This is a genomic window from Pseudoalteromonas sp. T1lg88 (assembly GCF_002964765.1).
Classification (GTDB): Bacteria; Pseudomonadota; Gammaproteobacteria; order Enterobacterales; family Alteromonadaceae; genus Pseudoalteromonas.
This window is the reverse complement of record NZ_PQCF01000026.1, coordinates 95,767-153,437: the sequence shown is the minus strand read 5'-3', so window position 1 is coordinate 153,437 and position 57,671 is coordinate 95,767. Positions and strand designations below refer to the sequence as shown.

Below are 57,671 nucleotides of genomic sequence, written 5' to 3'. Positions count from 1 at the left end.
TAACCAAAGATGGCACGATTCAAATCGATAACCCGTCTGAGCTGCCGCCGGTAAACGACATTCTTGAAATTCGTGAGCCTATCGTAGAAGCAAATATTCTCGTACCGCAAGAGTACCTGGGTAACGTCATTACCCTGTGTATTGAAAAGCGCGGTATGCAAACCAAGATGAACTATCACGGCAACCAGGTAGCGGTGACTTACGAGCTGCCCATGGGTGAAGTGGTGATGGACTTCTTCGATAAGCTGAAGTCAACCAGCCGTGGTTTCGCATCACTGGATTACAACTTTAAAGAATTCCGCACCGCCGACATGGTACGTGTGGATATTCTTATCAATGGCGACCGCGTTGATGCCCTGGCCATTATTTGTCACCGCGACAACGCTCAAGGCCGTGGCCGTGAACTGGCAGAAGCACTGCGTGAGCTTATTCCACGCCAGATGTTCGACATCGCCATTCAGGCGGCTATCGGCAACCATGTTATTGCCCGTTCAACGGTTAAACAGCTTCGTAAAAACGTAATCGCCAAGTGTTATGGTGGTGACGTAAGCCGTAAGAAAAAGCTACTGCAAAAGCAGAAAGAAGGTAAGAAGCGCATGAAGCAGCTGGGTAACGTTGAAGTTCCTCAAGATGCCTTCTTGGCGATTTTGAAAGTCGGCAAATAATAACAATAAAGGACACCACTGATGGCTGGATATTTTTCCATATTTTTAGTGCTACTTACCCTGGCCTCGGGCCTGATCTGGTTGATAGATCATCTGGTTTATGCCCCCAAGCGCAAGCAGCTTATTGCGCTTGCAGAGGGCGCCAGTGGTAAGCCGCTGGACGAGGAATTAAAAGAGGAAATCGCTCCTGTGCCTGTGCTCACCGAGCATGCCAAGTCGATTTTCCCCATGATAGCCATCATTACCGTATTTCGTTCGTTTTTGTTCGAACCGTTTCAGATCCCATCGGGCTCCATGATGCCAACTCTGTTGGTGGGCGACTTTATCCTGGTACAAAAATACTCATACGGTATTAAGGACCCGGTATGGCGCTCTGAACTGGTAGCTACGGGCAAACCGGAGCGTGGTGATATTGCGGTGTTTAAGTTTCCGCCTAAGCCGGAGCTGGACTTTATCAAGCGTGTTATCGGTCTGCCGGGCGACACCATTGTGTATCGCAACAAGCAGCTGTATATCAAACCGCATTGTGAGCAAGGCCAGGCCGAGCAGGGCAGTTTGCTTTGTGGCGAATACAATAAAATTGCACTAGATATAATTAATAAAGATGAGTTTATGCAAGGGAGTCAGCAACTTGTGCGTCTTGAAGAAGACCTTGACGGCCTTAAGCATGATATTTTAATAAACCCAAGACTGCCTGAGTTTAAGAGCAAGTACTACCAACAACAAGGCACCAAGATTGACGAGTGGGTTGTTCCCGAAGGTCATTATTTTATGATGGGCGACAACCGCGACAATAGTGAAGACGGTCGCGCTTGGGGATTCGTTCCAGAGCCTAACCTGGTAGGTAAAGCGGTCTTTATTTGGATGAGTTTTGAATTTGAAAACACAGCCGATGACTTCTTGCCAAGTTGGGTGCCAACCAGTGTTCGCTTTGAACGCTTAGGTAATATTCAGTAACAATGAAGAAAAACGTAACAGAACTGTACAGTAAAATAGGATATAGCTTTATTGACCAGGGCTTGCTTGAGCAAGCCCTGACTCATCGCAGCCATAAGGGCCAGCATAACGAGCGCCTGGAGTTTCTTGGTGACTCGATTTTAAGCTTTGTCATCGCCAACGCCCTGTATCACAAGTTTCCTAAGGCGCGCGAGGGCGATTTGAGCCGCATGCGTTCAACTTTAGTGCGCGGCCAAACCCTGGCCGAATTTGGCCTTGAGTTTAACCTGGGCGAGTACCTGCGCCTGGGCCCGGGTGAGCTTAAAAGCGGCGGTTATCGCCGCGAGTCGACCCTGGCCGATGCGGTAGAAGCCATTATTGGCGCCGTATTCCTGGACTCAGATATCGACACCTGCAGCGACTTGGTACTGCAATGGTACGCCTCGCGCTTGGACTCTATTTCCCCGGGAATGAATCAAAAAGACCCTAAGACTCTGCTACAAGAGTTTTTACAGGCCCGTAAGTTACCCCTGCCGGGTTATACGGTGATCGATACCAAGGGTCAGGCGCATAACCAGACGTTCACGGTTGAATGTATCGTTGAAGGGATGGAAAGTATTATCTCTGTGGGCAGTTCGCGCCGTAAGGCGGAGCAAAAAGCCGCAGAAAAAGCCTTAAAGATATTAAAGAATGACAGCTGATACGCACACACAGCCACACTGTGGCATGGTGGCCATTGTAGGCCGCCCGAACGTAGGTAAATCAACCTTGTTGAACAAAATTGTTGAGCAGAAGGTGAGTATTACCTCGCGTAAACCGCAAACTACGCGCCACCGCATTATGGGCATTCATACCGAAGATAATTATCAAACCGTGTATGTGGACACCCCGGGCCTGCATGTGGAAGAAAAGCGCGCCATTAATCGTTTAATGAACCGCGCCGCCTCAAGCTCTATCGGTGACGTTGAGCTGATCATCTTTGTGGTTGAAGGGACGCACTGGACCAATGACGACGAAATGGTGTTGAACAAGGTCTGTGCCGGTAAAACACCCGTGCTCTTGGTGATGAATAAAACCGATCAGGTGAAAGACCAGGAACTGATCCCCAAGCATCTGCTCTGGCTCAGTGAAAAAGGCGACTTTGCCGGTATTATTCCGGTTTCCGCCAAGAATAATCGCAATCTTGACCTGATCAAAAAAGAAGTGCGTAAGCGCTTACCACAAAGTGAATTTTACTTCCCGGAAGACTATGTTACAGACCGTTCCATGCGCTTTATGGCGGCGGAGATCGTGCGTGAAAAGCTAATGCGCTTTATGGGAGACGAGTTACCCTATTCTGTGACCGTGGAAATCGAGCAGTTTAAATGGCAAGACAACGGCGTATGGCAAATTAACGCCCTGATCCTGGTTGAGCGCGAAACGCAAAAGCGCATGGTCATAGGTAACAAGGGTGAAAAGCTGAAAACCATCGGCCGTGAAGCCCGTCGCGATCTCGAAGATATGCTCGACAACAAGGTGTTCCTTGAGCTGTGGGTCAAGGTGAAATCGGGTTGGGCGGACGATGAACGCGCCCTGCGTAGCCTAGGTTACGGCGAAGACTAAGCCCATGAATGCGGGCTTTGAGCGCGCCTTTTTACTGCATCGACGGGCCATTAGCGACTCGCAATGGCTGGTCGATTTTGTGGTCGAAAATCGCGGCCTGATGCGCATGATAGCGCGCCTAAGCGGTAAGCAGGCGATCAAACACAAAGCCCAGTTACAACCATTCCAAGCACTCCTTATTCGCTATCAAGGCAATGGCGAGCTCAAATACCTGCAACACTTTGAACTCGACACCGCCTTGGAGCCACTGCGCGGCGACAAGCTCTATTGCGGCTTCTATATGAATGAATTGGCGGCGCGCATCATCCCCATCAATGAGCCTCTGGAGCAGATATTCTCCCTCTATTCCCAGCACTTGCAGGAACTCGCAGGAGCTAAAGATCTGGGTGCCAGTTTACGCTGTTATGAGTTGCAGCTGCTGGAGAGCCTGGGCTATGGCGTCAACTTTGACAGCGACTATCAGGGCGATGCCATTGATGCCAAAGGACAATACGATTACTATCCCGAGCAGGGTTGGGTACGCCAGGCACAACCGGTGCAGGGTTACGGTTTTAGCGGTGCGCATATTCTTGCGTTTGCCCGTTATGATTTTTCCGAGCCGCAAATACAAAGGGCGGCCAAGCATTTTTGTCGTTATATACTCAAACCCTTGCTTGGCAACAAACCACTAAAAAGCAGAGAACTATTTAAATCAAGGTAAGGCAGCATGAAAGAGATTCTACTAGGCGTTAACGTTGACCATATCGCCACTTTACGTCAGGCCCGTGGCACCACTTATCCGGATCCGGCCCATGCCGCCGCAGTCGCCGAGCATGCCGGTGCCGACGGGATCACCATTCACCTGCGTGAAGACAGACGTCATATTCAAGACCGTGACGTCTATGTGATGAAAGACACCATACAAACACGCATGAACCTGGAAATGGCGGTCACCGAAGAAATGCTCGCCATTGCCCTGGAAGTAAAACCGGCCTTTGTCTGCCTGGTGCCGGAAAAGCGTGAAGAGTTGACCACAGAAGGCGGCCTGGATGTAGTAGGGCAGTACGACAAGGTGGCCGATGCGGTAAAACGTTTAAGCGATGCCGGTATTAAGGTAAGCCTCTTTATCGATGCCGATGAAGCGCAAATTGATGCCAGCGTAAAAGCCGGTGCTCCTTATATCGAAATTCACACCGGCGCCTATGCCGATGCCGAAAACGACGCCGAGCAAGCGGCAGAGCTTGAGAGCATCCGCGCTGGCGTACAATATGCCCACGCTCAAGGCCTGGTGGTTAACGCCGGTCATGGCTTGCACTACCATAATGTAAAGCCTATCGCAGCAATGCCTGAGATTTACGAGCTTAACATTGGCCATGCGATCATCGCCCGTGCGGCCATCGATGGCATGGAAAAGGCCGTACGTGATATGAAACGTCTGATGCTAGAGGCGCGGGCCTAAGAGGGAAGGGGGTCAGGACGCTGATGGCGTTTTGATATTGAGATACTTTCTTTGGAAAGCCGGTGTTTATCGCCGGCTTTTTTGTTTTTGTTGAGATCTTGTCGGGTCGCCGACCTCGACTTAGAGGAAATGCTTGTCCATTTCCTCTAAGAACTCCTAGGACACCCGTGATTCGCTTATGCTTCCGAACTCAGCGTTTTGTTAAACGTTCCGCTTAGCTTTCAACGCGGTTTAACGAGGTGTCCTACCTCGATAAACCTAACTCCGCCTCCATGCTCCGTTGTTGCAAGCACACTCCACAACAAAAGCTGATTTCTCCTGCGCGAATCCAAACGGGAAGGTCGATACCTGTTACTTCAGAATTTGCTGATGGGCCGATAAGTGTCTTGTTAGCAGACTTACGCAAAAAGACGATACAGTCCATAATAAAACCCCAAGCCTAAAAAGGCTGCAAAATGCCCCATCCACTTTGTTGCTGAGTCAGAGGATTTACTCTGGAAATAGCCAACAACAAAACCTAAGAACAGTACTGGTAAGAACAATGCCATTGGAATAATCGTAGCACTCGGCGTTCCTTCATACTCCCTAAGACTCTCGATGAGCTGCTTTAACTTTTTGGGCAGTACCGAATTAGCATAAAGCGCTGGAAATAACGAAAAGTACACCCAGAAGAAACCTAAAAAAAATGTGGGCAGAACTAATGCAAACCATTCCTTATTAATAGCTCTTTCCTCTTGTCTGCTAACGCCTCACCAAGAGGTGAGTAATTGTTGGATAAAATGTGAAACGAAGCGGAGCCAAGCCAACTGTTACAAGTCCCGTTTCAGTGGTTTGTTATGTGAAATTACACGTTCTCCATGAAAATTCCACCTGATTTGCATAGTTACTTCAGATATAGGCTGTGAAATAAATTCCTGAACCTTATCACAACGTACTACAACACCATCGGTGCTTAGAGGCACAAGTTGACCAGTCCAAGCTGAGCAATTAGCAATTAGTTTTTTTTCATCTGTATATGCCTCAAAATCAACCTCCACAGTCTTCCAAGTACTACTACCTTTGTTACTTATAACACCTGAAATCTCTATCACATCGCCCATATCTTTATAACTTTGAATGCTGAAATATAAATCATGGCTCGGGTCATAATACATATCAGGAATATCACTTAAAAACAGTTCATCAGAGCTGATTGTCATCGACTCTCTTAACTGCTGCGCTTTTTCCATAGCATCTTCGAAGTCATTCAATCGATCTTTTTTACTTAGGTGATAGTGTGCTTCATCAACAATAGATATTCCCAGACCTAAAAGAACACCAATACCTAAGTATTTAAATACTGACTTCACGAATTTACCCCTTTCACATAACGCCGTAATAAACGGCACAAAATAGCAGGCTAAAATTGGCGACGAAGGAGCACAAGCCTGCTGTTTTGTGTCCTTTTTTTAATTACTTTGTTAGCTGTACGATTTTTATGATTTTGTTTTCTTTAGCTATTGTTAAGTAGCTAATTTCTAGGCAATTACCATTTTTTATAACTTTACCTGGTAACTCTTTTTCATAGAAAAAAGGTGTTCTTGTAAAGCTATTATAAGAAAACTCGACCTCTTTCACTTCGAATGTTGCTGTATGTCTCTTAACTTCGTCTAGACGATAGTTTTGAATACAACCTGATACAAGTGAAAACCCACCCGAATCAATCTGTTTTTTTACATCGATATCTTGTCGTAACTCTGAGTATGTACCAAACAATGCAATGAAAAAAATCAATCCAAAAATTGTTAAAAGCCAATTTCGTGAAATCTTAACCATGCTCAATACAAGATCAGAGGCGGCTGGCAAACTAACAAAAGCTGCAAGCAAAAATAAAACAGGTAGCACCCACAAAAAGTAATCAATGCTGGGGTTTAAACTGATTTCAAAATATGGGCTCAAATTTCACCTAGTACAGCTAACAATTTAATATCGAGCGATTGGGTCGTTTTTCTACCGCAATCTGTCTCGTTTTTGTCCTAAGACCATTGATAGCAAATTTAGGAAGTACTTACCAGCATTGAAGTTACGAGACATTGCTATAAACCTGGACACGACAAAAACGACCGATTGGGTCGTTTTCCTGACTATGGGAGAAACTCATCGATTATGGATGGATAACCAGTAATTTCGGTGGAAGTATGAACGTCAGTTTTCCGCTTAATCGAGGCTGCCTGGAAGGGACATTGGTCAAAATTATATTTCCAGAACTTGTTTTTAACTGTAATGCCTGCGACATGCTCTCAAGATAAGTAACGAATTGTGGTGATTCTTGGTGTTTATCAAACGATGCTCTTGCTTATTAAATAAATTATGTGTGGATGTTTATAGTAGACGGCAAATATTTTCGTTAATTTAGCCATCACATGTAGAGGTGCTAATATTCATTATCTATAGGATTTACATTGCAGATATTACAGAAGCTACTTTTTGGAACGAGGGACTGTTGTTATGAATGGATATCGTATCTTACCTTTAGCGCTAGCTTTAGTTCACTTAACTGGATGTGATTTTATTCCACCCAGTAAAGAAGAAGTATACAAACCTTTTATAAGCCTGAAAGAAAAGTACTCAAAACAAGAGAAACCGCAAGTACCGCTTTCACCAGTTGATTCTTTGCTGTTTCAATCGATACATCACCCTGGCGTGTTATTAAGCTCGGGCAGTACGAGTGGGTTCGCGTTGAACCAAGGCGCTTTGTATATAGACACAAAAAACACCCCACTAGGCTCATTTGAAATTTCAGCAAAAAATATTAGGGCTTGTACATGTCTAAGTTTTGGCTCTGGTGAGATTTACACAGAAGTTTTACTGGCTGAAGAAGGGCTAATTTTGAGCTTAGGCTACTCAGGTATAGCTAGTAAAACGATTGACTGGTGTTACGCTAATAACAAACCAGTTATTTCTAACTCACTCCAAAGAGATTGGTTATATGATAAGCGCCCCCTCCCGGACTTCGACAACTATACTCAAGTGAGTCGAAAGCTATACGATGAGCAGTATAAACAAGCGTGCCAAGGGTTCTAGTATAGTGTCGGTGAAATAGTTTTATCGTTATACGAAAAGCTCTTCCTCGACTTAAAATCAATTGAGCTTCCGCTCCTCGCTCTTAGTCATCTAACAGATTGCGATATCCTAAATTTGAAAGTCGGTGCAGCAGCTTAATCCCCTTACATTGCATCCGAAGCGCGGTACGAGAAGAGTAATCGCCAGCAGGACGCTGGCGAAAACATGCTCAGGGCAGGGAAGGCCTGTGCATGTTGGTTACGTTCATTTCTCGTATTGGGATGAGGAAACCATGCAATGTCGGGGCGCCTTGGGGTTCTTAGGGGTGGTTGGCGTAAACCACCCCTAAGGTGTCGTCGCCAATGCGACAAGATCTTAACGCTTAAAGCAAACTGACCAGTGCGTCCACTAGTCACCCAAAACCGGGGTTCCAAGGGGGCTCGCCCCTTGGGTGTGATGGTAATCACACCAGCGGTCATAAAGAGTTGTTCTTCTCCAACCCCGCATCCGTCAGCAAATTCCTGAGCTCATCCAGCAATTCCAGCAGCTCGGGCTCGATATCATTGATGCTGGCCTGCTCCTTCATGGCCGTTTCAATCAGCTCGGCGAGCTTTTTCAGCTTCGGCACGCCGGTATAGCAGCAGGCGCCGTGGAACTTGTGAATAATAGACAGCAGGCGCTGATGATCCTTGGCGGCGATGGCTTCTTCTATCAGGCTGACGGTTTCCGGAATGCTGAGCAGCAGCATATTGAGCATTTCCTGGGCCAGGTCTTCCTTGCCGCCGGCGCGTTGCAGGGCCAGATCCCAGTTCAGGCCATTGCTGGCAAAGGGAGGTGTGCTTGGGGGGCTCTTGTTGACGTGGCGCTCGCGCAGGCGCTTATGATCGGCGCCGTGCTCCATAAGTACTTCGTGGAGCATGTCCTCGTCCAAAGGCTTGGTCAGGTAGCTGGCAAAGCCAACTTCCTTAAGCTGTTCTTTCTCCCCGCTTAGGGCGTGGGCGGTCACGGCTATGATTGGCGTGTCTTCATTGAGAGAGGACTCGCAAATGAGCTTACAGGCGGTAATGCCGTCCATAATCGGCATTTGTATGTCCATAAAGATCATATCGTATTTATGACTCTTACAGACCTCCACCGCCTGGGCACCGTTATGGGCTGTATCCAGCTCTTCCACCTGCTCTTCAAGCAAGGCGCAGATCAGTTTCAGGTTGGCATCGTTATCGTCTACTACCAAGGCTTTCAACGGCAAGCGGCTGGCCTTGCGGTCCTGGGTGTGAATGGTGGGGTGATCAAGACGATAGGGCGCCGCCATCATTTCACAGAACTTACGATGATTAATGGGTTTGCTGAGGCAGCCATCGGCACCACTGCCCACTAAGGCCTCGCGCATATTATGCGACACAGTATTGAGCAGCAAATAGATATAGTCACTGTGTGGGCGCACCATGGAAATGAGCTGTTTCATCAGCCCCATGGACTCGACACCGCCGGCATCGCCAAGTACACAGATATCAAATTTAAAGGAGCCGGTGAGTACTTGCTCTAGCTCTTCCAGGTTGCGACAGCCGCTTACATGCACACCCCAGGCATGCAATATGCTGGTGGTGGCCATGTAGCTGTGCTCATTTTGCTCGAAATACAGCACCCGCTTAGTGGCTAACGAGCCGCAGGGCAGTTCGGTTTGGAAATGATGGTCCGGCAGCTTAAACACAGCATTAAAAGTAAAGCAGGTGCCCTTACCCGGGGCGCTGTTCAAGGTGATGCGTCCGCCCATGGCTTCAACCAAATGCTTGGTGATCATAAGCCCCAGGCCGGTGCCGCCAAACTTACGGGTGATGCTGGAGTCGGCCTGGCCAAAGGGGGTAAACAAGGTGTCTTGTTTATCCATGGCAATGCCGACGCCGGTGTCTTTTACCGAGATCAACAAGGAGGTGCGCTCATCGGCCAGCAGGCGACTACTAATATCTATATTGATCTCACCCTGCTCGGTAAACTTAATGGCGTTACTCACCAGGTTGGTAAGAATTTGTCGAAAGCGGGTTGGGTCGCCAAACAGTTGCTCGGGCACATTGGGGTTTACATGAATCGACAGCTCCAGGTTTTTCTCATGGGCGCCGGGGGCGAGCAGGGTCAGCACCTCGTTCACCGCATCGCGCAATTGGAATTGAATGCTTTCGAGCTCCATGGCGCCGGCTTCAAGTTTGGAGAAGTCGAGAATATCGCTGATGATGCTAAGCAGGCTGTTGGCCGAGGCCTCTATGGTATCCAGGTAATCTTTTTGGCTCTTATTAAGCGGCGTTTTATAAAGCTGGCGAGCAAAGCCAATAACCCCATTAAGCGGGGTGCGTAGCTCGTGACTCATCTTCGCTAAGAAGTCGGACTTAACCTTGTTTGCAGCCAGGGCCTCGCGTTTGGCGATATTGAGCTGAATATTCTGGGTCTCATACTGCTCCAGGGTTTCCTGGTAGTCGGCGGTGGCCTGGTCGATATGACGCTGCATCTCGTCTTTTTCATCGGCCATATATTCGGTGATGCTCACTAGGCCCAAGCGCAGTTGCTCCAGCTCGCCTTGCATGGTCTGGGTAATGTTTTGCGGCACTTCGCCCCGGGCCACTTCGCCGGTAGCGCGTACCAAACGTGACAAGGGCTGGGTGATCATACGGCTCAGACGAATGGAGAGCACCACGGCAAAGCCGATGGCTAATAAGATCACAGCGGCACTGATTAAAATGGCTCTTTGTTGCTCTATTACCGCGGCCTGGCGGTTAAATTGCACCATCACAGTGCCGGCGGTTTGAAACGGCAAATGGCTGGGGGTATTGGGGTTGAGTACGCCCTGATAAAAAATTAAAAATTCATCGTCGTGAATGGCCTTATTCAGGCTCTGATGCACCTCGGGGGGAATAGTAGTCAGACGGTCAAAATTGCGATGTAAATTGCTGGTCACCACCAAGGAATCGCTGGCGTCAAAAATGGCCACGGACTTTACAAGCGGCGAGTGCATATTGTGAATATGGCGAGCTATGCGCTCTAACGTAGCCTTGTCGTTCTTAACTAAGGGTTGCTCTATGGCAATACTTAATGGCTCGATTATGGTGCTGCCTTGCTCGATGAGAAATTCATCCAACTCCAGGTAGCGATTTATAGTAAAATAGCCGCCGAGCAATAGACCAATCACCACGGTAGGCACCAAGGTCAGGATCAGGACTGAATCCCGAAGGCCTAGTCGGTTCATAAGCAAACAAATAAATGAGACTGTGTTAAGTTTAGGTTATAGCTTACACCGATCTTTATCAATGTAAATTAGGGCGGGGCATGGCGAACTTTTTTAAGCCAAGTAAAAAACAAGTTAAAAATCAAACACAAGAATTGGGCATCCAGAGTATGGATCACCATGGACGCGGCGTGGCAAAAAATAACGGCAAGGTTGTTTTTGTTAATGGAGCCCTGGCGGGGGAGCGCGTTCTGGCACGTATTAATGCCGATAAGAAAAGCTACGCAGAGGGCCAATGCATTAAGGTGCTTGAGCCCAGCGCAGCGCGGGTTAAGCCCATGTGCCAGCATTATCATCAATGCGGCGGTTGTAACTTGCAGCATCTTGAGTTGCAGGCGCAGCTGGATGCCAAGCAGCAGGCGGTGGGCGCTCTTTTTGCCAAGTTTACCGGCCAAAGCGAATTACCTTGGCAGGCCCCAATCGAAAGTCAGCCCTGGCATTATCGCCGCAGTGCCCGTATCAGTATTTTCCATGATAAGAATCGCGGCCTGCAGGTGGGCTTTCGCCAGCAAGGTTCCAAGCAGATAGTTAATATCGAACACTGCCCGGTGTTGGAGCAGGGCTTTGATGCGGTCTTTGCATTTTTCCGCGCCCAGATAGAGCAGCATCCGGCGCTGCGTTCAGTATCGCATTTGCAGTTGGTGGCCACAGAAGACACCCATTACATAGTAGTACGTCATACTAAGGCCATCGTCGACAAGGTGCAGCAACGAGTCGAAGAGCAGGCCAGCGAGCATGACTGGACCTTGGTTTGGCAGCACAGCGCCGAGCAGGCGCTGCCGGCGGCCAGCTATCATATTAAACAAGGTGAACTGTCCTTGCGGTTCGGCCTGGATAATTTTATTCAGGTCAATGCCGAGGTGAACGAGCAGATGCTTAACCAGGCCATGCAGTGGTTGGCGTTAGGTGCCGATGAGCAGGTGTTGGATTTGTTTTGCGGTGTCGGCAACTTCTCCTTGCTGGCAGCTAAGCAGGCAAAAAGAGTGGTCGGTGTTGAGGGCGTGGCCTCGGCTGTGGACTATGCTCAGTTAAATGCCAAGGCCAATGAATTGGATAATTGTCAGTTTCATTGTTTTGATTTAACCGAGCCCTTGGCGCAGGCGAGTTGGTTTGATAAAAACCTCGATGTGTTGCTGCTTGATCCGTCGCGCATGGGCGCCGAGGCCATACTTGCGCAATTACCGCTCAAACAGTTCAAACGCGTCTTGTACGTGTCTTGTGATCCCGTTACTCTGGCAAGAGACAGCAAAACGATACTGGCAGCGGGTTTTTCGCTCAATAAGCTGGGAATTATGAACATGTTCCCGCACACAGGTCATATCGAAACAATGGCATTATTTACACGGGGGTAGAGTCCGCCATGGTGGCAACAAGACAGTCGCATCGCACCGATATCGAAAACTTCGACAGCGCCTTAAAGCAGCTGGCGTTAAGTGACGACAAGTATCAGTTGGTCAAAGCGGCCACCGAATACTGCGGTGAGCACCGCAATGCCGACAGCGACCGATTGGCGTTGGAAATGGTGGAAATTCTGGCGCAACTCAACCTTGATGCAACCTCCCTGGCCACCGCCTACCTGACGCCCTATTTTATCGCCAATAAAATCGCTATCAGTGATGTTAGCGAGGACTTCAATAAGGATGTCGGCCTGTTACTGACCGGGGTGGAGCAAATGGCCACCATCAGCACCCTGGCTCATGCCTCAAGCGGCCAGGTGCAGGTGGATAAGATCCGCCGCATGCTGCTGGCCATGGTGGAAGATGTGCGTGCCGTAGTGATCAAGCTGGCGCAGCAGGTGTGTTATCTGCGCGAGGTGAAAGATGCCAGCGAAGAAGAGCGGGTCATAGCGGCCAAGGAAACCAGTAATATTTTTGCCCCTTTGGCAAACCGTTTGGGTATTGGCCAGCTGAAATGGGAGCTCGAAGATCTCGCGTTTCGCTATTTGCACCCGCAAACCTATAAACGCATCGCCAAGTTATTAGAAGAAAAGCGTCTCGACCGCGAAGAATATATGCGCGACATGGTCAAGCAGGTGCAAACCAAGCTGGACGAAGTCGGCATTAAGGGCGAGGTCTATGGCCGCCCTAAGCATATCTACAGCATCTATAAGAAGATGAGCAAAAAGAACTATGAGTTCGACCAGCTCTTCGATATTCGCGCCATGCGTATCGTGGTGGATAAAATTCAGGACTGTTACGGCGCCCTTGGTGTGGTGCATACCAGCTGGCGCCATCTGCCTAAAGAATTTGACGATTATGTCGCCACCCCTAAGCCGAACGGTTATCAGTCCATTCATACCGTGGTTTTTGGCCCCGAGGGCAAAACCGTGGAGATTCAAATTCGCACCGCGCAGATGCATGAGGATGCCGAGCTCGGTGTGGCCGCGCACTGGATGTATAAAGAAGGAGCGCTGGGCGGTCGCGACAGCGGTTATGAGCAAAAAATCAGTTGGCTGCAAAAGATTCTGCAATGGCAAGAGGAAGTGGTCGACGGCACAGACCTGGCAGATGAACTGAAAAACCAGGTGGTGGAAGACAGGGTCTATGTCTTTACCCCGCGCGGCGATATTTTTGACTTGCCCTATGGCGCCACGCCGTTGGACTTTGCCTACTATATTCACTCCAATGTTGGCCATCGCTGCATTGGTGCCAAGGTATTTGGCAAAATTGTGCCTTTTACCTATCAGTTGCAAACCGGCGATCAGGTGGAAATTCTTACCCAGAAAGAGCCGAATCCGAGCCGCGACTGGGTCAATCCATCCCTTGGCTATATTCGCTCATCACGGGCACGGGCGAAAATCCATCACTGGTTTAAACAGCTCGACAGGGATAAAAACCTGCAGGCTGGTAAAGACATACTTGATAACGAGCTGCAGAAGCTGGATCTTACCTACAAGGATCTCGACCCGGCTATTAAGCGCTTTAACTTCACCAATCTGGATGACCTGCTGGTGGCCATAGGCGCCGCCGATGTGCGTCTAAACCAGCTGTTGAACTTTGTGCAAAACAAGGGTGAGCCTGAGCCGCAAATTAAGTTTAAACAGCCCAGTCGCAGCACCAAGGCGGATAAAAACGGCATAGTGGTGGAAGGCGTCGGCTCCCTGATGAGTCATATGGCCGGCTGCTGTGAGCCGGTGCCCGGCGATTCCATTTGTGGTTATATCACCCAGGGTCGGGGCATTGCCGTGCACCGCAGTGACTGTGAGCAATTCGCCACCTTACAGGAGCGCCACCCGGAGCGCATCGTTGAGGTCAGCTGGTCGGCAAAAACCAGCAGCGATTTTGCACTCTCTATTAAGGTAGAAGCCAATGACCGCCAGGGGCTTATTCGTGATATCAGCTCGGTGCTGGCCAATGAAAAGGTCAATGTGCTGAGCATGAATGTGAATACGGTGGACGAGAAACAGCTGGCGATTTTCAATATGAAGATTGCGGTGTCGGATTTAAGCAGTACCAACCGCTTACTGACTAAGCTGATGCAAATCGAGGGCGTGTATGATGCCTCTCGTGTGGGAGCCGGTGGATGAGTCACAACACCATTGCCGAGCTGCAGGCCATAATGGCCAAGTTGCGCTGCCCTGAGTCCGGTTGTGACTGGGACCTGGCGCAAACCTTTAAAACCATAGTGCCGCACACCCTGGAAGAGGCCTATGAGGTGGCCGACACCATAGAGCGTGGCGCCTATGATGAACTCAAGGCGGAACTGGGTGACTTGCTGTTTCAGGTCATCTTTTACAGCCAGCTGGCCAGTGAGCAACAACTATTTGACTTTAATGCCGTGGTTGCCGAGCTCAATAGCAAGTTAAAACAGCGCCACCCTCATATTTTTGCCGATGGCCAAGCCCGGGATAATTGGGAAACCCGCAAGCATCAGGAGCGCCAGGCCAAGGGGCAGGCGCATCTGCTCGATGACATTCCCACCAACCTGCCAGCGCTCAGCGCTGCAAATAAAATTCAAAAGCGCGTTGCCGCCGTAGGCTTTGACTGGCCCAGTGTCGATGGTGCTCTGGACAAGGTCGCCGAAGAAGTACTTGAGGTGCGCGAGGCCATAGAGCATGACCCAAATAGCGAGCACTGCGCCGAGGAACTTGGCGACCTGCTGTTTGCCACGGTAAATGTTGCCCGCCACCTAGGTCGTGACCCGGAGCAGTTGCTGCGTCAGGCCAACCGCAAGTTTAGCCGACGTTTTAATGGCGTCGAGGAACAACTGGCGGCTCAAGGGCTGAACCTGGAAAACGCCGATCTAGAGCAGATGGAAGCGGCCTGGCAGGCGGTAAAAGAGCACGAGTAAGGGCGCTCCCTCGGGTGCCCCAAAGGGCGCTCTTCGAGATTAATTTTAGCTGGATTGGCCGAGGGGGCTTTGCTATACTATCGCCCCGTCTTGATTCTATAATTTAATCCATTTCCTGATATCTTAGGGTTCGCATGAGTACAAAATTTATCTTCGTTACAGGCGGGGTGGTTTCCTCGTTGGGTAAAGGTATTGCTGCTGCATCATTGGCAGCGATCTTAGAAGCACGTGGCTTAAAAGTCACAATCTTAAAGCTGGATCCTTATATCAACGTTGATCCGGGCACCATGAGCCCAATTCAACACGGTGAAGTGTTCGTTACCGAAGACGGTGCAGAGACGGACCTTGACCTTGGTCACTATGAGCGTTTCATTCGCACCAAGATGACCAGCCGCAACAACTTCACCCAAGGTCGTGTATACGAAGATGTTCTTCGTCGCGAGCGTCGTGGTGAGTACCTGGGTGCAACCATTCAGGTTATCCCGCACATCACTAACGACATTAAACGTCGTGTAGTTGAAGGTGCAGAAGGTCATGATATCGCCATCGTTGAGATCGGCGGTACCGTAGGTGACATCGAGTCACAACCTTTCTTAGAAGCCATTCGTCAGCTTGGTACCGAAATCGGTCGCGAGCGCGCCTTGTTTATGCACCTAACGCTGGTGCCATTCTTAGGCCCTGCGGGCGAAGTGAAAACCAAGCCGACTCAGCACTCTGTAAAAGAGCTGCGTTCTATCGGTATTCAGCCAGACATCCTGGTATGTCGTTCGGCCTGTAAACTACCGGGTAATGAGCGTGCCAAGATTGCCCTGTTCACTAACGTTGAAGAAAAAGCGGTTATCTCGCTACAAGACGTAGACAGCATTTATAAGATCCCGGCGCTGCTTAAGTCGCAGGATCTGGACAACATCATTTGTCGTCGTTTCTACCTGGATTGCCCGGAAGCGGATCTATCCGAGTGGGAACAAGTACTTTACCAAGAGTCGAACCCTACTGGTGAAGTGACTATCGGTATGGTGGGTAAATACATCGAACTACCGGATGCCTATAAGTCGGTTAACGAAGCCCTTAAGCATGCTGGTTTGAAAAACCGCCTGACAGTGAACATTCAGTACGTTGACTCACAAGATATCGAAAGCAAGGGCGTTGACCTGCTGAAAGGTCTTGATGCCATCTTGGTACCGGGCGGCTTCGGCGGCCGTGGTGTTGAAGGCAAGATCATGGCGGCCAAGTATGCCCGTGAAAACAAGGTGCCTTATCTAGGTATCTGTTTAGGTATGCAGGTGGCGCTAATTGAATATGCGCGTAACGTAGCCGGTCTTGAAGGCGCGAACTCAACCGAGTTCGATGCTAACTCGCCGCACCCTGTAGTGGGCCTTATCACCGAATGGCTTGATAAAGACGGTAATGTTGAAGTACGTGACGAAGCGTCTGATTTAGGCGGCACCATGCGTCTTGGCGCTCAGCTTTGTCATCTGAAAGAAGGTTCAAAGGTACGTGAAGTGTACGGCAATGATCAAATCGTTGAGCGTCACCGTCACCGCTATGAAGTGAACAACAACTATGTTGAGCAGCTTGAGCAAGCGGGTCTTGAGTTCACCGGTCTTTCCGAAGATAAGAAGCTGGTGGAAATCATTGAAAACAAAGATCACCCTTGGTTTATTGCGGCGCAATTCCACCCGGAATTCACCTCAACGCCACGTGATGGTCACCCACTATTTGAAGGTTTCGTGGCGGCTGCACACAGCTTCCAGAAGCAGTCTTCGTAATCGATCGTACTAAGCCGTGCCCATGCACGGCTTTTTCGTTTTTATACCCCTTGCCCAGAGGCGCCAAGAATCGGCCCCGGGGGGAGGGAGTACTAAACCTGGGACAAGAGGAATCATTCGAGATGTCAGAAATTGTTAAAGTGATTGGCCGTGAAGTTATGGACTCACGCGGTAACCCAACTGTTGAAGCCGAAGTATACCTAGCCAGCGGTGCTTGGGGTCGTGCTTGTGCACCTTCTGGTGCTTCAACCGGTACACGTGAAGCGCTTGAGCTACGCGATGGCGACAAGAGCCGTTACCTGGGTAAGGGTGTATTGAAGGCCGTAGGTTATGTAAATAACGAAATCGCCGCCGCCCTTAAAGGCCAAAATGCGCTTGAGCAGCGTGCAATCGATAACATCATGCTTGAGCTTGATGGCACCGAAAACAAAGAAAAGCTAGGCGCAAACGCCATCCTGGCGGTATCGCTAGCAAACGCTAAAGCGGCAGCTCAGGACAAGGGTGTTGAGCTATTCGAACACATCGCCGACATCAATGGTACATCTGGCCAGTATTCAATGCCTGTGCCTATGATGAACATCATCAATGGTGGTGAGCATGCGGATAACAACGTTGATATCCAAGAGTTTATGGTTCAGCCGGTAGGCGCTCCTAGCTTCAGCGAAGCGCTACGCATGGGTGCGGAAATCTTCCACAGCCTGAAAAAAGTACTAAGCGCACGCGGCCTAAACACTGCGGTAGGTGACGAAGGTGGTTTTGCACCTGACCTTAAGTCAAACGAAGAAGCCTTGGAAGTGATCGCCGAAGCCGTTGCTGCTGCCGGTTACGAGCTAAACAAAGACGTAACCCTAGCGCTAGACTGTGCCTCTTCAGAGTTCTACCACGATGGTAAATACGACCTTAAAGGCGAAGGCAAGGTATTCGACTCGGCTGGTTTCGCCGACTTCCTTGCAGACCTAGCGGCACGTTACCCTATCGTTTCAATCGAAGACGGCCTGGACGAAAGCGACTGGGCGGGTTGGAAAATTCTAACCGATAAGATTGGCGACAAGGTACAGCTAGTGGGCGACGATCTATTCGTAACCAACACTAAGATCCTAAAGCGTGGTATCGACGAGAACATTGGTAACTCTATCCTTATCAAGTTCAACCAGATCGGTTCACTGTCTGAGACGCTTGATGCAATCAAGATGGCTAAAGACGCCGGCTTTACTGCGGTTATTTCACACCGTAGTGGCGAAACCGAAGACGCGACAATCGCCGACCTTGCGGTAGGTACTGCTGCTGGCCAGATCAAAACTGGTTCACTATGTCGTTCAGACCGTGTAGCTAAGTACAACCAGCTACTACGTATCGAACAACAACTTGGTGACAAAGCGGTTTATAAAGGCCGTTCTGAAATCAAAGGCCAATAAGCTGGGCTTATTTAGCCAATAAAAAAAACCGCGGTCTTACCGCGGTTTTTTTATGCCTGTTTGGAGCACCCTTATCACCATGTCGTTGTAGGTCGGGCTTTCAGCCCGACAAAAGGTGCCACAAGCGAAACGTCGTTGTAGGTCGGGGTTCAGCCCGACAAAAGGTGCCACAAGCGAAACGTCGTTGTAGGTCGGGGTTCACCCCGACAAAGGTGCCACAAGCGATATGTCGTTGTAGGTCGGGGTTCAGCCCGACAAAGGTGTCACAAGCGATATGTCGTTGTAGGTCGGGATTCACCCCGACAAATTGCACATTCATTGGCATTGTCGGCGCAAAGCACCGACCTACAAATGAATTTAAGGCTGAAACTGTTGGGCGAGGATCTGCCGGGTAAACTGGGTTTTTAAATAAAAGCCCCGTGGCAGGGTCTGAATGCGCTCGCCATTTTTGCCTATGGCTGCGGTCAGGGCTTTGCTGTTGGCGGCCTTGGGGCGCAGTTGTAACACCTCGCCAAAATGGCCATTGACCTGCTCAATTTGCCCCAGAGCTATCATCTCGGTGAGTTCCTCCCAATCCCGCTTCAGCTGGGCGAATTGCTGCGCATTGGGTTGCCATAAAAAGCCACTGCCTATCACTCGTTCCACCACAGGAATATCGCGCTCGGCCAAAATCGGCAACCACAAGACATGACAGAGTTTTTTATACACGGTACTTTGCTCGAAACTCAGCCCAGTCACCTGTGTAAGGGGGGCGACGCTGACAAAGGTGGTTTCCAGCGGCGTGCCCTGATAGGAAATGGGCAAGGTTTTTAATTCCACACCAAGGGCGGGAAAGTCCGGTTCCGGCAAAGAGCCAGCGGTAGCCCCAAGCACATATTCCAACAATTGCCCAACCCAGCCCTTTTCTCGCTGCAAATGTTCCGGGGTTTTAAAACCGTATTGCTCGGCAAGCGCCCCTAGGGTCATACCGGCAATGGCATCGACGCGCTGACGTAATTGGGCAAGGTTAGTAGGTGGAGAAATCATAGCTGCTCGATAAGGGCTGTGGAGGCCTGATTGTAACAAAGGCGCGGTGAATTCCTAGTCTTGTTCGGTACAGCGGACAAGGGTGTTGCTATTTTGAGCAGAAAAAATTGGGTGCTTTTTTGCTCACCCATTTGCTTTGGTTTTATTTGTAACACATTGATTTTAATTGGTTATTTCATTGCCTATTAAGATTTAATACAATTGGTGTGGTGTTTTAATCCACAAAATACAGATGTATAAACACATTTATCCACAGAATCTGTGGAGAAATACTGTTTTTGGCCTGCTGATTGTGGATTTGTTTTATTTTTATCCGTAGTTATTAAAAGTTATGCACAACATGTGAGTAACTTGGTGTTAATTGCGAATATTATTTGCTGTCAATTGGTGATTGTGGAACAATCGATAAAAATCGACTTACAAAAGAGGCACTAAGGTGATTGATGCCGAAGGTTTTCGTGCCAATGTCGGAATCGTAATCTGCAATAATCAGGGGCAGGTATTTTGGGCCCGCCGTTACGGCCAGCATTCATGGCAATTTCCACAAGGCGGGGTAGATGATGGCGAAACGCCAGAGCAAACCATGTACCGCGAATTGCATGAAGAAGTGGGACTGCTACCAGAAGATGTTGAGGTGATTGCCAGCTCGCGTCATTGGTTGCGTTATAAACTACCGAAACGGTTAATACGCCGCGATTCGAGCCCTGTGTGTATTGGCCAAAAGCAGAAATGGTTCTTGCTGAAACTAAAATGCAAAGACGAAGACGTAAACTTGCTGAAAACCCATCATCCGGAGTTTGATGATTGGCGTTGGGTGAGTTACTGGTATCCTGTGCGCCAGGTCGTGGCCTTTAAACGCGACGTCTACCGCCGGGTAATGAAAGAATTTGCTCCTATTGCGATGCCATTTAATCGCAAGGAATCAGCGCCCCAGGGGCAGTGGCGTAACCGCCGTTAAGGAGAGTTTTCAATATGCTTGCCACCATGCGCGCCATCGTCGAGCAAGTTGCTCAGCAGCCGAGCTTGGAAAGCGCGCTCATGGTGTTTGTCAGCCAGGTCAAAAAGGCGATGAAGACCGAGTGCTGTTCGATCTATTTTGCCGATTACAGCCAGGATAACTTTGTCTTGATGGCCACCGATGGCCTTAACCCCGCCGCCGTGGGTAAGTTTCGCCTTGGCTTTACCGAAGGCCTGGTGGGTCTGGTGGCTCAGCGTGAAGAACCGATCAACCTTGCCTATGCCAAGTCACACCCGCACTTTATAACCTCAGATCTTGTTCAAGAAGAGCAATATAACGCCTTTTTATCCGTGCCCGTGGTGCATCAAAAACGGGTGCTAGGGGTTATTGTGGTGCAGCAGACGGCGGCCAGAGTATTTAGTGAAGACGAAGAATCCTTTTTGATCACCTTGTCGGCGCAATTGGCGCCGCAACTGGCGGTTGCACAGATACAAACCTTGTTGCAGCAGGACGACCTCAGTCATCGCTCGACCATGCTCAAGGGGATCTCCAGCTCCGGCGGTATCGCTCAGGGCCATGCCTATGTGGTGCTGCCTAAAGTCGACTTTTCGTCCGTGGAGCTGCGCAAGGAAGAGGATAAGCTCAAACAAAAGCAACTCTTCTTACAGGCAGTGGCAGCCACCCGTAAGGAGTTCAGCACTCTGGCTGTGTCCATGCAAGGACATCTGCCGAGCGAGGCGGTAGCTGTTTTTGAAGTTTATTTGCAATTGCTCGATGCTCGCAGCCTGGGTCGCGATGTGGAGCTGGAAATTGCCGATGGCTGGTGTGCCAAAAGCGCCTTAAAGCTGGTTATAGAGCGATTGGTGCAGCAATTTAACGCCATGCAGGACCCTTATATTAAAGAGCGGGCCGTCGATGTAAAAGACATTGGCCTGCGGGTGCTGTTTCATCTGCTCAATACCGAAAAGGCCACCAAGCCTTATCCGGAAAATACCATTTTAGTGGCCCATACCCTGACTCCGGCCATGTTAGCGCAGGTGCCCAAGGAGCGCTTAAAAGGGGTGGTCAGTGTTCATGGCGCCGCCAACTCCCATGCCTCGATTTTGACGCGCGCCCTTAATATCCCCACGGTGTGGGGCATTAACGATATTCCGCTGTTACAGTTCGATAATAAAGAGCTGATCATCGATGCCTATGCCGGGCGGGTGTATCTTAGCCCCAGCGAGGCGCTGAAAAAAGAATATGCGCAAATTCAGCACCGCGACGCCAAGTTACACGACCAGTTTGAGTCGGAATACCATCTGCCTTCGACCACTCTGGATGGCAAGGCCATCGACCTGATGCTCAATGCCGGTCTGGATCTACAAACCGAGCTCGACAGCGCCCGTTATTGCGACGGCGTGGGTCTGTATCGCACCGAATCCTGGTTTATGCAAAAAGGCACCTTTCCGTCCCAGCATGAACAAGAGCAATGGTATCGCCAGGTGCTCAACAGTTATCATCCGGCCCCGGTCACCATGCGCACCTTGGATATAGGCGGTGATAAGGCGCTTGACTACTTTGATATTCAGGAAGAAAACCCTTTTCTGGGATGGCGCGGTATTCGCGTGAGCCTAGATCATCCCGAGTTGTTTCTCGATCAGCTTAAGGCCATGATCAAGGCCAATTCCGGCCTGGGTAACCTGCGTATTCTCTTGCCCATGGTTAGCGAAGTAGGGGAGGTCGATGAGTCTTTAGCCCTGCTTGAGCGCGCTTATTATGAGCTGCAACAGGACTTCCCACACGAATTCAGCTATATCGACAAGCCCCTGATTGGGGTGATGATCGAAGTGCCATCGAGCATGTACTTGCTGCATGAGTTTGCCGCCAAAATGGACTTTTGTTCCGTCGGCTCCAACGACCTGACTCAATATCTGCTGGCGGTGGACAGAGCAAATTCCCGCGTCGCCAATCTCTTCGATTGTTACCACCCGGCGGTTCTGCGCGCTTAAACGGTATTGCCGAGCAATGTCAGGCTGCCAACTTTCCCTTTAGTTTGTGTGGCGAGCTGGCCGGTGAGCCGGAAGGAGCCATTTTGTTGATAGCCATGGGCTTTGACAGCTTAAGTATGAACTTTAGCGCCCTGCATAAGGTGAAATGGGTTATCCGCCGCGTTGGCCTTAAGAAGTGTAAGCAATTACTGGCACAATGTTTAAGCGCCGCCCATGCCAAACAGGTGCACCGTTTAGTGCGGGATTTCATGCTTGAACAGGGTCTAGGGCAATTGTTATATCGACAAAAAGACGATGATGGCAAGCAATGAAATCCTCTTTATAACCTGATATATTCATCATATAAGAAAACAGAATAAGTAAAATACATGGCAGATCTTATTTGGCTTTTTATCTTGTGCATGGTGTTAGGAAGTGTGGTGGGTTTTCTCGCCGGTCTGTTAGGCATAGGTGGCGGCCTGCTTATTGTACCCGCGCTCAGTGCGCTGCTGGTGCATTTTAATGTCACCGATGTTGAACATGTATTGGTAATAGCCATTGCCACCTCACTGGCTTCTATTTTATTTACCTCAACGTCCTCGGCACTGGCCCATCATCGCAACCAAAATGTGCCCTGGGAAGTGGCGCCAGCGGTACTGTTTGGTGTGTCTACCGGCGCCCTGATCAGCGGCTTTATGGCCAGCTATATACCCCAGCAGGGACTGAAAGCAATTTTCGCCGTGGCGGTCATATTTATCGCTATGCGGATGATCTATTCCAGCCATAGGGCGACCAGCACCCGACCCATGCCATCCGATGTGGTGATCTTGGGTTCAACCTCGGTTCTCGGCGCACTGTCCGGGTTGATTGGCATTGGCGGTGGCGCGCTTCTCGTACCCTTGCTTAACTACTTTTCCGTAGACATGAAAAAGGCCATTGGCTGCGCCGCGGTAAGTGGTATTGCCATTGCGCTGTTTGGCTGCTTGGGTTACATTGCCTCCGGGTGGCAGGTGCAGGACATCGGCGATGGTTTTGTTGGCTTTGTTTATGTTCCCGCGCTGGCCGGCATTGTTGCAACGTCCTGGTTTACGGCCCCCTTTGGTGCGCGCGCTACGCATTATTTACCCGTTTCACATATTAAAAAAATCTTCGCCTTACTGCTGGTGATCATCGCCTTACGTATGGTGTTTAGCTAGGCAAAAATAAAATTATGGCTTTAGAATTTCCACAAATTGACCCGGTGATTTTCGAAGTAGGGCCGCTGGCCGTACGCTGGTATGGCTTGATGTACTTAGTTGGCTTTGTTCTGGCCATGTGGCTGGCAAACCGTCAGGCCGCCAAACCCGGCTCGGGATGGACCAAAGAAGAAGTCAGCGACCTGTTATTTTACGGCATGCTCGGGGTTATTCTCGGTGGTCGTTTGGGTTACGTATTCTTTTATCAATTCTCTTATTTCCTGGAAAACCCGCTTTACCTATTCCGTATTGACCAAGGCGGCATGTCCTTCCATGGCGGCACGCTCGGGGTAATTGCGGCCATATTCTGGTTTGCTAAATCGCGCGGTAAATCGTTTTTTACCGTTGGCGACTTTGTGGCGCCTTTAGTGCCGCTTGGCCTGCTGGCGGGACGCATAGGTAACTTTATTAATGGCGAGTTGTGGGGACGTACGTCAGATGTACCATGGGCCATGGTGTTCCCAACCGGCGGGCCGGACGCGCGTCACCCGTCGCAATTATATGAAGCATTTTTCGAAGGCCTGGTGCTCTTCCTTATTTTGCAGTGGTTTATTAAAAAGCCGCGCCCGGCGGGCAGTGTCTCAGGGCTGTTCTTACTCGGTTACGGTACCTTCCGTTTTGCCATTGAATACTTCCGCGAGCCGGACGCCCACTTAGGCTTATTAGGCGGCATTATGTCTATGGGGCAGATTTTATCCCTGCCTATGATTATTATCGGTGGTGCGTTTATCTACTGGGCGTACAGCAAAGCGGATAACGCCGCGGCATCGGCAGCGAAGAAATAAGGAAGCAAAGATGAAACAGTATTTAGACTTATGCCGTCGCATCGTCGACACCGGCACCTGGGTGGAAAATGAGCGTACCGGGATCCGTTGTTTGACCGTGATTAATGCGGACTTGGAATACAATGTTGCTGCCAACGAATTTCCACTGATCACCACTCGTAAGAGCTTTTTTAAGGCGGCCATCGCCGAGTTGCTTGGCTATTTACGCGGCTATGACAGTGCCGCCCAGTTTCGCGATATCGGCTGTAACACCTGGAATGCCAATGCCAACGAAAATCAGGCCTGGTTGAACAACCCCAACCGTCGCGGTGAAGACGATATGGGCCGTGTTTATGGCGTGCAGGGGCGCAGCTGGCAAAAGCCGGACGGCACGCATCTGGACCAGTTAAAGAAGGTGGTTGATAACCTCAGTCGTGGTGTTGATGACCGCGGTGAGATCATCACTTTTTATAATCCCGGCGAATTTGAACTGGGTTGTTTGCGTCCTTGCATGCACACTCATACCTTTTCCTTGCTGGGTGACACCCTGCATCTGACCAGTTATCAGCGCTCATGCGATGTGCCACTGGGCTTAAACTTCAACCAGATCCAGGTCTTTACCCTGCTGGCCTTGGTGGCGCAGATCACGGGTCATAAGCCGGGTATGGCGTATCACAAAATCGTTAATGCCCATATTTATGAAAACCAGCTTGAGTTGATGCGTGACGTGCAGCTAAAGCGTGAGCCTTTCCCTTCGCCGCAACTGCACATCAACCCAAAGATCAAATCCCTGGAAGATTTGGAAACCTGGGTGAGCACGGATGACTTTGAGATCTCCGGTTATCAGCATCATGAGGCTATTCGCTATCCGTTTGCCGTATAACTAGTCTCCTGCATTGCACTGCAATTAGGAATCTTTAGATCGGGATTTTGCATAAAATCCCTTAGCGAAAATGCTAAGGATGAAAGCTGGATGTCTGGTTTTATCTGTAATCGCGTTAATCTGAAGCGACCGGCGTACTATTAAAGAGCGCGTGTGGTGCATGAGAAACTGGGGCTAGGGATAGCCAGTTAAGTCCAATTAATAGGCTTGATTACCAAACACCTAGCTTTATAATCAAGCCCTAGGTCATAGACCTTGGATAGGCCCCTTAGTTAAATGGATATAACAACCCCCTCCTAAGGGGTAGTTGCAGGTTCGATTCCTGCAGGGGCCGCCATTAAAATCAATAAGTTAAAAATAAAATAGGTTAAAACTCTAAGTCTGTTTAGCAATTGTGTAGCAGTGTATCCAATGTTCACATAAATAGGGGATTGCTATTACGTATGGAAATATGACTTGGACAATCAAAATACTAATTCATATTAAGCAAGTGTCCTATTTGAGCCACTGATATACCCTTCCATCATTAATTAATGTTTGTTTGATTTTGGCTTTGTCTTTTCGATTGGCACGACTGTAGATTGAGCGAAGCTCTTGTTCAAAACTATCTTCGTTAAATCCACGTTTAATTGCTTTTTGATACCACTCATGTCCTTGAGTAATATTTCCTGAGAGCATTTTACATGCGCCAATTAAGGTGCATGGGCGATAGTCTTGTTGAGTCAGTTCATGGGCTTGAGTGCCCAATTTGACTGCTTCATCAAACATTCCTAGATCTCGCTTTGCTCCACCACTCGTAGTGAGTAATGCAGACTTGAGATTCTTGTTACCATTGGCAAAGTTAAAGGGGTAATTTATGTTAACCAAACCAGCCGCTATTTTTGGTTCTCCAGCTTTTCTGTAATCAGCAATAGCATTCACGAGATTCCAAGGCTTCTTCGTATCTTCCCATTTACGCTTTGCTAGTTCAGCTCGATTTAGGTAGTACAACTCACTTACTTTTTGATTATCAAAACCATTGCTAATCAACCAGAGATAGTCGCTATCAGAAATTGTTTTCCCGTTGGTCAATGCCTTGAAGACTGTGGCAGCTTTGGAGCGCCTTCGTATTTTAACTACGTCTATTAACGGGAAATCAATATAGTCTTTGTCGTACTTGGCTTTTCGTTCTTTAGATTCTTTTTCACGCTTGGCTTTTAGTTCCTTAAACATCTTTTCTGAAGATTTACGCCTAGCTTCCATTTTCTCATCCCTCAGCTCTTTAGGAGTTTTACTTCCTACTGAGACATAACTTTGAGAGCAGGGATTTAATTTCTTCACAGTTTCCAGCTAACTCACCACTGTTTGTCGCTATTCTTTTTTTTGCTGCGAGCTTTATGGGCATTAACTTCCAAAGCAATGAGTCAGGCGATTTAGGTTCGGAGTCGAGGATCAACATCAAAGCTTCTGTATATTCATCACCCATTATTTTCGAGATGTCGCTGATCTCATTTAGTAGATGTTCTTGATCACTAGAGGTGTCTGTGCTCTTTTCCGCTAATTCTAACCAGCCGTAGTGAAGCGGGTATTGTGAACGAGAAAATAAACTTTTAACTTTGCTGATTGACATGTGAACTAATTCCTTGAGCGGCTAATGAACTGCCTTTGTTCATATGATTTATTATAAATTGGCAATAAAAAAGAGCAACAGCATCATGTTCTTAGCTATCTATAAGTTATGCGTAATCAGCTTCCCAAGTGGTTAAATGACTTCTATGATTATTGGGTTATGATCGATCAATCCAAATAAATTAGCCAATCACATTAACCGCAGCCGCTTTATGCTCAGGCGCTAAATGTGCAAACCTCAGCGTCATATCTAAGTCACTATGCTCTAACAGCTCGCGTACATTGCTTAAGTCCACAGATGCCTGATCTTCCCTTAAACAACTAGACACCTTTTTTTACGTTGATTTTGGGTGTAAAAAAAGGTGTTTTTTTCCTTAAAAATAAGTTGTTAATTGGTCCCTAAGAGCCATTTTAGGCTGTTTTTAGGTGCTGCAGGGGCCGCCATCTTATTGTGCCGCGAAGTAGGCCGCTAAATCGTCACTGCCACCTATATGCTCACCGCCAATAAAGACTTGCGGTACGGTTTCACGACCTGTGATAGCCTTTAAGCTGGTAAGCGACACACTGTTACCCAGGGTGATCTCTTCAAACGCCAGCCCCTTTTCTGTCAGCAGATTCTTTGCCTTGGTACAAAAGGGGCAGCCGGGTTTACTGAACAGGCTGACCGGTTGAGGTTTTACCTGTTGCGGGTTGATGTACTCCAGCATGGTATCGGCGTCGGACACCTCAAAGGGGTCGCCGGGCACATCCGCTTCGATAAACATTTTCTCAACCACGCCATCTTTAACCAGCATGGAATAACGCCAGCTGCGCTTGCCAAAACCAAGGTCATTCTTATCGACCAACAAGCCCATGCCATCGGTAAATTCGCCGTTGCCATCGGGCAGCAGGGTAATATTGCCGGCCTCCTGGTGCTGCGCCCAGGCATTCATAACAAAGGTGTCATTTACCGAAACACAAACTATGTCATCGACGCCGTTTTGTTTAAACACCGCGGCTAATTCGTTATAGCGGGGCAGATGGGTGGACGAACAGGTTGGCGTAAAGGCACCGGGCAGGGCAAAGACGATCACGGTTTTACCGGCAAAACTATCTGCACTGGTGCGTTTTTGCCATTGGTCATTCTCACGAATGGCAAAGGTGACATCGGGTACACGTAGGCCTGTGCTGTTTTTAAATTGGCTCATTAGTTTTAGTCCTTCTCTAAATCAATGAGCCTAGTGTGCCAAAGTAAGTTTAATCATTAAAATGCTTTAAACTGATTGAGGTGATCGTTTTTTTGAATTGAATTGGTAGCGCCTGCACTCGCCCCGGCACGTGCATTTTCATGTTTATTTGTTGCTATTTAAGGTGAATCCTGTGTGCCATCCAGGGTTATTTTTAAGGTGATTTTGGCTGCAGTATTGGTGCGCTTGAGGCAGTGATTTCCAGCGCTGAGACTAGGTTGAATAAAGGGGTAAATGGACCCGACATATTCCCCCTTGCTAGAGATCAAAGTTTTACCTGCAATTTTTCGCATTAGCTTAGCATTATGGTAGACTAACGCCCAATTTTAAGCATTGAGAATCCCTGTTTGTGCTACACGTTGACGCAGTCACTTGTATAAAGCAAGAGCGATGTTTGTTCGAAGACCTGAGTTTTACCCTAAAGTCGGGCGAGATCATGCAGTTAGAAGGTCCTAACGGTGCCGGAAAAACCTCGTTATTACGTATTTTAGCGGGCTTCGCCGAGCCTATGCAGGGGCAAGTAAAGTTTAATCAGCAGTGTATTGGTCGTAATTATGACGAGTACGCCGAGAATGTGCTGTTTATCGGCCATAAAACCGGCGTCAACACTGCGCTTAATGCCTTAGAAAATTGCCATTTTTGGCTCAATACCCATGGTCTTGAAAGCGGCTTAGATCTCTACGAGGTACTTGCCGACCTGGGTCTGGTTGGTCTTGAAGATGTGCCGGTGCGCCAGCTTTCTGCCGGGCAGCAGCGCCGCGTAGCCCTGGCGCGTTTATGGTTAAATCGTGCGCCCTTGTGGTTATTGGATGAGCCCTTCACCGCGGTGGATAAAAAGGGTGTGCAATTGCTGCAACAGCGTTTTGCCGAGCATCTCGCCTCGGGCGGTGCTATTTTGCTGACCAGCCACCAAGACCTTACCGCGCACTTTGATAAGCTCATCAAGTTGCAGCTGGAGTATCGCATTTGATAGCACAGAACCATTCATACTGGCGCGTGTGGGCCAGCGTATATAAAAAAGATGTTCGTTTGGCGTTTCGCCAGCGCAGCGACATTATCAATCCGTTATTGTTCTTTTTAATCGTTATCACCCTGTTCCCGCTGGGCATTGGCCCTGAGCCTAATTTATTGGCGCGCATGGCGCCTGGAATTATCTGGGTAGCGGCCCTGTTGGCGACCATGTTGGGCTTGGACAAGATGTTTCGTGATGACTACCTGGACGGTACCTTGGAGCAGCTGATGCTGTCGCCTTTTCCGCTGTCATTGAGCGTCTCGGCTAAGGTGGCCGCGCACTGGACGGTAACCGGCTTGCCCATGGTTATTCTAGCGCCGTTGTTTGCGCTTTTGATGAATTTACAATCGCAGGCTCTAAGCGCCATGATGCTGACCCTGCTAATTGGCACGCCGCTGCTGAGCTTGATTGGTGCCATCGGCGCCGGGCTCACCGTGGGCCTGCAAAAGGGTGGGGTACTGCTTAGTTTATTGGTCCTGCCGCTCTATATACCCGTATTAATTTTCGCGACCTCCGCCATAGATACCGCCAGCATGTCCCTGGCTTATGGCGGCCAGCTTGCGATTCTAGGTGCATTTTTAGCCGTGGCTATCGTGCTTGCGCCTATTGCCGTTTCATCAGCATTGAAAGTGAGTATTAACTAATGTGGAAGTGGTTACATCCCTACGCTAAGGCCGAAAGGGCCTATCAGTTGTGTAACACCCTGCTGCCCTATTTTGCCGTGATCGCCGTGCTTGGCATCCTGGTGGGCTGGGTATGGGGGCTGGCCTTTGCGCCTGCGGACTACCAACAAAAAGACAGCTATCGCATCATCTTTATTCATGTGCCGTCGGCCATCTGGTCTATGGGCGCCTATTCGTCCATGGCTATCGCTGGCTTAGTGGCCCTGGTGTGGCAAATTCGCAATGCCCAGTTGGCGGTGATTGCCATTGCTCCTGTGGGTGCGGCCATGACTGTGATTGCTTTATTGACCGGTGCTGCCTGGGGTAAACCCATGTGGGGTGCCTGGTGGGTATGGGATGCCCGTTTAACCTCAGAGTTGATTTTGTTGTTTTTATACCTGGGTGTGATTTCTCTTTATCATGCCTTTGAGGACAAGCGCGCCGGGGGTAAGGCGGCGTCTATTCTTGCCCTGGTTGGCGTAGTAAATCTGCCGATTATCCATTTCTCGGTGGAGTGGTGGAACACCCTGCACCAAGGTGCAACCATCACCAAGTTTGATACCTCGGCCATAGACTCAAGCATGTTCTGGCCCTTGATGATCAATATCCTTGGCTTTGCCGGTTTCTTGGGGGCGGTGACGCTAATTCGCCTGAAAACAGAAATCCTAAAAAGCGAGCAACATCGCCCCTGGGTTAAAGCTCTGGCGGGAGGCAAATAAGATGCAGTTTGAGAGTCTTTCAGAATTTTTTGCCATGGGTGGCTACGCCTTTTACGTGTGGTTATCCTTCGGCAGCTGTGCGTTAATTATTATCGCCCTGGTGGTTAGCTCTATCCAGGAAAAGCGTAAGTTATTACAACAGGTATCGGCACAGAGTGCTCGTGAGCAACGTATTGAAAAAGCTAAGCTGGCTAAGCAGCAGGAGTCGCAATCATGAACCCAAGACGTAAAAAACGCCTATTAACTATTATCGCTTTGTTATTCGGCCTATCTAGCGCCGTGGGCCTGACTTTGTACGCGCTGCAAGAGAATATTAATTTATTCTATACTCCGAGCGAGCTTATCAACGGCAAGGGCCCAGAGCTTGAAAAACCAAGCGTGGGACAAAAGCTGCGTATCGGCGGCATGGTAGTACCAGGTACGGTTAAACGCGATGATAACTCTTTATTCGTTGAGTTTAAGTTGATCGATTCCGGCCCCATGGTAACCATTCGCTATAAAGGCATTTTGCCGGATCTGTTCCGTGAGGGGCAGGGCATAGTGGCACAGGGCACCCTGATTGAAAGCGATGTGATCGAGGCATTCGAAGTGCTGGCTAAGCACGATGAAGAATATATGCCTGAGGAAGTCGCCGAAGCGGTGAAGGGCATTAAGCACCACAAACCTACTTATAATAACAACGGCAACTAAGTTATGATCCCAGAGCTCGGTTATTTTTCATTAACCTTGGCAATGGTGCTTTGTGTGCTGTTGTTTATTTTTCCCATGTGGGGCGCGCACACAGGCAATTTACGTCTGATGCGTGCGGCACCGTCGTTGGCGGTGGGTCAGTTTATCTTTGTGCTGCTTTCTTTTGCAGCACTGATTTACGCCAGTCTTACCGATGACTTCACAGTGGCCTATGTGGCCCATCACTCAAGTAGTACCTTGCCTTGGTATTACAAGATCACCTCGACCTGGGGCGGTCATGAAGGGGCTATCCTGCTGTGGCTGGTGATGCAGGCCGGCTGGACGGCGGCGGTGGCGCTGATGTCCAAGTCCCTGCCTTGGCCATTGCGTGCCCGAGTCCTCGGTGTGCTGGGCTTTTTGGCCGTCGGCTTTATGCTTTACACCCTCTTGATGTCGAGCCCGTTTGACCGCCTGTTGCCTTATTATCCGGTGGAAGGACGAGACCTGAACCCGCTGTTGCAAGACCCGGGCATGATCATTCACCCGCCACTTTTGTATATGGGCTATGTGGGGCTGTCAGTTTCCTTTGCCTTTGCCATTGCGGCACTTCTCACCGGTCAGCTGGATAACCTTTGGGCCAAGTGGTCGCGCCCCTGGACCATGGCGGCCTGGGGCTTTTTAACCCTGGGTATCACCATCGGCAGTTGGTGGGCCTATGCGGAGCTTGGCTGGGGTGGCTGGTGGTTCTGGGATCCGGTAGAAAATGCCTCCCTGATGCCTTGGCTGGTGGCCACGGCGTTACTGCATTCATTAGCGGTGACGGAAAAGCGCGGTATCTTTAAATCATGGACAGTGCTTTTGGCCATTGCCGCCTTCTCATTGAGTCTATTGGGCACCTTTATCGTGCGCTCGGGCATTATTGTTTCGGTACACGCTTTTGCCTCGGACCCGGATCGCGGCATGTTTATCCTTGCCTTTTTGGCCATAGTCGTGGGTGGCGGGTTAACGCTTTATGCCCTGCGCGCCGGTCATGTATCGAGTGAAGGTCGCTATAGCCTGTTCTCTCGCGAGGTGGCACTGTGGCTGAATAATATTCTTCTGGTGGTGGCGACGCTTATCGTTTTACTAGGTACGCTCTTGCCTATGATCCACAAGGAGCTGGGTCTGGGCTCGATTTCCATCGGTGAACCCTTCTTCAATCAGATGTTTACTTATTTAATTGTGCCTTTTGCTTTATTGCTGGGTGCAGCGCCGCTGCTGCGTTGGAAGCAAAACAAGCTGAAGCAAGTGGCGGGTAAATATGGGTTAGGCGTAGTGATTGCCCTGGTGCTTACCGCCGCCTGGTTGTTTAGCAGTTTTGCCAAGGTCAGTGCTTTAACCTTTATGGCCACCGCATTGGCGCTGTGGATCATGGTGATGAGCGCTCAGGATCTGCTCCAGAAAACCGCGCAGGCGCAATCAATCAAGCGCTTAGGTTTAAGCTATTGGGCCATGCAATTGGGTCACATCGGCCTGGCGCTGGTGATTATGTCTGTGGCCCTGACTTCGGCCTATTCAACCGAGCGTGATGTACGTGTTGTGCCCGGCGAGCAGGTGGCCTTAGGTGGTTATGATTTCCGTTTCGATGGCGTTAAAGCCATTCGCGGACCAAACTACACCGGCCATGCCGGAGTGGTGACCGTATTTAAAGAAGGTGAGCTGGAAACCGTATTGCACGCGGAAAAGCGTCGCTACGATATCGGCATGCAGTTTATGACCGAAGCCGCAGTAGATGCTGGCCTGAGCCGAGATCTTTATCTCGCCCTGGGCGAGCAGCTCACCGGTGGCGCCTGGTCATTGCGCATTTACCATAAACCCTTTGTACGGGTGATGTGGTTGGGCGGTATCTTGATTGCTTTGGCAGGCTTTATCGTCCTCTTTGATCGCCGTTATCGTCGTCGTAATCCCAAGGAGGCACAGGCATGAATAAAAAGTGGTTCGTATTAACGCCACTGGCGGTATTTATACTGCTGTGCGCGTTCCTGTTAAAGGGTTTGTTTTCCGACCCACGTGAGCTGCAAAGTGGCCGGGTAAATCAGGCACTGCCAGCCTTTGATTTGCCGGATCTGATGGAGCCGCAAAAGCGTTGGACCAATGCCGATATGGCCGGTCAAACCTATTTGATCAACGTCTGGGGCACCTGGTGTCCAACCTGCTTGGCGGAGCTGGGTTACTTAACCGAGTTGCGTGAGCGCGGCGTGACCATAGTGGGTTTGTACTACGAGCAGGGTTACGACCCTGATTTCGGCGACCGCTTTGACTTAGCGGCTTTGCAACAGGAAGTGCGGGATATGCTGGCCCGTGCCGGCGACCCTTATCAATTCAATATGCTTGATTTAGACCGCCAGTTTATTTTGGACTTAGGGGTCTCAGGTGCGCCGGAGACCTTCCTGGTCAATGGTGAAGGCAAGGTGCTGGTGCATCACACTGGTGATGTTAACGAGCGAGTGTGGCGTGCCAAGTTTGCGCCGCTACTGGGAGAATAACATGCGTTTTGTGTTTGTATTATTGGCCTTGGTATTTGCCGTTTCCGCTGCCGCGGTGGAAGAAAAGTACGACTTTGCTAACGACGAGCAGGCGGCCTTGTTTGCCGAGCTGACCAAGGAGCTGCGTTGCCCCAAGTGTCAAAACCAGAATATTGCCGACTCAGATGCCGTGGTGGCCAAGGATCTTCGCGAGAAGGTGGAGCAACTGGTTAAAGAAGGGCAGAGCAAGGATCAGGTTATTGATTACATGATCGATCGTTACGGTTACTTTGTGCATTATCAGCCGCCTGTTACCCCTGCTACTATTTTGCTGTGGATTCTGCCCGGTCTGATCGTGGTGGGTGGTTTTGCCTTTATTATTCTGCGCCAGAAAAAGGCGGCGCAAAAAGCAAGTTGGTCTGAGACCGATGAGCAACAACTGCAAAAGTTGATCACGCGCTATAAGCGCAAGGAGTCTGCGTAATGTTGTCATTATGGGGGGCCTTTGCGGCCTTAGCCTTCGCCGCCTTGATATTTGTGTGCTGGCCTTTTTTCCGTCGTTTTGAAAGCGATGCAAACCCAAGCGTTAATGCCGAGCGCATCGATATCTTTGAGCAGCGCCAGCAGGAGTTGGCGGATGATTTAGCGCTTGGGCGTATTTCGCAAACAAGTTTTAATGAGTCGCTACTGGAACTTAAAAGACGCCTGTTGAATGATCTGGCGCCGGAGCAACAGCTGCAAAGCCGCGGTAATAACCGAATTTTGGCATTGACCGGTGCTTCATTTTTGGTGCTGCTTAGCGCTGTGTTCTATTATTTCACCGGTAGTCAGGCGCAGCTACAGGCGTGGGAAAAGGCCATGGTGGAGCTGCCAGAACTGGGTGAGCGCGCGGTGATGGGCAAGGGCGAGCCTCTTGATGCCAATGAGCGTCAGGCCTTGTTGCTTGGTTTGCGTACCCGCCTGGCTAAGGACGGTGATGATGCAGTGGCCTGGCTGATGCTGGGTCGTGTGGCCATGACCTTAAACGATTATGAAATGGCGATGCAGGCGTTCGACAAGGTTTTGGCCATGGACCCTGAAAATATCAGTGCCAAGGTCAGCTATGCTCAGTCGCTGCTGATCAAAGGTGATGATATGGCGATGAATCAGGCGGCCAAGCTGTTGTCGCAGGTGCTGCAGGTGCAGCCACAGAATATCGATGCCATTTCCATGCTGGCCTTGATAGCCTACGAGCGTAAGGATTGGGCCGAAGCCAAAAGCGCCTTTGAGTTGATCTTGTTGACCATGAATGAGCAAGACTCCCGTTATGCCATGGTCAGTGAACGCATTAAAGAAATTGATGCGCGTCTGGCGCAAGCGCAAAACAGCGAACCGACGCATAAGGTGCAGGTACAGGTGACTCTGGCCGATGACATAGCCGATCGTATTCCTCTTAATGCGGTGCTATTTGTGTTTGCCAAGGCCGCAGAAGGGCCTGCTATGCCATTGGCGGTTAAGCGCTTTGAGCAATTCTCTTTGCCCATGACAGTCACTCTGAGTGAGGCAGATGCCATGATGGCGCAATTGAGTTTGCAACAATTTGAGCAAATTCAAGTGATTGCCCGTATCTCAAAGGATGGTGACGTGGCCGTTGAACTGGGTGAGTTGGAAGGTAAATCTCAGCCCTTTAACCGCCATCAGCAACCCAGTGTCGATGTGACCATAGATACCTTGATTCAGTAGGATAGACGATGCTTAAAAAGACTCTAATAACCTTATCGGCACTGCTGCTAAGCGCCTGTGCTCAGGTGCCGGCGGAGAAGGAAGACCCGCGCGACCCGCTGCAAAGTGTTAACCGCCCTATTTATGACTTTAATATGGATGTCCTCGACGCCTATATTTTACGTCCTGTGGCGGTCGGTTATGTGGAAGTGACACCGGCGCCAGTGCGTCGCTCGATCGCCAATTTTACCGACAATATAGGTGCGCCCACGGATGCCATTAACGCTGCGTTGCAAGGCAAGGCGGATCGCACCGGTATCGCCATGGCGCGTTTTTTGGTTAATACCACGGTCGGCATTGGTGGTTTGTTCGATATTGCCAGCAGTCTTGGCCTAGAGCATGTGGATGAAGACTTCGGTCAGACCCTGGGTGTTTGGGGCATAGGTGATGGTGCCTATTTGATGTTGCCGGGTATGGGCCCGAGCACGGCCCGCAACCTCACAGGCGATGTGGTGGATAACTTTGTGTTGCCGGAAATCGCCCTGAGTACGCCGGAAACCATCCTGGTATTTGTGTTGAAAGTGGTAGAAACCCGTGCCTCCCTGATCCCTCAAGAGAGTCTGTTGAATGAGTCACTGGACCCTTATACTTTTGTGAAAGACGTTTATTATCAGCGTCAGCTGTATGAGCTGCACGATGGTAATCCGCCGCTGGTCGAAGAGCCGGAAGCGGAAGAATACGACGATGACTTCCTAGAGAATCTCTAAAAATCAGCAATAAAAAAGCCTGCATTTAGCAGGCTTTTTTATTGCTTCATAGTGGCTTACATAATTGCCTTCATTTGCTCCTGAGCCCATAGAATGGCCTCATGGTAAGCATCGGGCACGCGTTTGGCATCAAGCTTCATCTTATCTATGGTGGCATTGGCTTCTTGCCACTGGGCATGCTCGTATTGTTCAACCAGGGCCAGGTAATCGCCCAATTCCCCCTTGCCGTCGAGCAGCGCCTCCTTGATATCGTCAGCCAGAGGTAAGCGCTCTACTACTTCATTCATGCTTAGATCTAAGATGGCATCAAGCAGCGACATTATGGCCGTTAAAAAGGCGCGCTCCGAGTCGATTTGCTCCGCATGCTGCTTTGCCAATATCTCGGCAAAACGAGCGCGTGTTAAAGACAGGCGTATAAGCTCGGCGGGTTTATCCGATGAGAGTTGGGCGGTATACAAGAGGGAGAGAAACTTTTTGATTTCCTTGTCACCCAGTACCACTAAGGCTTGATTAATACTGGTGATTTCCGTACGACGTTTAAACATGGCCGAGTTGGAATAGCGCAGCAATTTGTAGCTAAGGTTGACGTCGCGCTCGAACACCGCAGTGATCTTGGCCAAATCCAACTCTGTGTTCAAGGTTTGATAAAGCAGCTCAGCCAAAGTTAATTCAGAAGGCGGCAGCGCCTTGCTTTGCACTATTTCCGGTTTAGAGAAGAAAAAGCCTTGGAATAAGCTAAAACCAAGGTCCATGGCATGTTGATATTGTTCATGGGTTTCAACCTTCTCCGCCAGCAGTTTAATATGAGGGAAGGGCTTAAGTGTTTCAATCACTTCCTCAATTTGCTCCACAGGGGTTTGCAAATAGTCGATTTTTATAATGTCGATATAGGGGTAAAAGTGACGCCATTCATTTTGATGCTTGTAGTCATCCAGTGCCAGGGTATAACCGCGCTCTTTCAAATCCTTGATCAGAGCCAGCAGGCGCAGGCTCGGTTGCACCGTTTCGAGGATTTCCACGACGATTTCGTCGCTGCCCATGGTGGTGGCATAGCCCTTGGCCAAGGTTTCCAGGGAGAAATTAATATAGGCGGGCTTGTTGCCGGTTAACTCTTCAAGACCAAAAGTAAACTGACTGCCTTCGATAAGCCGTGAGGTGGCTTGGTCGTCATTGATCTGGGGGAAAACGTTATCAAGACCATCGCGAAACAGGAGCTCATAGCCTACCAGGGATTTGTCTCTATCTAGAATAGGTTGTCGCGCAGCGTAGAAATTCATTTATTACATCCATACCGGTTGCTGATCAGTTAGGGCCCAGTCCATTACAGAGCTATTGTATTTCTAACAATATATGAGAAATTGAAATGGCTTTCACCCAGTACTATATACTTTTGTTACCCCAGAAAAGTACTTTTTACGTTTAAACAACATACTTACTTTTGTTATCGCAATTATGGCGACAAACGCACTAATTGGAGTTGCCCCCGCTCGCCATGCTATAGTATGCGACTCGGTCTTGGTTTATGGCCGAATAAGACAATAACAAATAGCTTTGAGCCAGTGGCCAAGGCACGCACTATTTAGTAGCGCTAAAGTTGGAGGCTAGTTTGGAATTAGGTACGATAATATCACTCGCCCTTTATTTTATTGCCATGCTTGGCATAGGCTTGTACGCCTATAAACAATCGACGGATGATGTGTCGGGCTATATGCTCGGTGGTCGAAATCTGTCGCCAAGTGTTGCCGCCCTGTCCGCCGGGGCTTCAGATATGAGTGGTTGGTTACTTATGGGCTTGCCTGGAGCCATGTATTTATTTGGCTTGAGCAAGGTATGGATAGCCATAGGCCTGGTACTGGGTGCCTGGGCTAACTACTTCCTGGTTGCACCGCGTTTGCGTGTGTACACAGAAAGAGCAAATGACGCCATTACCATCCCGGATTACTTTGCCAATCGCTTCGCCGATAACAAAAATATTCTTCGCGTTATTTCCGCCATCGTCATCATAGTTTTCTTTACCCTTTATACCTCATCCGGCGTGGTTGCCGGTGGTAAGCTGTTTGAGAACTCCTTTGGTATGAGTTATGAAACCGGCTTGTATGTGACTACCGGTGTGGTGGTGCTGTACACCTTGTTCGGTGGTTTCCTGGCAGTGAGCCTGACGGACTTCGTGCAAGGCTGTATCATGTTTGTGTCCTTACTGGCGGTACCGCTAGTCACTTATACCATGCTGGATCAGCCGGTGTTCGAAACGCTAGGCAATGCCAGTTATGACTTGCTGTTGTCCTCGCCCAAAGACAGCGAAGTGCATGCACTGAATATGATGGACTGGTTTGCCGGTGGTTCAACCATTGCCATTATTTCAGCCATGGCCTGGGGCCTAGGTTATTTTGGTCAGCCGCATATTATTGTGCGTTTTATGTCGGTACGCTCGGTGAAGGTAATGCCTACCATGCGTCGTATCGGTATGTCCTGGATGACGCTCTCGGCCATAGGTGCGGTGTTAACCGGTTTATTCGGTGCCGCCTATATGCTGGAAAACCAAATGCCTATCGATGATAAGGAAACCATATTCCTGGTGCTTGCCGAGCTGCTGTTCCATCCCTTGATTGCTGGCTTCTTACTGGCGGCGATTTTGGCGGCCATTATGAGTACCATTTCATCTCAGTTGTTGGTGTGCTCAAGCTCGCTGACCGAGGACTTCTACCGCATCTATGTGCGTCGTGAGGCGTCACAGAAAGAGTTGGTGTTGATAGGTCGTATCAGCGTAGTGCTGGTTGCCCTGTGTGCCATTTATCTTGCCTATGACCGCGACAGCTCTATTTTGGATCTGGTTAGTAATGCTTGGGCTGGCTTTGGTGCTGCGTTCGGTCCTTTGGTCTTGTTTAGCCTGTACTGGAAACGCATGAACCTGCAAGGTGCGATTGCCGGTATGGTGGTGGGTGCCGCCACGGTATTGTTCTGGATTTATGCGCCAATTAGCATTAACGGTCAGAGCCTGAGCAGTCTTATTTACGAGATTGTCCCTGGCTTTATCTTCTCTTGTATTGCCATTTTTGTGGTGTCGCTGGCAACCAAAGAGCCAAGCGAAGAGTTGGTGGCTACCTTTGAGGAAGTAGAAGCTTCGCTGAAAGCGGAGCTAAATTAAGCCTGGGCTTATCGCTTGCTTAGAGACACAAAAAAGCCACCCTTAGTTCGCTAAGGGTGGCTTTTTGCTATCTGGGGAAGTGCCGCCTTATAGCCATTGCAGCGATTGGTTTATGCGACTTTGATATTCATCTATAGGCGCCTGTGCGGCGGCTACCAAGATGGCATCCCCCTTGGGAAAGTGGGAAATCCGTCCGGCAAAACGCTGATCGGAAAAATAGTCATCGCCCAGGTATTGGTTATTGGTCGGGACGATAAATACCGTCATGGGGCCAAACTGAGAATTAAATACCAGATGCAGACTTTTTTGCCCCTTAAAGCGGCAAAAACGAGCAAAGGTCACTTCACCGGGCAGGGCGCTTAATTGGCCACCTAGCTCGGCAAGGCGGGCATTGACCGTGGCCATATCCAGGCGGTCTTGGGCCTCCAGCGAGTCGATTTCGTGGTACACATGGGCCAGAGCATGCTCGCCTATGCTCAGGGTCGGGCTATTAAGCTGATACAAGGCAAAGGTAAACACCAGGGCGACACTGGCAACCAGCGCCAGATACCAGGGACGATTAGGGGAGCGTTTTAGGGGGTGGGTATTCGCGCTCGTATCATCGCTCATGCTTTGCCTAAAAATAATCTTATCGACCAGGTTTTCCGGCACCGACACATTCATGGCTTGGTGCAGCTCCTTATCAAAGCTTTTGAGTTCATTGACCAAACTCATGCGCTCAGGGTTTTGCTGTGCGTACTCAAGCAGCTCTTTGTCTTTATTCTGCGGCTGAGCTAAAAGGCGCCGGCGAAATTCGAGTTCATCCATTGGGGGCCTCATTAAATTTGTCAGGGTTACGAGTTAATGCGTCTTTTAGCTGGTTGCGAGCCCGATATAAGCGCGTCATTACCGTGTTCTTGTTGAGATTAAGGATGTCGGCAATTTCCTCGCCACTGCATCCGGCCATCACCTGCAATATCAAGGGCTCCCTGTATTCGTCTGGTAAGGCCATGATATGTCGCTGCAGCACGGTGAGCTCCATATCATCATCGAGGGCGGTATTGCGCTCATCGACTAATGTGTCTTGCTCGACATCGCTGTAATCAAACTGTTTACGTTCAAAGCGGCGGGCGTTTTCACGGCGCAATATGGTTAGCAGCCACGACTTAGCCGCGCCCTGATCCTGCAAGGAATCCAACGATCGCCACGCTCTTAAAAATGTTTCTTGGACCAGGTCTTCCGCCACAGTGGCATCCTTGCTTAACCAAAAGGCAAAACGATAGAGCTCTTTGTGGTAGACCTGCACCAGCGCTTCATAGCGCTTTTGTTTATCTGCCATGCCCATAAAGACCTGTAATGACGAAAAATTATTTCGTAAAAGGGGAAATTTTTGCACCTGGCTTGCGACGCAGCGCAAACCAGGCGAAAAAGGTTTTAATACAAGGAGTCTAGCTCAGCCTGTGGTTTATGGCTTGGGCGCGGGGTATAGGCTGCAGCCTTGGCGATAGCACTGTAGTCAACCTCGGTTGTACTTGGGCTGTACAGGGACTGGCGCAACTTGGCAAATTCCTGCACCGCATCCTGTGACCACAGAGCAAGCCAAGCATCTATGTTGCCATAATGGGACTTGGCGTAGGCGTCTATGGCCTGATACAGGGCCTTACCATCATTCTTAGCCGCGGCGTCCTGGATTGATTGCACACTTGCCTGTGCAATAGGAGCTGTTTCCTGGCTTGGAGCTATAGTTTGTGCCTTGCTGCGCTTGTGACTAAACCACCAGAGCAGCAGAGTCACCAGCCAAAGAAAATAGCCGGGTAAGGCCAGCCACCAGGGCAGTGAACCGGGTTGCTCTTGAGCTGCACTGGTATTTTCGTTCGCACTCACATCGATATCCGGTGTGGTGGTTTGCTCAGTTTGTGGCGGCTCATTTGCGGCGACTTTAGTGCCATCGGCAGCGACTACGGTAATTTGTTGCTCGGGGACACTGGCCACCTGCTCACGCCCAGTCACGGTATTAAACCAGTTAATTGAAATTGCCGGCAGTGTATAGGTGCCCGGTTTTTGAGGCACATAGGCGATGGAGGTTTTGGTCTGGGCGATAATGCGGCCATTGCGAACCACATGAGTGCGCTCGGATTGATCTGCATAGCTGCGCACCGCCTCTATGTTTGTGCTGGTTAGATCCGGTAATTGCTCCTTGGTAACATTGAGCGCGGTGAGCGTGAGCGTCCGGGTGATCGGCGTGCCAACCTTTACCTCTTGCTCCAGACCTTGCCATTGCTCACTTAAATCTACCAACTCGCTGGGCAGCCAGGCGCCGCTGTACTGTGCCGGGGTGGGCTTAATATCCACTAACTGATCCTTACCGCGGGCGCTGATGGCCACTGGTCGGTAGTTTACACGGACTTTACCTTCGAATACCGGTGCTTGCAGCTCAAAGGTGCCGCTTTTTTGCGGTTGGATCAGATACTCGCGCTGGATCACCCGATAGCGGCGGCCATCAATCACTTCCTGGCTTTCGCTGTCGCGGCCCAACTGAGCCACATTCGCGTCACCCATTGCTGGGGCTGACATGGCCGCATCAATAAGGTCGACGCCAACATAAAGTTTGACGGTATAAATAGCCGCCTGTTGCACATACAAGGAGGCCGGCGTCAGCTCGGTTTTAATAAAGGCGTTATTGTCATCGCTCTGTGCATCCTTATTGGCGACCACGTTAAGGGTAAAGGGCGTGGAGCTGATGCCCTGGATTTCGAAAGCCGGGATCTCATATTGGCCCGGGTTACGGGCCATCAATTCCACCCGCCAGCTGGTTTTACGGCTGATCACACCATTGATGATCTGGGTGTTGGTACTGCGATAGGTAGGGCCGACCACAAAGTCTTGCAACAGGACCTGGGTGTCTGGTTGGCTGTCTGTTATGGCGTCATCGGCGTTCAGGGTCAACATAAAGTATTCACCGGCGGACACAGGGTTTTTATCGACGCTGGCTTCAAGCTGCGACAAGGCCAAGGTCGGCAGGCTTAAGCAAATAAAGCAAATATATAAAAAACTTCTTACCATGACTTCTCTACTCCTTGTGGTAAGCGGCGGCGATGACTTTGGCGTTGCTGAGCTTCTAATTGCATCTTGTTGCGCAGCAGGATTTCCGGGTTGTCGGGGATTTTTCGTAGCAGTTGATTGAGCTGTTGCGCTTTTTCGCGCTCTTCTGGGCTAAGTGCGGCACTGGCCATGGCAGCCTGTTGCTCAGCATCCTGCTCTCCCTTTTCGGCGCCAGGCTCTTGTTCGTTCAACGCTTGCTGCTGTAATTTGCCTTCTTGCTCTTGTGAGCTATCGGCTTCGGGCGATTCCTTAGGCGATGCTGCGGCATTATTTTTTTGCTTGGCATCTTGCTCGTTAGATTGCTCGCTCGAAGATTCATCCGCATCTTGTTGCTCGCCTTGCTCCGACTTATCGTCGGCTTGGGCGCTGTTTTGCGGGCGGTTGCGCTCATTGCTGTTACGCTCGTTTTGCGTGCTGCTGCCACCATTTTGTTGCTCGGAGTCGTCTTGTTGTTGCGACTCACCTTGTTGCTCAGTGCCTTGCTGCTGGCCGTCACCTTGTTGTTGGCCATCTTGCTGCTGTTGTTGCGAGTCCTGGTCTTGGGAGCCTTGCTCCTGCCCCGAATCACCTTGTTGATTTTGTTGCTGCTCTTGCTGCTTTTTCAACTGCTCCAGGGTCGCCTTATTGGCCTTGGCGGCCTCCAGGTTTGGGTCTTTCTCCAAAGCCTGCTGATAGCGCTCCAGGGCCGCATCAATATCACCCAGCTGCGCTAGGGCATTACCTTGGTTATACAGGCCGGTGGCCGAGTTATCCTTGTTAAAATCCGCCAAGGCACCTTGGTAATCCTGCTGCTGGTATTTGGCGGCGCCACTGAGCAAAGGATTTTGCGCCTGTGCCGCCTGTTCATAGGCCTTATCATGGTAGGCATTCAGGGCGTTTTGCTCGGCATTATTAAACCAGGACTGGCCGCTGGCGGCATAGGCCGGGCTCCATATTTGCGGTATCAGCACTAAGGCGGCGCATAGCATAATGGCGCGGCGTTGCAGTTGCCATAGCAGCAAGGGCAGAACCAATAACGCCAGATAGATGCCGGCGTCGATTCGCCAAAGGGTTTGCTGGTTTTGTGCCTGTTGCGTCATTTTTTCGCCTTTGGAAACCGCCAATACGCCAAGGTTTTCACTGCTTGGCTGATAACGGATCAGTTTACCGCTTCCCAATCTCGTTAGGCGTTGCAGGCGCTCAAAGTTAGTTTTAGGAATGACGATTTGTCCCTGATTGTCTTTTAAGAAGCCGCCATCAGGCAGGCTGATGGGAGCACCTTGCTCACTGCCGATGGCATAGATATGCAAACGGTAATCATTGTTGCTGAGCCAAGAGCGGATATCGTCTTCTTCTTCTCTATCTATGCCGTCGCTGATAAGAATTATGTCCCCTTGCGGGTAGTCGGCCTGCTCCAGCAGCTCCTGTGCCAGGGTCAAGGCCGCCATCACATTACTGCCTTGCTCCGGCATAATATCCGGGCTTAGGCTGGGGATAAGATTGGTCAGGGTTTGACTGTCCGAGGTCAGCGGCGAAATGGTAAAAGCGTCGCCGGCATAGGCGATAAGCGCCGTTTCACCTTCTTTAAACAGCTCCACCATATCCAGGGCTTTAAAGCGGGCCTGTTGCAGTCGGTTGGGGCTGATATCCGTGCTAAACATGGAGCGGGACATGTCCATCACCATAACCCGTGCCATTTTCGCCTCATACACAGGCAGCTCTTGCTTGCTAAAGCTGGGGCCGGCTATGGCCACCACCATAAGTGCCAGCAGCAGAGCGTTGAGCAGGCCATTGTTTTGTCGTTGCTCAGCGCCTTCTTGCATCACTTGTGCCGCCAAATGGGGGGCGATCAGGGGCTGTTGCTGTTGCTCGCCCTTACCGGCAAGCAGGCGCCAGATCAGATAAAAGCCCGGCAGTAGCAGTAACCATAATAGTTGCGGTCGTAAGAAAATAAATTCGGTCATAATTGCTCTCCTGCAACACGTTGTAGGGCAGATGCAAAGCGGTGCCAAACCGTGGCTAACAAGAGTATTAAGAAACTCAATAATAAGGGAAGGTAGAAGAGTGCTTCTTCCGGGCGCACCGTTTGCTCTTCTTTTGCTAACGGCTCCAGGGCGTCCAGCTCTCGGTAAATATTGGCCAGACTACGGGTGTCGGTGGCACGAAAATAACGGCCGCCGGTTTCCTTGGCCAGATGAGTGAGTAGGCGCTCATCCAAGGACGCACCGCCACCCATGGAAAACAAACCACCACCAAAGTTACCGTCGGATCCGACGCCTATGGTGTACACCTTCACTTGTGCATCCTTCGCCAGTATCAAGGCTTCCTCCGGGGTAAGGTTGCCGGCGGTGTTTTGGCCGTCTGTGAGCAGGATCACCACCTTATTGGATGCGGATTTATCATTAAAGCGTTTAACCGCTAAACCCAGGGCATCGCCGATGGCGGTGGCGCGACCCACCAGGCCTATTTGCGCTTCTTTAAGCATTTGCGCCACTGTATCCAGATCCCGGGTCAGGGGGGTTTGTAAAAAGGCGGTATCGGCAAAAAGAATAAGGCCGAGCTGATCGCCCTGACGCTCACTAATAAAGTCGCTAAGCACGCTTTTAACCACACTTAAGCGGTCTACATAGCGCCCTTGATAGGCCATATCCTGCTCGCGCATGGAGCCGGACAAATCCACCGCCAGCATAATATCTCGCCCTTCATTGGCTAAAGTGATGGGCTCGCCACGATACACGGGGTTAGCTAAGGCGCTTACCAGGGCCAACCAGGCCAGAGCCAGCAGCCAATGCGGCCAGCCCTTGTTGGCGGTGGTCTGGGTTTTTGCCTTAGCCTGATAAGCCAGGGAGTCGATACGCAGCAACAGGCTGCTGTGCGTTTTTTTGCTATTTTGCACCCAGGCCAGTAACCAGGGCAGGGGTACAAGGATAAACAGCCAGGGCCAGGAAAACTCAAACATCCAAAGTCTCCTTGGTTTTAAACTGCACTAGGGCCTGCTTTAGTTTCTGCGCCAGCTCATGTTGCGCGCTTCTCCCTTGATATAGGGCATTAAGTTCATCGGCGTTAAAGCTCAGGCCGCTCAACTGAGACAGGGTTAAGGCCCATTGCTGGCCACTCAGGGCACTGACCTTGGCGCCGTAATAATGCTTGCACAGGCGCTTTAGCAGTTGATGTAAGCCCAGTGCCGTTTCCTGCTCTGCCAATTGCAGGGCGTGGCGTTTGGCGCGCAAGTGTTGCTGTTGGCGACGATAAACCAGTACGGCGGCTATAACCAAGAGTATCAGCAGGGCGCCTAAGAGCCACCAGGCCGGACCCGGTGGCCAACTGGAAACCTCAGTGGGAACTATGACATCGGCCAATGGTAATGTGGGGGCTGACTGCATTTACAAACTCCCTTCATAAAACTGTTGTTCCAGCGCCTTGGCGGCAGTGATTTCTACCAAGGAATGGCAATATCGGGCCAACTTCTGCTGGCGCAAAGCGCCGAGTTGCTGTGCCTGCTGGTTAAAGCGGCGGCGAAAGCCGGCGTCGTGCAGGGGCAGGCTAAATTGCCCCTGATGACTGCGCACATTCACCGCTTCTGGATAGTGTGGCAGGTGCTGCTCAAAGGGATCGCTGATCACGCAGGCGACCACTTCACAATGGCGAGCCAGGCGCTGCAGTTCACGCTCAATGGCCGGGCTGTCACCCTGTTGCAATACCGCAAAGTCACTGAGCAGATAGACGGTGCAGCCGGGCTTGGCCAGCTGGTTTAAGCGCTGTAACTGGGCCAGTAAACCTATGTTGGCGGGGCCACCGTTGGCGGGGCCACCCTTGGCGGGGGCATTGGCAGAGCCATTACTACCGGCGCTATCAATAAGGTTCTGTTGTTGTTTATGGCTGTCGAGCAGGCCGTGAAACACCCTTAATACCGCTTTATCTCGGCTTTGTGGGCGAAACTCATGATGTTGTTGGTCATTGAAAACCAGGGCGCCGAGTTTGTCGCCCCGGGCACAGGCAGACCAGGCGATAAGGGCTGCAAGGTGCGCCGCCTGTACAGATTTAAATAACAACTGAGAGCCAAACTGCATGCTGGCACTAAAGTCCACCAACATTAGCACCGGGCGTTCCTTTTCTTCCTGAAACAGCTTGGTATGAGCCTCGCCGGTACGGGCGGTGACACGCCAGTCGATGCTGCGCACATCATCGCCGCTTTGATAATGGCGTACTTCGGCAAATTCCATGCCTCGGCCCTTATGCGGCGCCAAATACTGGCCACTATGGGGGCTGCGAATGCGTTTACGCACCGCTAAGTCCAGCAATTGGGTTTTACTCTTGTAATAAGTGAGCTCTTTTAAAGCCAGGCTATGGCCGTTGCTATGTAACTGCTGTAGCCATTGCTGCACACTCAGTGCTGACTTCCACTTAGCCATTAAGGCACTGCCACGCGCTCTAAGATGCGCGTTAACACCTGATCTTTACTGATCCCCTCGGCCTGGGCTTCGTAGCTGAGGATGATGCGGTGGCGCAGCACATTATGAAAGACCGCCTGAATATCTTCCGGGCTAACAAAGTCGCGGCCATTCAACCAGGCATGGGCACGCGCCGTCCGGTCCAGCGCTATGGTGGCCCTTGGGCTGGCGCCGTATTCAATCCAGTTGGCCAGCTCATCATCAAAGCGCAAACCATCGCGGGTAGCTATGACCAGCTGCACCAGATATTGTTCTAGCGGCTCGGCCAAATGCAGTGCCAATACCTGTTGGCGGGCATCAAACAAATCGGCCTGAGATATAGGCTCGATAGTAAGCTGCTCACCGGCCAGGGCTTCACCACGAGTCAGACGTAAAATCGCCAGCTCAGCTTCGGCATCCGGGTAATCGATATTGAGGTGCAGTAAAAAGCGGTCAAGTTGGGCTTCTGGCAGCGGGTAGGTGCCTTCTTGCTCCAGCGGGTTCTGTGTCGCCATCACCATAAACAGCTGCTCCAGTGGGTAGGTGTTTTTGCCCACTGTGATTTGGCGCTCGGCCATGGCCTCCAGCAGGGCCGACTGCACCTTGGCCGGGGCGCGGTTTATTTCGTCCGCCAGCACTAGGTTGTGGAACAGTGGGCCCGGCTCAAACACAAACTCGCTGGTTTGTTGGCGATAAATATCCGTGCCGGTGACATCCGACGGCAATAAATCCGGAGTAAACTGAATGCGTTGAAAACTGCCCTCAAGGCCTTTGGCCAGGGCGTTTACCGCGCGGGTTTTGGCCAGTCCGGGAGGGCCCTCAACGAGCAGGTGACCGTCCGCCAATACGGCAATAAGTAGGGACTGAGTGAGCTGGTGTTGACCGATGATTTGGGTATCTAAATAGGTTTTTAATTGTGCAAACTTAGAAACTGCCATAAGTGTACTTGTCCTTGCCGGCATATTTAAATGCAGTGAAAAATAGGGCGCGTGTCATAATTTGGTTACGCCTAACAACGCCTGTTAGGCATTGCTGCAGCCAAATAGTTCGATCGATTTTACTTACAATTGTTCAGTTTTAAAGTCTTGTTTTTTATTTTAATTGCTTCAAGTTGTTAACTATTGTTGTAGCTGGGTGGTAAATTTTGACAAGCCTATTGGCAATGCGCCCAGGGTTGTTTTAGAATCGAGGAAATATAACAGGTCAGACCTGTCAACAGGAGAAGCATTTATATGTCTGGGCAAACAAAACTAACAACACGAAACGGGGAGCGCATCGCCATTGTCAGCGGCCTGCGTACACCTTTTGCAAAGCAAGCGACCGCTTTTCATCATGTACCCGCATTGGATTTAGGCAAGCTGGTGGTTAACGAGATGCTTGAGCGTCTTGATTTCGACCGCAAGGAAATCGACCAGCTGGTGTTTGGTCAGGTGGTACAAATGCCTGAAGCGCCAAATATTGCTCGTGAAATTGTGCTCGGAACCGGCATGCCGGTGAATATCGATGCCTATTCGGTTTCTCGCGCCTGTGCAACCAGCTTCCAGGCCATCGCCAATGTTGCCGAGTCGATTATGGCCGGCCACACACAAGTAGGTATTGCCGGTGGTGCCGACTCATCCTCTGTTTTGCCCATTGGTGTAAGCAAAAAACTGGCGGGCAGTCTGGTCGATTTAAATAAAGCGCGCACCTTCTCGCAGCGCCTAAAGATTTTCTCAAAGCTGGGTCTAAAAGATTTACTGCCGGTGCCGCCAGCTGTGGCCGAATACTCCACCGGCTTGTCCATGGGACAAACCGCCGAGCAGATGGCTAAAACCCATAATATCAGCCGCGCCGATCAGGATGCCTTGGCGCATCGCTCACACACCTTGGCAGGTCAAGCTTGGGCCGAGGGTAAGCTGGCGCAGGAGGTAATGACCGCTCATGTGCCGCCTTATAAGTCCTTTATTGAGCAGGATAACAATATTCGCGCTAACTCAGAGCTGGCCAGTTACGCCAAGTTAAAGCCGGTGTTCGACCGCAAATACGGCAGCGTTACCGCCGCCAATGCGACGCCTTTAACCGATGGTGCCGCGGCGGTACTGTTGATGAATGAAAGCAAAGCCAAGGCCATGGGTTATGAAATCCTGGGCTATATTCGTAGCTATGCCTTTACCGCCATCGGCGTGCATGAGGACATGCTAATGGGCCCGGCGCATTCAACGCCTGTGGCCCTTGATCGTGCCGGTATTACCCTGGGCGACCTTGACCTGATTGAAATGCATGAGGCCTTTGCGGCGCAAACCCTGGCGAATATGAAGATGTTTGCCTCGGATAAGTTTGCCAAGGAGCAGCTTGGCCGCGACAAGGCCATTGGTGAAATTAATATGGATAAATTCAATGTTAACGGTGGCTCACTGGCTTATGGTCACCCCTTCGCCGCCACAGGTGCGCGTTTGATCACTCAAAGTATTCATGAACTTAATCGTCGCGGTGGTGGTTTAGCATTAACCACGGCCTGTGCCGCCGGTGGCCTGGGTGCTGCCTTTGTATTGGAGAGCGCATAATGACTGAATCAGTATTTACATTCGAGCTCAATGATGAGCGCGTGGGTATCGTCACCATAGATGTGCCCGGCGAGAAGATGAACACATTACGCGCCAGTTTTGCCGAGCAGTTGCAGGATGTGATCACCACAGCCAACGAAAATAACGTCAAAGGCCTGGTATTTATCAGCGCCAAGCCGGATAACTTTATTGCCGGTGCCGACATCAACATGTTGGATGAGGCCAATACCCGCGAAGAAGCGCTGGCTCTGTCGAGCACCTGTCATGATGCCTTTTTTGATTTAGCTAAATTGCCTTATCCCACGGTGGCCGCCATTCACGGCGCTGCTTTAGGTGGCGGTTTAGAGTTTGCTTTGGCCTGTGATTACCGTGTATGTAGCGACAGCGACAGCACCAAAATGGGTCTGCCAGAAGTTCAGCTAGGTCTTTTACCAGGCGGCGGCGGTACTCAGCGTCTGCCTAAGCTGGTGGGTATTCAGAAGGCTCTGGAATGGATGCTAACTGGCAAGCAGGTACGTGCCAAGCAGGCGAAAAAAGCCGGTCTGGTAAATGATTGCGTGCCGCACTCGATTTTGTTGGATGTGGCGGTGCAGTTTGCCCAAAAAGGCAAAGCGAAAGCGGCGAAACCTCAGCTCGATAAAATGTCGGCGCTGCTGGAGTCTAACCCCTTTGGCCGCAACTTGATCTTCAAAAAAGCCGCCGAAAATGTGGCCAAGAAGACCGGCGGCCATTACCCGGCGCCTGAGCTTATTATCAAGGCGGTGCGTGCCAGTGTTGAGCTGGACCAACTCAAGGCTTATAAGACCGAGGCCGAAGGCTTTGCCGATCTGGTTATGAGCGATGTCTCTAAAAAGCTGCGCGGTATCTTCTTTGCCACCACTGAGATGAAAAAAGAGTGGCGCGCCGATAATGCCCCAAGCACCGACAAGGTTGCGGTGTTGGGTGGTGGCCTGATGGGCGCGGGTATTACCCATGTCAGCGCCATTAAGGCGGGTGTGCGCACCCGAGTAAAAGACGTGGCGCAGCAAGGCATCGCCGGTGCCATGAACTACAGCTACAAAATTCTTGAGAAGAAGCGTAAGCGTCGTATCTTGTCTCTGGCCGAGTTGCAAGAGCAGATGAACCGCATTACCGGCACCACAGATTACAGCGGTTTTAAGCATGTGGACATGGTGGTCGAAGCGGTATTTGAAGACCTTTCTTTGAAGCAGGCCATGGTCGCCGATGTTGAGCAATACGCCCAAGAGCACACCATTTTTGCCAGCAACACCAGCTCATTGCCGATAGCGCAAATTGCCGCACAGGCGCAGCGTCCGGAAAATGTCATTGGTTTACACTACTTCTCGCCGGTAGAAAAAATGCCGCTGGTGGAAATTATTCCCCACGAGAAAACCAGTGAGCAAACCATAGCCCGCACCGTGAGCTTTGCCCGCAAGCAAGGTAAAACGCCAATTGTGGTTAAAGACAAGGCTGGTTTCTTTGTAAACCGTATTCTTGCTCCTTATGTGAACGAGGCGGCAAACCTGTTACTCGCCGGTGAGCCTGTGGAGAAAATAGACCAGGCCCTGGTGGAGTTTGGTTTCCCGGTTGGTCCCTTGGCGCTGCTCGATGAAGTAGGAATTGATATCGGTTCTAAGATTGCCCCTATCCTTGAGGCCGAGCTTGGCGAGCGCTTTAAGGCACCCGAGGTGTTTAATCGCTTAATCGACGACAAGCGTCTAGGTCGCAAGTCGGGCCGAGGCTTCTACGATTACAGCAAGAAACAGAAGAAGGTAGACGAGTCGGTTTACGAATTCCTGGGTGTAACCCTAAGCCCGAAACTAAACAAGGAAGAGATTGCCCAGCGCTGTGTTGTGCAGATGCTCAACGAAGCGGCTCGTTGTTTGGAAGAAGGCATCGTCAGCAATGCCCGCGATGGCGACATAGGTGCCATCTTTGGCATTGGCTTCCCGCCGTTCTTAGGTGGTCCATTTAGCTATATGGATAAACTGGGCGCCGCCAATGTGTGCTCAACCCTGGCAACCTATGCGCAGTTTAATGATAGCTTCACTCCGGCGGCGGCCTTACTGGCTATGGCCGAGCAGGGCGGAAGTTATTACCCGCAGGAGCAGGCGGCTGCCGAGGCTACAAGCAAGGTTGAAGCTGAGAACAAGGCAGAGGCTAGCGACAAAGCCGACGCTGAAAGTAACGACGAGTCCGAAGCAGTTGATACTGAAGAGCTGGCCGAGGACGTCGCCAAGGACGTTGCCGATGACGTTGCCGAGGACGCTGTAGAGCAAGACAAGGAACAGGCTCGCAGCTAATCTCCTCCTAAGTACATGATTGAAAAGCGCAGCAATATGCTGCGTTTTTTTGTGCTCAGGCTTTTGGGCGCGTATCGGCTTCTAGATGAAATAAAATCAACTGAAAAAGTTTACTTACTAACCAATGACCTAGCTAGGAATTCTAGAAACAGGGCGGGGTGTATGGTTAATTAAGCAGCAGCTTTGTGTTAAAGTCGCCGCCCGAGAATGAGGGGGGGATTATGATTTTATTGTTAAGCGTCGTGTTTGCCAGTTTATTATTTGTTGTTGCTACCGCCAAAGGCATGCCAGCCAAGCGCTGGGCTCTACTCGGCGGATTATGTGGCCCCTTCGCCCTGGCGCTGTTTAATGTGCATTACCGCCGCGCCTTGATGCGCACCATAGCCCATTGTGGAATTATTTGGCGACCCTGAGATTTCTTGGTGCTGGAAAGGATGCCGCCGAGCATACTTTTTTGTGTAAGTGAGTTGCAACTCATCGGCAACGGTTTTCTCAGTTAGGTGTCGTCGCCACCGCGACAAGATCCAGCTGTTTGGACAAACTACCTAGTTTTAGCAATTCATCCAAAAGCAGATTACTTTCCTGCTTTGCCCGCTTCGAGTATGGGTAGGCCAGCCTCGGTGGGGATGTATATGCGCTCGCCATTGCCTTCTTGCAGGCCTTTAATCCAGACATAACGCAGGTAAGCTTCATTCCCTTTTAGAGACTCGCCTATGATTCTGTTTGCCTCTGCGGCTGCTTTTGCTCTTTCAATGTCTGCTTGGCCTTCGGCTTTTGCTTGAACAATCTTGGCTTCACCTTCGGCTTGGGCTAATGTGACCCGTGCTTTTGCTTGCATGAGTGCCGCTTGCTCTCTTGCCTTGGCCTCTTCAATGAGGATTTGCTTGCTCCATTCCGCCTCTTTTAATGCGGCAATACCATTCATTTCTAATTTATATACTTTGTATTTAGGCCAAGCCCATAAGGCCAGTATGATTAATATCACAAAGAATAAAACTGTGGCCACCAGACCACCAAAAGCGATTGCATTTCTATTTGGGTGCACAATTTTTCCTTTCTTTATAATAGGTTATTATTCAGTCCTTGAAGTTAGCTTACCTTGTTGGCTGTGCTAAAACCAGCATGGGTAGCGAGGTGGCACAATCTACGGGCTGAAGAGAGTGAATACTTCCCAAGCGGCATGGTTAGGGCTTTGTTTGATACTGGTGGCACAGCATTAAAATGCCCACTGAGATAGAGACCGAGCCCAGATAAGTCAACGCCATGACAACATAGCTTTTATAGAGCATAGCTTTAGCAAGTAGGTCGGTATCCAACCTTGATAGTGCAACCGTCGCGAGCGTGTCGAGCGGCAGCAACCCTATTAGGATGGTTCCAATGCTAAGAAAAAAGATGGCTCCCTTGCCAAAGGTTCTGTGTAGTTTCACGCTTGCAATAATGGCCAAAATAATGGGACTAATGGCTGCCAAGAGCGTAAACAATGCAAAGGAAATAAACGTCGATTCTTCTTCCATGAGGTAACTCCTTCCTTAGAGATATAACATCCGCATGATGGGCAGGTTCAGCTCGGCTAAAATTAGCGCCAGCCTAGCTTTACTTGTCCTGCTTTAACAACTTGTTAGTTTGAATTTCACTGTAATCAATAGGCTTATTTGCAGCAACAATGACTGCCACAATAAATGCAGGTATAAACTGATAGAACCATTCGGCTATATTTTGAGCAAAAAGAAATGCAATTGATGCACTAGTTAATGCTGTAATAGCAACACAAGTTAAAGCTTGTAATTTATATGCCCAACTAACATGACCAGAAGAGAACTCTTTTCTAGATGCAAACCTAATTGCAAGTGCATAGAAAATTAGAAAGAAGTATAAAAATACAAATGCACCCATGATTTCCTTTTCAAACTAAAGTTGATTATCGCGGCCTTGTAAGCCAGTTAACTTTGCGTGCCCTTCACTAACGGAAGCAATCTATCGCGACGTTGGATAAAGAAGTCATAACCAGCATCGTCTTCTTTGGACAGCTCTAAGGCCATATTAACCTGTTGCAGTGAGTCCTTATATTGTCCGTTGCGCTCATAGGCAAAGGCCAGTCCGTTATATGCATCGGCGGACTTAGGGTGCAATTCGATATTAAACTTGAATAGCTTTATTGCCGTTGTAAAGTCATCTTCAAAGACAAAGTAGTAACCCAGTTCTCTTATTACCTGTTCCGGCGGCGCTATCTGTTCGCCGTATTGCTGTGAAAGGCGAGCGTAGTAGTCGGTAATAGAGTCCAGCTCGCCGGTGAATGCTTGTACCGGCATGGCCCTGGGCATAAATAAATGATGGTACGCATTGAATATGCCGGCGCTGGATGTCAGTGCGTGCGCTACATCGTCGAAGGCGTTGGTGACCAGGGTCAGATTCTTGGGTTTATTGGCCATCATAAACTTATGCAAGTCATCATACACAGCGCGCATATCGCCACCTTCTTCACCTATGTTCATATACACATAGCTATTAAGCGTTTTTGCTTTGGCAATGAACTCCTTGGTACTCTTTGCCGACGCGCCATGGTTCCACCACACCGCAGGGCTATAGGCGATATGGGCCTGAAAAAGCTCGGGCTTGGTTTGTAGCGCATAAAGGGCAAAGACTCCGGCTGCGGAAGCGCCGGCAATGACTCTAAAGTCATGGGTACGGTATTTATTATCGACCAAAGGGATTAATTCACGTTCGAAAAAATCCAAAAACTTGGCGCCACCGCCACCGAGTCCGACCGGCCCCCTTGGGTCTTGGTTTACCGTGGGATAAAGATCTCTCAGGCGGTTGGTATTTTCTATGGCGACAATAATAACCTCGGGAGCTGATTGGGCATTCTGTAAGCGCTCTATAACCGCCGTAAGCAGGGGGACATTACTGGCACCATCTAGGCGGTAAATTACCGGGTACACCTTGTCAGGGTTGGTGTGGTAGCTTTTAGGTAATTGCACCAGGATGCTGCGCTCTTCACCAAGCACTTTTGACTGTATGATTTCGGTGTGTTGACTGTAGATGTTATCTGGCTGTTCTTGAGCCAAAGTCATGGTTGAGGTCAGCGTGGCGACAAAAAAAGTCATCAGCAGAGCGCAGGTCGGCTTTAGAAGACTCACAATAAATCCCTTTATATAAACGCGTTATTTGACTCAAACTAGCATCCTCTACAAAAGAATAAAACAATTAAAACCAAAACAAACAAAACACCCACTTTAAGAATTGAGCTTGTGCAACGGAACAAGAAAATACATTTTTAAAGCGAGTTCAATCAGAACAAGCGGTTGTTAGTGGATTTCCCCTTCGTTTTTGTCATTGTCGTAAATTCTGGACGTGCGAAATCGACACTTCGGTTAAGGACTCAATCATAGGGAAGGAAAGTAACACTTAAGCGAATAAGCTTTGGCTATTACTTAAATCTACACGTCGCTTTCGGTGTTGATGCTGGCAGTAGGTTGTTAAGGCTTGCTCCTTACCTACCGCACCGTGAAAGACCTTGGTGAATGAAGTCGTAAGCGCTAGCCAGTTTTCGGGCAAATATCGAGGCGCTGAAGTATGGGGGCTGCATCTGATGAAATATGCCCTGGCTTATCTTCGCGCATACAGCGTCCTGTCCATTCAATCAGCTCTAAGTAACTCTGTAGCTCAAAAGGCAACCCCTTAGGCATGTTTTTGCGTGGATTACCAACAAAGGGCATTAAGGTAGTGGGTTGCTGACCCTTCTTTGCTGAAGCGATTCTAGTTCTCACGCTAGTGTAGTCGGATTGTTCGGGTAAATCAGCAGCCTTTGCACGGATCGGGTTTAAGTCCACATAGGCTAGACAGGCAACCAAGGCAGCTTCATCAAGGAGGGCCTGGGACTTAAAACGCCCTTCCCAAAAACGGCCGGTGCAGTCATCTTCGCGATTGGCTTGACGGGCAATCCCTTCATTGAGGACACGCATAAACCAGCTGATATCACTAAGACGCTCCCGATAAATCAAGATACGACTGTGCAACGCGGCAAGCTCTGCTGTATCAAGATGCTCTCCTTGCACAAAACGTTGGCAGAGCACGGTGCCTTTAAACAATTTATGCCAACGCAGCACTATGGCTTTATCCGTTAAGTGCTGGGCTTTAGGCTTATCCACATACAACACCACATGGGTGTGGTTACTCATTACTGCATAAGCGCATACATCTATGCAGAAAATTTGCGCTAGCTGCAACAGTTTACTTTCAACCCAATCGCGGCGATGTTCATAAGAGCGGCCGGTCAGTGCGTCTATGCCACATAAAAACGCCCGCCGTACACAACGAGAGATGCAGTGATAATAGGGGGTATCAGCCAGACTAATTTGGTTTTTCCGAGGCGTTGCCATCATCCACTCCTCCTTGAGTCGAACATTCAAAGTGTAGTCAATGAGTCTGGAAGTGTGAAATTTTGGAGTGGGTGTCTGAGTTAGTGCACTTCAGCTGCGTTTCACCCTCACCAGCTAAAAGGCGTAACAGCTCGCCTCAGCTATTTATAAACTCAAGCTCATCGCAAATGATCGGGCTAACAATAGTGATATTGGCTGCGAGTTGTTAATTAACGCCTCTGCTAGCCTTGGACAGGCGGAAACCTTCCTCTTTTTCTACTATTGATTAAATACGCTTGCGAAAAAGTCGTTACTGGTAAAGCTCGCTCGATGTAACGAGAAACGGGCTTAAGAAGTTGATGCTTTTGGTCGGATTCTAAAGGCGTATTTCTTCTGGCATTCAAATAGTTAAGTAGGAGCGGTTAATGAAGCATCCTAGGCATCAGGTATGGGTAAAGTTCATACTACTGTTGTTAATTTTATTATCCTACTTTGGTTATTTAACTTACCAGTATGACTTTGTGACAGGCGGGGTCGCATCCCTGATTACCTGGAGCTTCTTTGTGCTTTGCACTCCGGTTGCCGATGCTGGCTTTTTACTGGACTTTCCCATTCGATTATTACTGGGTATTCGTATGGTGTTCTCAGAAATAGCAGTCTGGTTGATTGCTATTATGATTAATGCGCTCTTGCTGTCTTACCTTCCTGAGTTTTATGAAACAACATTTGTTACACAGACTATGAAAATGATATTAACCACACCTTTTCCATATTGGCTGGTTATTTTGCTGTCTGGGGTGGGGACGTTTCTGTCTATCCGATTTGGTGATGAACTGATGGACGTTTTTCACCATAAAGAGCGCTTGTTCTATCTACGCCATCACTTCAAACAAGAGCTAATTTTAATTGTTTTTTTTATTCTTGTGCTTTTCGGTTATTACGAAATAATCTCAACATTGGGTGTAAATACCAATTTCTGACACTTACTCGCTCACCAACTAAAAGGCGCAAGAGTTCGCCTTAGCTACTTACTTATACATAGCCAAAACCTGCGCTTTTCTATAGCAGTCATCATGATGGTCGTTGACCATGCCGCAGGCTTAATGTGGGTATTCATTTGCAAGTTGTATAACCTGTTGTTTTATAAAGCAATTATTTAGGTGGTCGTTTATGAGTCCAGTAGCTTGGAGGTGTGAATATAGGGTGGTTGAACCTAGGAACTTGAAACCTCTTTTCTTCATGTCCTTGGCAAGCTTGTCGCTAATTGGTGAGGTAGCAACATAATCACTAATATCATTAATGCTGTTAACGATAGGTTGGTTGTTTACATACCCCCAGATGAAGTTACAGAAGCTTCCAAACTCCTTTTGTATCTCTATAAAGCACTTGGCATTGTTGATAGCTGCTTCTATCTTTAGTCGGTTTCTGATGATTGAACTGTCCTGCATTAGGCGTTCTACATCTTCAGGGGTGAATTTAGAAACTTTAATTACATCAAAGTCAGCAAATAACCTTCTGTAGCCTTCACGTTTCTTGAGAATAGTGTACCAGCTTAAACCTGCTTGAGCTGATTCCAACACTAGGAACTCAAACATTGTCTTATCATCGTAAACAGGAACACCCCATTCATTGTCGTGATAAGCAACATAGTCTGGCTTGGTCGTATCTAACCAAGGGCATCTTTTGCACATCGAATC

The 57,671-nt window shown here is 49.7% G+C and carries 53 protein-coding genes, 1 tRNA gene and 2 pseudogenes (1 of these 56 running past the window's edge); 33 read left to right on the top strand and 23 right to left on the bottom strand.

What is annotated here, in order from left to right; genetic code table 11:
- The 6 genes in view from lepA to pdxJ are tightly spaced (at most 21 nt apart) and all read left to right on the top strand, a layout consistent with a single transcriptional unit that may run on beyond the window.
- Positions 1 to 665: the 3' portion of a translation elongation factor 4 gene (gene lepA, locus C2M34_RS08660; RefSeq protein ID WP_105200750.1), read on the top strand. The gene continues 1,123 nt to the left of window position 1, outside the view; the window shows 665 of its 1,788 coding nt (coding positions 1,124-1,788); its start codon lies off the left edge, out of view; the stop codon is at positions 663 to 665.
- Between the two features lie 21 nt (positions 666 to 686).
- Positions 687 to 1,622 carry a signal peptidase I gene (gene lepB / locus C2M34_RS08655; protein ID WP_105213706.1) on the top strand — a complete coding sequence of 312 codons (936 nt, stop codon included), beginning with the start codon at positions 687 to 689 and terminating at the stop codon, positions 1,620 to 1,622.
- Positions 1,623 to 1,624: 2 nt separating this feature from the next.
- On the top strand, positions 1,625 to 2,302 hold the full coding sequence (rnc, locus tag C2M34_RS08650; RefSeq protein ID WP_105200748.1) for a ribonuclease III: 678 nt from the start codon (positions 1,625 to 1,627) through the stop codon (positions 2,300 to 2,302).
- Complete coding sequence (gene era, locus C2M34_RS08645; protein ID WP_105258552.1) at positions 2,292 to 3,203, top strand: GTPase Era; 912 nt, start codon at positions 2,292 to 2,294, stop codon at positions 3,201 to 3,203. Before rnc ends, era begins: the two co-directional genes overlap by 11 nt.
- 4 nt (positions 3,204 to 3,207) lie before the next feature.
- Positions 3,208 to 3,903 carry a DNA repair protein RecO gene (gene recO, locus C2M34_RS08640; RefSeq protein ID WP_105213705.1) on the top strand — a complete coding sequence of 232 codons (696 nt, stop codon included), beginning with the start codon at positions 3,208 to 3,210 and terminating at the stop codon, positions 3,901 to 3,903.
- A gap of 6 nt (positions 3,904 to 3,909) precedes the next feature.
- Positions 3,910 to 4,641 (top strand): pyridoxine 5'-phosphate synthase, encoded by a 732-nt coding sequence (gene pdxJ, locus C2M34_RS08635; protein ID WP_105190570.1) that lies wholly within the window; start codon positions 3,910 to 3,912, stop codon positions 4,639 to 4,641.
- A gap of 398 nt (positions 4,642 to 5,039) precedes the next feature.
- Here pdxJ and C2M34_RS08630 read toward each other — a convergent pair whose 3' ends face one another.
- The 3 genes from C2M34_RS08630 to C2M34_RS08620 form a co-directional block, all read right to left on the bottom strand.
- On the bottom strand, positions 5,040 to 5,306 hold the full coding sequence (locus C2M34_RS08630) for a hypothetical protein (protein WP_105200744.1): 267 nt from the start codon (positions 5,304 to 5,306) through the stop codon (positions 5,040 to 5,042).
- A gap of 144 nt (positions 5,307 to 5,450) precedes the next feature.
- Positions 5,451 to 5,990 (bottom strand): hypothetical protein, encoded by a 540-nt coding sequence (locus C2M34_RS08625; protein WP_105200743.1) that lies wholly within the window; start codon positions 5,988 to 5,990, stop codon positions 5,451 to 5,453.
- Positions 5,991 to 6,093: 103 nt separating this feature from the next.
- Entirely contained in the window at positions 6,094 to 6,579 is a 486-nt protein-coding gene (locus tag C2M34_RS08620; RefSeq protein WP_105258551.1) for a hypothetical protein, read from the bottom strand.
- Positions 6,580 to 7,128: 549 nt separating this feature from the next.
- Here C2M34_RS08620 and C2M34_RS08615 point away from each other — a divergent pair.
- Complete coding sequence (locus C2M34_RS08615) at positions 7,129 to 7,704, top strand: hypothetical protein (RefSeq protein WP_105258550.1); 576 nt, start codon at positions 7,129 to 7,131, stop codon at positions 7,702 to 7,704.
- Between the two features lie 454 nt (positions 7,705 to 8,158).
- Here the strand turns inward: C2M34_RS08615 and barA are convergent, their stop codons facing one another.
- Positions 8,159 to 10,918, bottom strand: coding sequence for a two-component sensor histidine kinase BarA (barA, locus tag C2M34_RS08610; RefSeq protein ID WP_105258549.1), 2,760 nt, complete (start codon positions 10,916 to 10,918; stop codon positions 8,159 to 8,161).
- A gap of 80 nt (positions 10,919 to 10,998) precedes the next feature.
- Between barA and rlmD the strand changes: the two genes are divergently transcribed.
- The 5 genes from rlmD to eno all read left to right on the top strand — a co-directional run bounded on the left by rlmD (position 10,999) and on the right by eno (position 18,431).
- Positions 10,999 to 12,309: a 23S rRNA (uracil(1939)-C(5))-methyltransferase RlmD gene (gene rlmD, locus C2M34_RS08605; protein ID WP_105258548.1), complete on the top strand. Its 1,311-nt coding sequence runs from the start codon at positions 10,999 to 11,001 to the stop codon at positions 12,307 to 12,309.
- An 8-nt stretch (positions 12,310 to 12,317) separates the two neighbouring features.
- Complete coding sequence (gene relA, locus C2M34_RS08600) at positions 12,318 to 14,483, top strand: GTP diphosphokinase (RefSeq protein ID WP_105200738.1); 2,166 nt, start codon at positions 12,318 to 12,320, stop codon at positions 14,481 to 14,483.
- Positions 14,480 to 15,247 (top strand): nucleoside triphosphate pyrophosphohydrolase, encoded by a 768-nt coding sequence (gene mazG / locus C2M34_RS08595; RefSeq protein ID WP_105258547.1) that lies wholly within the window; start codon positions 14,480 to 14,482, stop codon positions 15,245 to 15,247. Before relA ends, mazG begins: the two co-directional genes overlap by 4 nt.
- A 134-nt stretch (positions 15,248 to 15,381) precedes the next feature.
- On the top strand, positions 15,382 to 17,016 hold the full coding sequence (locus tag C2M34_RS08590; RefSeq protein WP_105190565.1) for a CTP synthase: 1,635 nt from the start codon (positions 15,382 to 15,384) through the stop codon (positions 17,014 to 17,016).
- Between the two features lie 122 nt (positions 17,017 to 17,138).
- Positions 17,139 to 18,431 (top strand): phosphopyruvate hydratase, encoded by a 1,293-nt coding sequence (eno, locus tag C2M34_RS08585; RefSeq protein ID WP_105200735.1) that lies wholly within the window; start codon positions 17,139 to 17,141, stop codon positions 18,429 to 18,431.
- Positions 18,432 to 18,788: 357 nt separating this feature from the next.
- Here eno and mutH read toward each other — a convergent pair whose 3' ends face one another.
- A complete protein-coding gene (gene mutH / locus C2M34_RS08580; protein WP_105200734.1) occupies positions 18,789 to 19,457 on the bottom strand; it encodes a DNA mismatch repair endonuclease MutH in 669 nt (222 codons plus the stop codon).
- Positions 19,458 to 19,893: 436 nt separating this feature from the next.
- Between mutH and rppH the strand changes: the two genes are divergently transcribed.
- The 6 genes and pseudogenes from rppH (at position 19,894) to C2M34_RS08550 (ending at position 25,604) form a co-directional block, all read left to right on the top strand.
- Complete coding sequence (gene rppH, locus C2M34_RS08575) at positions 19,894 to 20,415, top strand: RNA pyrophosphohydrolase (RefSeq protein ID WP_105213697.1); 522 nt, start codon at positions 19,894 to 19,896, stop codon at positions 20,413 to 20,415.
- A gap of 14 nt (positions 20,416 to 20,429) precedes the next feature.
- Positions 20,430 to 22,717, top strand: a pseudogene (ptsP, locus tag C2M34_RS08570) (phosphoenolpyruvate--protein phosphotransferase).
- Positions 22,718 to 22,774: 57 nt separating this feature from the next.
- Positions 22,775 to 23,581, top strand: a complete 807-nt coding sequence (locus C2M34_RS08565; protein ID WP_105258546.1) for a sulfite exporter TauE/SafE family protein — start codon at positions 22,775 to 22,777, stop codon at positions 23,579 to 23,581.
- Positions 23,582 to 23,595: 14 nt separating this feature from the next.
- The gene (lgt, locus tag C2M34_RS08560) at positions 23,596 to 24,405 is read left to right on the top strand and encodes a prolipoprotein diacylglyceryl transferase (RefSeq protein ID WP_105258545.1); all 810 of its coding nucleotides are present in this window, start codon (positions 23,596 to 23,598) and stop codon (positions 24,403 to 24,405) included.
- 10 nt (positions 24,406 to 24,415) lie between these two features.
- The gene (locus C2M34_RS08555) at positions 24,416 to 25,267 is read left to right on the top strand and encodes a thymidylate synthase (RefSeq protein ID WP_105258544.1); all 852 of its coding nucleotides are present in this window, start codon (positions 24,416 to 24,418) and stop codon (positions 25,265 to 25,267) included.
- A 262-nt stretch (positions 25,268 to 25,529) separates the two neighbouring features.
- Positions 25,530 to 25,604, top strand: a tRNA-Arg gene (locus C2M34_RS08550).
- Positions 25,605 to 25,762: 158 nt separating this feature from the next.
- Here the strand turns inward: C2M34_RS08550 and C2M34_RS08545 are convergent.
- The 3 genes from C2M34_RS08545 to C2M34_RS08535 form a co-directional block, all read right to left on the bottom strand.
- The gene (locus C2M34_RS08545) at positions 25,763 to 26,587 is read right to left on the bottom strand and encodes a hypothetical protein (RefSeq protein WP_158681406.1); all 825 of its coding nucleotides are present in this window, start codon (positions 26,585 to 26,587) and stop codon (positions 25,763 to 25,765) included.
- On the bottom strand, positions 26,538 to 26,876 hold the full coding sequence (locus tag C2M34_RS08540; RefSeq protein ID WP_105258542.1) for a hypothetical protein: 339 nt from the start codon (positions 26,874 to 26,876) through the stop codon (positions 26,538 to 26,540). The genes C2M34_RS08545 and C2M34_RS08540 overlap by 50 nt, the downstream gene beginning before the upstream one ends.
- Before the next feature lie 445 nt (positions 26,877 to 27,321).
- The gene (locus C2M34_RS08535) at positions 27,322 to 28,062 is read right to left on the bottom strand and encodes a glutathione peroxidase (RefSeq protein ID WP_105258541.1); all 741 of its coding nucleotides are present in this window, start codon (positions 28,060 to 28,062) and stop codon (positions 27,322 to 27,324) included.
- Positions 28,063 to 28,450: 388 nt separating this feature from the next.
- Here C2M34_RS08535 and ccmA point away from each other — a divergent pair, with 388 nt between their 5' ends.
- The 10 genes from ccmA to C2M34_RS08485 are packed head-to-tail and all read left to right on the top strand — an operon-like array spanning position 28,451 to position 36,135.
- Positions 28,451 to 29,071 (top strand): cytochrome c biogenesis heme-transporting ATPase CcmA, encoded by a 621-nt coding sequence (ccmA, locus tag C2M34_RS08530; protein WP_105200728.1) that lies wholly within the window; start codon positions 28,451 to 28,453, stop codon positions 29,069 to 29,071.
- Positions 29,071 to 29,757, top strand: a complete 687-nt coding sequence (gene ccmB, locus C2M34_RS08525) for a heme exporter protein CcmB (RefSeq protein WP_105213771.1) — start codon at positions 29,071 to 29,073, stop codon at positions 29,755 to 29,757. The genes ccmA and ccmB overlap by 1 nt, the downstream gene beginning before the upstream one ends.
- Entirely contained in the window at positions 29,757 to 30,494 is a 738-nt protein-coding gene (locus C2M34_RS08520; RefSeq protein ID WP_105200727.1) for a heme ABC transporter permease, read from the top strand. Before ccmB ends, C2M34_RS08520 begins: the two co-directional genes overlap by 1 nt.
- A gap of 1 nt (position 30,495) precedes the next feature.
- Positions 30,496 to 30,711, top strand: a complete 216-nt coding sequence (gene ccmD / locus C2M34_RS08515; protein ID WP_105258540.1) for a heme exporter protein CcmD — start codon at positions 30,496 to 30,498, stop codon at positions 30,709 to 30,711.
- Positions 30,708 to 31,184 (top strand): cytochrome c maturation protein CcmE, encoded by a 477-nt coding sequence (gene ccmE / locus C2M34_RS08510; RefSeq protein WP_105200725.1) that lies wholly within the window; start codon positions 30,708 to 30,710, stop codon positions 31,182 to 31,184. The genes ccmD and ccmE overlap by 4 nt, the downstream gene beginning before the upstream one ends.
- A 3-nt stretch (positions 31,185 to 31,187) precedes the next feature.
- Positions 31,188 to 33,128: a heme lyase CcmF/NrfE family subunit gene (locus tag C2M34_RS08505; RefSeq protein WP_105200724.1), complete on the top strand. Its 1,941-nt coding sequence runs from the start codon at positions 31,188 to 31,190 to the stop codon at positions 33,126 to 33,128.
- Positions 33,125 to 33,688 carry a redoxin family protein gene (locus tag C2M34_RS08500; protein ID WP_105200723.1) on the top strand — a complete coding sequence of 188 codons (564 nt, stop codon included), beginning with the start codon at positions 33,125 to 33,127 and terminating at the stop codon, positions 33,686 to 33,688. Before C2M34_RS08505 ends, C2M34_RS08500 begins: the two co-directional genes overlap by 4 nt.
- 1 nt (position 33,689) lies before the next feature.
- Positions 33,690 to 34,151, top strand: a complete 462-nt coding sequence (locus tag C2M34_RS08495; protein ID WP_105258539.1) for a cytochrome c-type biogenesis protein — start codon at positions 33,690 to 33,692, stop codon at positions 34,149 to 34,151.
- A complete protein-coding gene (gene ccmI, locus C2M34_RS08490; RefSeq protein WP_105200721.1) occupies positions 34,151 to 35,389 on the top strand; it encodes a c-type cytochrome biogenesis protein CcmI in 1,239 nt (412 codons plus the stop codon). Before C2M34_RS08495 ends, ccmI begins: the two co-directional genes overlap by 1 nt.
- Before the next feature lie 8 nt (positions 35,390 to 35,397).
- Entirely contained in the window at positions 35,398 to 36,135 is a 738-nt protein-coding gene (locus C2M34_RS08485) for an MlaA family lipoprotein (RefSeq protein WP_105200720.1), read from the top strand.
- A gap of 56 nt (positions 36,136 to 36,191) precedes the next feature.
- Here the strand turns inward: C2M34_RS08485 and C2M34_RS08480 are convergent, their stop codons facing one another.
- Positions 36,192 to 37,412, bottom strand: coding sequence for an EAL and HDOD domain-containing protein (locus C2M34_RS08480; protein ID WP_105200719.1), 1,221 nt, complete (start codon positions 37,410 to 37,412; stop codon positions 36,192 to 36,194).
- A 329-nt stretch (positions 37,413 to 37,741) separates the two neighbouring features.
- Between C2M34_RS08480 and putP the strand changes: the two genes are divergently transcribed.
- Entirely contained in the window at positions 37,742 to 39,280 is a 1,539-nt protein-coding gene (putP, locus tag C2M34_RS08475; RefSeq protein WP_105200718.1) for a sodium/proline symporter PutP, read from the top strand.
- Between the two features lie 87 nt (positions 39,281 to 39,367).
- Here the strand turns inward: putP and C2M34_RS08470 are convergent, their stop codons facing one another.
- Genes C2M34_RS08470 through C2M34_RS08435 form a run of 8 tightly spaced genes read right to left on the bottom strand, consistent with a single transcriptional unit; the run spans position 39,368 to position 47,708 of the window.
- Entirely contained in the window at positions 39,368 to 40,087 is a 720-nt protein-coding gene (locus C2M34_RS08470) for a DUF3379 family protein (protein WP_158681405.1), read from the bottom strand.
- Positions 40,080 to 40,655, bottom strand: coding sequence for a sigma-70 family RNA polymerase sigma factor (locus C2M34_RS08465; RefSeq protein WP_267894348.1), 576 nt, complete (start codon positions 40,653 to 40,655; stop codon positions 40,080 to 40,082). Before C2M34_RS08465 ends, C2M34_RS08470 begins: the two co-directional genes overlap by 8 nt.
- Before the next feature lie 38 nt (positions 40,656 to 40,693).
- Complete coding sequence (locus C2M34_RS08460) at positions 40,694 to 42,322, bottom strand: BatD family protein (protein WP_105258538.1); 1,629 nt, start codon at positions 42,320 to 42,322, stop codon at positions 40,694 to 40,696.
- On the bottom strand, positions 42,316 to 44,304 hold the full coding sequence (locus C2M34_RS08455) for a VWA domain-containing protein (protein WP_105258537.1): 1,989 nt from the start codon (positions 44,302 to 44,304) through the stop codon (positions 42,316 to 42,318). The genes C2M34_RS08460 and C2M34_RS08455 overlap by 7 nt, the downstream gene beginning before the upstream one ends.
- Complete coding sequence (locus C2M34_RS08450; protein WP_105258536.1) at positions 44,301 to 45,299, bottom strand: vWA domain-containing protein; 999 nt, start codon at positions 45,297 to 45,299, stop codon at positions 44,301 to 44,303. Before C2M34_RS08450 ends, C2M34_RS08455 begins: the two co-directional genes overlap by 4 nt.
- Positions 45,292 to 45,723: a DUF4381 domain-containing protein gene (locus tag C2M34_RS08445; protein WP_105200712.1), complete on the bottom strand. Its 432-nt coding sequence runs from the start codon at positions 45,721 to 45,723 to the stop codon at positions 45,292 to 45,294. Before C2M34_RS08445 ends, C2M34_RS08450 begins: the two co-directional genes overlap by 8 nt.
- The gene (locus tag C2M34_RS08440; protein WP_105258535.1) at positions 45,724 to 46,752 is read right to left on the bottom strand and encodes a DUF58 domain-containing protein; all 1,029 of its coding nucleotides are present in this window, start codon (positions 46,750 to 46,752) and stop codon (positions 45,724 to 45,726) included.
- Complete coding sequence (locus C2M34_RS08435) at positions 46,752 to 47,708, bottom strand: AAA family ATPase (RefSeq protein WP_105200710.1); 957 nt, start codon at positions 47,706 to 47,708, stop codon at positions 46,752 to 46,754. Before C2M34_RS08435 ends, C2M34_RS08440 begins: the two co-directional genes overlap by 1 nt.
- Positions 47,709 to 48,002: 294 nt before the next feature.
- Between C2M34_RS08435 and fadI the strand changes: the two genes are divergently transcribed.
- From fadI to C2M34_RS08420, 3 genes are all read left to right on the top strand, one after another.
- Entirely contained in the window at positions 48,003 to 49,313 is a 1,311-nt protein-coding gene (gene fadI / locus C2M34_RS08430; RefSeq protein ID WP_105200709.1) for an acetyl-CoA C-acyltransferase FadI, read from the top strand.
- A complete protein-coding gene (gene fadJ, locus C2M34_RS08425; protein WP_105258534.1) occupies positions 49,313 to 51,616 on the top strand; it encodes a fatty acid oxidation complex subunit alpha FadJ in 2,304 nt (767 codons plus the stop codon). The genes fadI and fadJ overlap by 1 nt, the downstream gene beginning before the upstream one ends.
- A gap of 221 nt (positions 51,617 to 51,837) precedes the next feature.
- Positions 51,838 to 52,029 (top strand): hypothetical protein, encoded by a 192-nt coding sequence (locus C2M34_RS08420; protein WP_105190478.1) that lies wholly within the window; start codon positions 51,838 to 51,840, stop codon positions 52,027 to 52,029.
- A 161-nt stretch (positions 52,030 to 52,190) separates the two neighbouring features.
- Here the strand turns inward: C2M34_RS08420 and C2M34_RS08415 are convergent, their stop codons facing one another.
- The 5 genes and pseudogenes from C2M34_RS08415 to C2M34_RS08395 all read right to left on the bottom strand — a co-directional run bounded on the left by C2M34_RS08415 (position 52,191) and on the right by C2M34_RS08395 (position 55,995).
- Complete coding sequence (locus tag C2M34_RS08415) at positions 52,191 to 52,661, bottom strand: hypothetical protein (protein ID WP_105190477.1); 471 nt, start codon at positions 52,659 to 52,661, stop codon at positions 52,191 to 52,193.
- A 139-nt stretch (positions 52,662 to 52,800) separates the two neighbouring features.
- The gene (locus tag C2M34_RS08410) at positions 52,801 to 53,130 is read right to left on the bottom strand and encodes a hypothetical protein (protein WP_105258533.1); all 330 of its coding nucleotides are present in this window, start codon (positions 53,128 to 53,130) and stop codon (positions 52,801 to 52,803) included.
- 79 nt (positions 53,131 to 53,209) lie between these two features.
- On the bottom strand, positions 53,210 to 53,509 hold the full coding sequence (locus C2M34_RS08405; protein WP_105258532.1) for a hypothetical protein: 300 nt from the start codon (positions 53,507 to 53,509) through the stop codon (positions 53,210 to 53,212).
- Positions 53,510 to 53,556: 47 nt separating this feature from the next.
- Positions 53,557 to 54,753: an alpha/beta hydrolase-fold protein gene (locus C2M34_RS08400; protein ID WP_442792782.1), complete on the bottom strand. Its 1,197-nt coding sequence runs from the start codon at positions 54,751 to 54,753 to the stop codon at positions 53,557 to 53,559.
- Between the two features lie 268 nt (positions 54,754 to 55,021).
- Positions 55,022 to 55,995, bottom strand: a pseudogene (locus tag C2M34_RS08395) (transposase).
- Positions 55,996 to 56,399: 404 nt separating this feature from the next.
- Here C2M34_RS08395 and C2M34_RS08390 point away from each other — a divergent pair.
- Complete coding sequence (locus C2M34_RS08390) at positions 56,400 to 56,954, top strand: hypothetical protein (RefSeq protein WP_105200704.1); 555 nt, start codon at positions 56,400 to 56,402, stop codon at positions 56,952 to 56,954.
- A 120-nt stretch (positions 56,955 to 57,074) separates the two neighbouring features.
- Here the strand turns inward: C2M34_RS08390 and C2M34_RS08385 are convergent, their stop codons facing one another.
- A complete protein-coding gene (locus C2M34_RS08385; RefSeq protein WP_105258531.1) occupies positions 57,075 to 57,665 on the bottom strand; it encodes a DNA-3-methyladenine glycosylase I in 591 nt (196 codons plus the stop codon).
- Positions 57,666 to 57,671: the final 6 nt, after the last annotated feature.

Excerpts from the sequence above, each read along its gene's own strand:
- C2M34_RS08520 (WP_105200727.1), top strand. The coding sequence starts at position 29,757 with ATGTGGAAGTGGTTACATCCCTACGCTAAGGCCGAAAGGGCCTATCAG.
- C2M34_RS08440 (WP_105258535.1), bottom strand. The coding sequence starts at position 46,752 with ATGGCTAAGTGGAAGTCAGCACTGAGTGTGCAGCAATGGCTACAGCAG.
- C2M34_RS08405 (WP_105258532.1), bottom strand. The coding sequence starts at position 53,509 with ATGGGTGCATTTGTATTTTTATACTTCTTTCTAATTTTCTATGCACTT.
- C2M34_RS08540 (WP_105258542.1), bottom strand. The coding sequence starts at position 26,876 with ATGTCAATCAGCAAAGTTAAAAGTTTATTTTCTCGTTCACAATACCCG.
- rlmD (WP_105258548.1), top strand. The coding sequence starts at position 10,999 with ATGGCGAACTTTTTTAAGCCAAGTAAAAAACAAGTTAAAAATCAAACA.
- mutH (WP_105200734.1), bottom strand. The coding sequence starts at position 19,457 with ATGATTTCTCCACCTACTAACCTTGCCCAATTACGTCAGCGCGTCGAT.
- ccmE (WP_105200725.1), top strand. The coding sequence starts at position 30,708 with ATGAACCCAAGACGTAAAAAACGCCTATTAACTATTATCGCTTTGTTA.
- mazG (WP_105258547.1), top strand. The coding sequence starts at position 14,480 with ATGAGTCACAACACCATTGCCGAGCTGCAGGCCATAATGGCCAAGTTG.
- C2M34_RS08470 (WP_158681405.1), bottom strand. The coding sequence starts at position 40,087 with ATGGATGAACTCGAATTTCGCCGGCGCCTTTTAGCTCAGCCGCAGAAT.
- relA (WP_105200738.1), top strand. The coding sequence starts at position 12,318 with ATGGTGGCAACAAGACAGTCGCATCGCACCGATATCGAAAACTTCGAC.
- barA (WP_105258549.1), bottom strand. The coding sequence starts at position 10,918 with ATGAACCGACTAGGCCTTCGGGATTCAGTCCTGATCCTGACCTTGGTG.
- C2M34_RS08420 (WP_105190478.1), top strand. The coding sequence starts at position 51,838 with ATGATTTTATTGTTAAGCGTCGTGTTTGCCAGTTTATTATTTGTTGTT.
- C2M34_RS08460 (WP_105258538.1), bottom strand. The coding sequence starts at position 42,322 with ATGGTAAGAAGTTTTTTATATATTTGCTTTATTTGCTTAAGCCTGCCG.
- C2M34_RS08435 (WP_105200710.1), bottom strand. The coding sequence starts at position 47,708 with ATGGCAGTTTCTAAGTTTGCACAATTAAAAACCTATTTAGATACCCAA.
- C2M34_RS08485 (WP_105200720.1), top strand. The coding sequence starts at position 35,398 with ATGCTTAAAAAGACTCTAATAACCTTATCGGCACTGCTGCTAAGCGCC.
- lgt (WP_105258545.1), top strand. The coding sequence starts at position 23,596 with ATGGCTTTAGAATTTCCACAAATTGACCCGGTGATTTTCGAAGTAGGG.
- C2M34_RS08505 (WP_105200724.1), top strand. The coding sequence starts at position 31,188 with ATGATCCCAGAGCTCGGTTATTTTTCATTAACCTTGGCAATGGTGCTT.
- C2M34_RS08495 (WP_105258539.1), top strand. The coding sequence starts at position 33,690 with ATGCGTTTTGTGTTTGTATTATTGGCCTTGGTATTTGCCGTTTCCGCT.
- pdxJ (WP_105190570.1), top strand. The coding sequence starts at position 3,910 with ATGAAAGAGATTCTACTAGGCGTTAACGTTGACCATATCGCCACTTTA.
- C2M34_RS08390 (WP_105200704.1), top strand. The coding sequence starts at position 56,400 with ATGAAGCATCCTAGGCATCAGGTATGGGTAAAGTTCATACTACTGTTG.
- recO (WP_105213705.1), top strand. The coding sequence starts at position 3,208 with ATGAATGCGGGCTTTGAGCGCGCCTTTTTACTGCATCGACGGGCCATT.
- fadI (WP_105200709.1), top strand. The coding sequence starts at position 48,003 with ATGTCTGGGCAAACAAAACTAACAACACGAAACGGGGAGCGCATCGCC.
- era (WP_105258552.1), top strand. The coding sequence starts at position 2,292 with ATGACAGCTGATACGCACACACAGCCACACTGTGGCATGGTGGCCATT.
- eno (WP_105200735.1), top strand. The coding sequence starts at position 17,139 with ATGTCAGAAATTGTTAAAGTGATTGGCCGTGAAGTTATGGACTCACGC.
- C2M34_RS08535 (WP_105258541.1), bottom strand. The coding sequence starts at position 28,062 with ATGAGCCAATTTAAAAACAGCACAGGCCTACGTGTACCCGATGTCACC.
- C2M34_RS08445 (WP_105200712.1), bottom strand. The coding sequence starts at position 45,723 with ATGCAGTCAGCCCCCACATTACCATTGGCCGATGTCATAGTTCCCACT.
- C2M34_RS08455 (WP_105258537.1), bottom strand. The coding sequence starts at position 44,304 with ATGACCGAATTTATTTTCTTACGACCGCAACTATTATGGTTACTGCTA.
- ccmI (WP_105200721.1), top strand. The coding sequence starts at position 34,151 with ATGTTGTCATTATGGGGGGCCTTTGCGGCCTTAGCCTTCGCCGCCTTG.
- C2M34_RS08555 (WP_105258544.1), top strand. The coding sequence starts at position 24,416 with ATGAAACAGTATTTAGACTTATGCCGTCGCATCGTCGACACCGGCACC.
- rnc (WP_105200748.1), top strand. The coding sequence starts at position 1,625 with ATGAAGAAAAACGTAACAGAACTGTACAGTAAAATAGGATATAGCTTT.
- C2M34_RS08385 (WP_105258531.1), bottom strand. The coding sequence starts at position 57,665 with ATGTGCAAAAGATGCCCTTGGTTAGATACGACCAAGCCAGACTATGTT.
- C2M34_RS08615 (WP_105258550.1), top strand. The coding sequence starts at position 7,129 with ATGAATGGATATCGTATCTTACCTTTAGCGCTAGCTTTAGTTCACTTA.
- fadJ (WP_105258534.1), top strand. The coding sequence starts at position 49,313 with ATGACTGAATCAGTATTTACATTCGAGCTCAATGATGAGCGCGTGGGT.
- C2M34_RS08565 (WP_105258546.1), top strand. The coding sequence starts at position 22,775 with ATGGCAGATCTTATTTGGCTTTTTATCTTGTGCATGGTGTTAGGAAGT.
- ccmD (WP_105258540.1), top strand. The coding sequence starts at position 30,496 with ATGCAGTTTGAGAGTCTTTCAGAATTTTTTGCCATGGGTGGCTACGCC.
- C2M34_RS08410 (WP_105258533.1), bottom strand. The coding sequence starts at position 53,130 with ATGGAAGAAGAATCGACGTTTATTTCCTTTGCATTGTTTACGCTCTTG.
- C2M34_RS08480 (WP_105200719.1), bottom strand. The coding sequence starts at position 37,412 with ATGAATTTCTACGCTGCGCGACAACCTATTCTAGATAGAGACAAATCC.
- C2M34_RS08590 (WP_105190565.1), top strand. The coding sequence starts at position 15,382 with ATGAGTACAAAATTTATCTTCGTTACAGGCGGGGTGGTTTCCTCGTTG.
- C2M34_RS08450 (WP_105258536.1), bottom strand. The coding sequence starts at position 45,299 with ATGTTTGAGTTTTCCTGGCCCTGGCTGTTTATCCTTGTACCCCTGCCC.
- lepB (WP_105213706.1), top strand. The coding sequence starts at position 687 with ATGGCTGGATATTTTTCCATATTTTTAGTGCTACTTACCCTGGCCTCG.
- C2M34_RS08500 (WP_105200723.1), top strand. The coding sequence starts at position 33,125 with ATGAATAAAAAGTGGTTCGTATTAACGCCACTGGCGGTATTTATACTG.